Here is a 57,671-nt window from a genome sequence, read left to right as displayed (position 1 = left end):
CGATTTGACGCGCCAGGTCCGGCTGCTCTGAGGCACGCAACACGGCCGACGGATCGTCGGGCAGCACGATATCGCGGCCGTCCCAGCGCTCGTGGAGGATCGGCGTCACCCCGTCGCCCGGCATTTCGGGCGACGTGTCGACGTGGGCGACGAGCCCGATGACCGGTGCCTCGTCGACGCCAGGTGTCGCCGGAACCGTCGCCATCAGATACCCGTTGGCGTCGAGATCGACTTCGGCGAGTCCAAGCTCCCGCAGCTCGTCGCGGAGGAGCCGCTGCAGCGTCATCTGGCCCGGCGTCGACGGGCAGGTTGTCGATCGATCATCGGCACGGGTATCGACCCGCACGTAACGGAGAAAACGTTCGAGCACCGCCATCACGGCCTCCCCAATCTGGTTTACCTTATCGCGGGGACCGCATGGCCGCCATCACTACTGCCGCCGACTTCGGCGTGCCGGCGGGGTTCAACGCCGCGGCGCACTTCGTCGACCGTCACCTCGACGCCGGCCGCGGCGGCAAGGTCGCCATCGAGTGCGGCGACGAGCACGTCACTTACGCCGCGCTCGCCGAGCGCGTGAACCGGTGCGGGAGCGCCTTGCGCGAGTCGCTGGAAGTGCGGCCGGAAGAGCGGGTCGTCCTGCTGATGCTCGATACGCCGGCGTTCCTCGTGGCCTTCTTCGGTGCCATCAAGATCGGCGCCGTCCCGGTGCCGCTCAACACCCTGTGGAAGCCGGCCGACTACCGGCACGTCCTCGCCGACTCGCGCGCGCGCGTCGCCATCGTCAGCGAGGAGCTGCTGCCGAAACTCGAGGCGATCGACCGCCGCGACCTGCCGGCGCTGCGGCACGTCGTGACCGCCGGGCGCGGGCTCGACACGCTCCTGTCGACGGGATCGCCGCGGCTCGACGCCGAGTCGACCAGCCGGGACGCACCGGCCTTCTGGCTGTATTCGTCTGGCAGCACGGGCGCGCCGAAGGGCTGCGTGCACCTGCAGCACGACATGGTGGTGTGCGCGGAGCTCTTCGCCAGGGGCGTACTGCAGCTCGACGAGCACGATCGCTGCTTCAGCGTCGCGAAGCTGTTCTTCGCCTATGGGCTCGGCAACGCCGGGTACTTTCCGCTGGCGGTCGGCGCGACCAGCATCCTGATGCCGGGTCCGCCGACCGCCGCGGCTGTCCTTGCGGCGATCGACCGGCATCGGCCGACGGTGTTCTTTTCGGTCCCGACGGGCTTCGCGATGCTGCTGGCGCAGCCCGGCGGGTTCGATCTGCATTCGATACGCTGCGCCGTCTCCGCCGGGGAGGCGCTGCCGGCCCCCCTCTACGAACGATTCCGGCAGCGCTTCGGCGTCGACATCCTCGACGGGCTCGGCTCGACCGAGGCGCTGCACATCTTTACGTCGAACCGGCCCGGCGCGATCCGGCCGGGATCGAGCGGGCTGATCGTGCCCGGCTACGCCGCGGCGATTCTCGACGAGCGCGAGCGGCCCGTGCCCGCCGGCGAGATCGGCGATCTGTGGGTGAGCGGCGACTCGATCTGCGCCGGTTACTGGAATCAGCACGAGAAGACGAAAGCCACGATTCACGGCGACTGGATCCGCACCGGCGATCGGTACCGGCAGGACGCTGATGGGTACTTCTGGCCGGCCGGCCGCAGCGACGACATGCTGAAGGTGGGTGGGCAGTGGGTGAGCCCGATCGACGTGGAAACCGCGCTGCTCTCGCACGCCGCCGTGCTCGAGTGCGCGGTGATCGGCCGCGACGACAGCGACGGGCTCGCCAAGCCGGCGGCGTTCGTCGTCCTGCGCCCGGGCGTCGCCGGCTCCGCCGCGCTCGCCGTCGAGCTGCAGCAGTTCGTCCGCGCGACGCTGCCCGAGTACAAGCGCCCGCGATGGGTGGAGTTCCTGTCCGAGCTGCCGCGCACGCCGACCGGCAAGCTCCAGCGGTTCAGGCTCCGCGGATGACGCCGCCGAGCGGGTCGGGTCCATCGCCCGGCCCGTGCAGGATGCGCAGATCGCTCCGGCGGATCGCTTCGAGCGTGCTGCCGCCGCCATCGCACTCCGTCTCCAGCACGTCGAGGCAGGCCCGCAGATGCCGGAGAGTCGCCGCGAGACCGTGGCCCTGATAGGCCGTCCACGCACCGAATAGGCGCGCCGCGAGCCAGCGTCCGACGGCGGCCTCGTCCCGGGAGATCGCCGGACCGCGGTCCGGCGGCGACGCGCGGGGCAGCTGGTCGAATGAGGCGTGCACGGCGTCGAGGAGCGCGCCGGCCCCCGGCGTCCACGCGGTGATCCGCTGCGTGACGGCGTCGACTGCGGTGAGGGCGGCGCGCGGGCTGCCATTGCCGTCCGCCAGCGCTGCGACGGCACGCGCCTCCCACGCGGCGTAGCTGTCGAGATCCATCAACACACCGGGCCGGAGGAGGGGCGGCCACTCGGCGCGGGCATCGAGGCCGTCGAGCTCGCCGACGTCGGCCAGCGCCGGTGGGGCCTCGACGATCGCCGCGCCGCCGCCGTCGAAGAGTAGCGACGCAGCGGTTGGGCAGAAGTGCGACAGCGACACGAACGTGCCGCGCGCATCGTGCAGGACGATCCGCGGAAACATGCGGCAGGTGAGCGGCAGCGCGCGCAGGCCGCCGGCGCGATGCAGCGAACACCGCTGCGCCTCGGCGTCGTGGAACGTACACCCGCCCGGCGCGTCGCGCGCCGCCACCGTGCCGTCCTCGAACGGAATTGGCCAGCCGGCGCGGCAGCAGGCACCGGCATGGCGGCAGCGGTAGGCGGCGTGGAAATCCAGGCACCAGACCATGGCGTCTCATCATCGTAATTCGATTACAGGAACGTCTCCGCCGTACGCCGCGCGGCAGCCGGGAAGCCGGAAATCATTGGGCCGGCCTGCGGCGCGGGAATTGCGCTGGCCGGGTGGCCGTCATGTCTGAACGAGACAGCTTCGGTCCACGCCTGCGGCGCGAACGTGAACGCCGCGGTATTTCTCTCGAGACGCTCGCCGAGCGCACGAACGTCAGCCTCGAGCTCTGGGCGGGTCTCGAGAGCAACGACTTCTCCAAATGGCCCGGCGGACTGTTTGCACGCGCGTTCGTCCGCGACTACGCGAGGGTCATCGGTCTCGATGCCGCCGAAGTGATCGACGATTTCTGCCGGCTGTTCCCGGTTGGCGACCGCCGGGCGCTGCCGAAGCTGCGCGCGCAGGCCGAGTTGATCGGACACGAGTTCGAGGCGGGCGACGATCGGCGGCTCATGCCTGGCGGCATCGACCGCCGCGGCGGCGCCGGGGCGCAGGACCCCCCACTGGCGTCCGATCCGGCCGAGCGGCAGGCGCCGCGGCGACCGTGGTGGCCGAAAAAGGCGTCGGTGCCGTAGCCGTTGCGGTGGTGTCCAACGGATCAGGGTTCGGTATCATGCCTGCGCTCCCTGAGACACCCATGACACGACAGCCGTTCGCCGCGTTCGCCCTCTGCGTCCTTCTCTCGATTACGGTCGGCGCGGCCGAGACGCCGCAGCCGCAGCCACCGCCGCGCGGCGCGCTGCGGATCGTCAGCGCCGGTCCATCGGGCGATCTCAAGGCCGGGCAGGACAACGAGATCCGCGTCACGTTCTCCGAACCGATGGTCGCGCTCGCGCAGGTGTCGTCGCGCAGCCGGCCCGCGTATTTCTCCATCGCTCCGAACGTGGCCGGGACGTTCCGCTGGTCGGGGACGACCGTCCTGATCTTCACGCCGTCGAAGCCGTTTCCCAAGGCGACGCGGTACGACGTGGCGATTGCGGCCGGCGCCGCCGCGGCCAGCGGCCGTAAGCTCGCCGAGCGCTACGCGTTCAGCTTCACGACCGCGACCGTCCGGCTGCTGGAGACGAACTGGTACCGTCCCGGCGGACGCTTCGACGCCGCTCCGTTGGTCCTGCTGCGCTTCAGCCAGCCGGTAAAACCTGAGGCTGTCGTTACGCACCTGCGCGCAACGTTTCAAGGCCATCCTTTCTCTTCTCCAGAGCTGTCCCCAGCCGGACAGGCGCGGCTTCGGACGATCGACGCCAACGCCGCGGCGGAGTTCAGCGGGAAGGTGGCGCGGGTCGCCGCCGCCGCCTCGGCGGCCGGCGTAGTGTCGTTCGAGCTCGCGAAGGACTGGGACAGGAAACGCTTTCCGGCGTCGCCCGAACTGGTGGTCGTCAGGCTGACGACCCCGGTGCCGCCGGAGAGCTGGGTGCGCGTCGAGACAGACGGACACGTGCCGTCGCTCGCCGGCGCCGCGGTCGCCGATCGGCCAGACGGCTTCACCGTCAAGGTGGAACAGGCGTTTTTCGCGACGGGCTTCAGGTGCACCTCCCGCTGCGATCCGGACGGCTTCAATCCGCTCAACTTCACGGTGCCGGTCAAGGCCGCCGCGTTTGTCGGAGCCGTGCGTGCCGCCGACGTCACGAGCGCGCAGCGGGAGCGTCCGCTCACCAGGGCGGCGCCGCGCCAGCGCGACTCGTGGGAACAGGATGAGTCCGAAGGGCTGACGCTCGCCGACGCGGGCGTCGAACAGGCGCCCGCCACGACGGTGTTCGTGTCGCTGCCCGCGACGTTCGTCGCCTCGGACGGGCAGACGCTCGACTACCCCTGGGGCGGCACCGTCGAGACCTGGCACCGGCGGGCGTTCACCAGCTTCGGCGACGGCCACGGCGTGTGGGAGAAAGGCGGCGGCGCGGTGCTGCCGTTCTCGGCGCGCAACTTCCAGAACGTGAAGCAGTGGGCGATGACGATCGACCCGGCCCAGCTCATGCCGACGCTGCTGCGCCTGCAGCCGAATTTCGAGAGCGTGCCGGACACGCCGCCGCTGGCACGCCGCCTCGGCGGCGCGGTCGACCGCACCAACGCGCACGGCCTCGATCTGTCCGGCGCGCTGAAGGCGAACGGCACCGGGATCGTGTGGACCGCCGTGGAGGAAGGAGACCCGGTCGGCCGCGCCCAGGCCGGCCACAAGCGTGACGGCAGCCCGATCACGCACTCTACCGTCGTCCAGGTGACGAACCTGGGCATCAGCGTCAAGGACAGTCCGCAGAACACGCTCGTCTTCGTCACCCGGCTCGACGACGCGGCGCCGGTAGCCGGAGCGACTGTGTCGATCGTGCGCACCGACGGCCGCGTCGCATGGACCGGCACGACCGGCGCCGACGGGGTCGCCATCGCGCCGCAGTCGCGGCTGCGCGATCCGCGCAACTGGGAGACGTTCGCGTTCATCGTCACCGCCGAGAAGGACGGCGACGTCGCCTACGTGGGAAGCGACTGGAACGAGGGCGTGCTGCCATGGGACTACGGCACCCAGTTCGATCTCGACGAGGCGGCGCCGCTGCTGCGCGGCACCGTGTTCACGGATCGCGGCGTCTACAAGCTGGGTGAGGAGGTCCACGTCAAGGCGGTGCTGCGCAGCAATACGCCGCAGGGGATCAGGCTGCTGGCCGACGGGACGCCGGTCTCGATCACCGTCACCGATCCGCGCAACCGCGTGGTCGACGAGCGCCTCGTCAAGGTGAACGCATGGAGCACCGGCGAGTGGACGTTCACGGTTCCGCCGCAAGGGTCGCTCGGGAGCTACTCGGTAAAAGCGGTGCTCGAGTCGGACAAGCCGAAGAAGACCGCCACCGGATCGAAGGCCGCCGGTGTCGCCGGTAGCGACGAAGAAGGCGAGGACGACTGGCGCGAGCGCAAGAAGATGGTCTTCGGCTCGTTCCTGGTCGCGGCCTATCGGCGCCCGGATTTCCGCGTCGACGTGACGCTCGGCGGCCTACCGGCCGAAGGCTCGCCGAGTGCCGCCGACACGGCGGTGGCGGGCGAGCCGCTCAAGGGAGTGGTGACCGCGCGCTATCTGTTCGGCGCGCCGATGAACAAGCGGCCGGCACACTGGACGTTGACGCGCACGTCGGTGTGGGGAGCGCCCGACGCGATCACCAGCCGGTTCCCTGAAGAACGGTGGACGTTCGTCGGCTATCAAGAGCGCCAGCGGACGGCGAAGTTGGAAATGGGATCGGCAGACGCGCAGCTGAGCGCCGACGGCCAGCTTTCGCTGACGCTGACGACCGACGCAAAGGCCGGCCTGCCCTACAGCTATACGCTCGAAGGGGACGTCGAAGACGTGTCGCGGCAGCACATCGCGAACCGCAAGAGCATGCTCGTGCACCCGGCGCCGTGGTACGTCGGCGTCCGCACGCTGCCGCTGTTCAATCAGCAGAAGGACGGCGTCAGGACCGAGCTCGTCGCCGCCGGCCTCGACGGCAAGCCGGTGCCCGGCGTCCCGATCGACGTCACGCTGACGCAGATCCAGTGGCAGAGCGTGCGCCGGGCCGAGGGCAACGGTTTCTATACGTGGGAGACCGAGCGCAAGGAAGTGCCGGCCGGCCAGTGGCACGTCACGAGCACGGCCGGCCCCCTGCCGTTCACCGCGCCGGTGCCGGCGGGCGGCTACTACGTGCTCGAGGCGCGCGCGTCGGCCGACCGCGGCCGCTTCACCGTGACCCGCGAATCGTTCTACGCGCTCGGCGACGGCTATACCGCGTGGCAGCGCTACGACCACAACCGCATCGATCTCGTCGCCGACAAGAAGACGTACCGTCCGGGCGATACGGCGAAGATCATGATTCAGTCGCCGTGGGAGCGCGCGACCGCAATCGTGACGACCGAGCGCGAGGGCATCCGCACCCACCGCCAGTTCGCGCTCACCTCGACACAGCAGTCGATAGACGTGCCGCTGACGGAGGATGACATCCCCAACGTCTACGTGTCGGTGCTGCTCGTGAAGGGGCGGTCCCGGCCGATTGCGGCGGTCGTCCCACAGGGAAGCGCCGCCGCGCCGCCGGCCGGCGCAAACGACGAGGATGATCCGAGCGATCCGGGCAAGCCGGCATTCCGAATGGGCTACGTCGAGCTCGGCGTTGAAGACGCCACCCGGCGTCTGACCGTCGCGGTCGCGGCCAACAAGCAGGAGTACCGCCCCGCCAACACCGCCACCGTCGCGGTCGACGTGAAGGATCGGCAGGGGCGCGCCGCGTCGAGCGAAGTGACGCTCTGGGCGGTCGACTACGGCGTGCTCTCGCTCACCGCCTACCGCACGCCAGACGTCCTCGGATCGGTCTACGTGAACAAGGCGCTGCAGGTCCTGACCGAGGACACCCGGCAGAAGATCGTGTCGCGGCGCGTGCTGACGCCGAAGGGAGACACCGACGGCGGCGGCGGCGGAGTCGGCGCCGCCACCGGCGACAGTGTCCGGCAGGACTTCCGCGTGCTGGCGTTCTGGCTCGGCTCGGTCGTCACCGACGGCCGCGGCCACGCGTCGATCGACGTCAAGCTGCCCGAGTCGCTGACGACGTACCGGATCATGGCGGTCGCCGGCGACAAGACGTCCCGTTTCGGTTCGGCCGACAGCGAGATCCGCATCAACAAGCCGGTCACGCTCAAGCCGGCGTTTCCGCGGTTCCTGGCGGTGGGCGACAAGGCGTCGTTCGGAGCCGTTGTCACCAATCAGCTCAAGACCGGCGGCCCGGCGACCGTGACGATCGAGAGCCTCGATCCGTCGATCCTGCAGTTTGCCGCCGGCGGGCCGCAGACGGTCGACATTCCGGCCGCCGGCTCCGCCGAGATCCGCTTCGAGGCGGCCGGCCGCGCCAGCGGCAGCGCGCGCGTGCGGATGACGGTGAAGCTCGCCGGCGAGAGCGACGCCTTCCAGGACTCGATTCCGGTCGAGGTTCTCGTCTCGCCCGAAACGGTGTCGGCTGTCGGCGAAGCGACCGATGGGGCCGCAACCGCCGTCGAGAAGTTGACGCTGCCGACCGACGTCGTCGCGACGTTCGGGGGCCTCCACCTCGACCTCGCCTCGACCGCGCTCGTCGGTCTCGGCGAGGGGGCCCGCTATCTGGTCGAGTATCCGTACGGCTGCGCCGAGCAGCGAGGGTCGCGCGCGCTGGCGCTGCTGCTCTCGGCCGATCTGGGCGAGGCCTTCAGGCTGCCGGGCATCGAACCGGCGCAGTTGCGGACGACCGTCCAGAGCACGCTGCGGGATCTCGAGCGCTTCCAATGCGACAACGGCGGGTTCGCCTACTGGCCGGGCGCCTGCTACAGCCAGTCGCCGTATCTGACCGCCTACCTGCTGCACGTGTTCAAGGTCGCCAGGGACCTCAAGTACGACGTCGATGGCGCCATGGTGGCGAAGGGAACCGAGTACCTCGAGCGCGAGCTTGGCCAGAAGCCGCCCACCAACGAGAGCTGGTGGCCCGCCTACACCGCCTGGCAGACATTCGCGGTGAAGGTCCTCGTCGAGAACGGCCGCAACCAGGACTCGAACCTGACGCGGCTCTACGGCTACCGCGACCGCATGCCGGTGTTCGCGCTGGCGTACCTGACCGACGCGCTCGTGGCGAAAGGGGAAGGCAACGGCGTGCGCGTCGCCGACCTGAGGCGCCGCGTCAGCAACGCGATCCTGCCGGAAGCGGCCACCGCACACGTCGAGGAGCTGAACGATCCCTACCTGATGTGGTTCTGGAACTCGAACGTCCGCTCGACGGCAATCGTGCTGAGGACGCTCGTTTCGAGCGGTGACGGGGACGCCGCGCAGGCGCGATCGATGGTGCAGTGGCTGATGCAGGCGCGGAAGAACGGCCGCTGGGGCAACACGCAGGAGAACGCCCTGGCGATGGAATCGCTCGTCGCCTACTACCGGAAGTTCGAGTCGGTCACGCCGAACTTCACCGCGGTCGCCGCGCTCGGCGAGGCGCCGCTCGCGACCGCTCAATTCCAGGGACGGTCGACCGACGCCAGGTCGGTCGACGTACCGATGGCGAGACTGTTGACGACCGGGCCAGCCGGCGCGGAGCAGCCGCTCACCTTCACTCGCACGGGCGCCGGTACGCTGTTCTACTCTGCGCGGCTCCGCTACGCCGCCGATCGGCTGTACCAGACCGGCCTCGACCAGGGTATCCAGATGGCACGGAGCTACGCACCGTATGTCGACGCCGCGTCGACACAGCCGGCTCGCGGCGGTAGCCGTCCGGCCGGCACGAGCTACAAGGCCGGCGATCTGATTCAGGTCACGCTGACGCTCACGCTCACCAAGGAGCGCCGGTTCGTGGCCGTCACCGATCCACTGCCGGCCGGCTTCGAGCCGGTCGAATCCTGGTTCGCGACGTCGGCCGCGGCGCTCGCGAAGGTGCAGGACGATCAGCAGGAATCCTCGGACTGGTTCTCGTGGTGGCAGCACGGCGGCTTCGACTTCGTGGAGCGGCACGACGACCGCGTCGAGCTGTTCGCCACCCGACTCGATCCCGGCCGCCACACGTTTGCTTACGTCGTCCGGGCCACGACCGCCGGCACGTTCCGGACGGCGCCGGCGCACGCCGAGGAGATGTACGAGCCGGAAGTCTTTGGACGGACGGCGACGGCGGTGATCGAGGTACGCAAGCAGTAGTGCCAAGGGTGCTAAGGGGGCTAAGGGTGCGAAGGGTGCTGGTGCGAAGGGTGCGAAGGGTGCTGGTGCGAAGGGTGCTGGTGCGAAGGGTGCTGGTGCGAAGGGTGCGAAGGGTGCTGGGGTGCTGAAGGTGCTGGTGCTGGAGGTGTGTCGGGGGCTGAAGGCTGGGATCCCGGAGATGTCAGCGCGACGCTGGCGGTTCGGGGTTGGCGGGCTTGTCGCGGTGGCGGTCGGGGGGGGGATCTGGCTCCGCTGCGCGCCGATCCCGGCCGATCTGCTCAGCGGCGCCGGTGCGGCGTCGACGGTGATCCTCGATAGAAACGGAAAGGTTCTCTATGAGGCGCTCGGTGACGGGGCGGCGCGCGTCAAGCCGCTCGAGGCCGATCACCTGCCGCCGCTGCTGGTCGCGGCCACGCTCGCGGCCGAGGACCGCCGCTTCCAGGCGCACGTCGGCGTCGATCCGATCGCGCTCTTCCGCGCCGCCCGGCACGATCTCGTCGAGGGGCAGATCGTCGAAGGCGGATCGACCATCACGCAGCAGGTCGCGAAGCTGCTGATCCAGCGCCGCTACGGCGTGCACCGGCGCGGCGCCGCGGCCAAGCTGCGCGAAATGACGCTCGCGCTTCGGCTCGAGCACCGGTTCGCCAAGCGGGACATCCTGGCGATGTACCTGAACCTTGCCGCCTACGGCAACCTGGCGTCCGGCGCCGGGCAGGCCAGCCGGATCTACTTTGGCGTGGACCCGTCGATGCTGACGCCGGCACAGGCGGCCTTCCTCGCTGCCCTCCCGCAGCGGCCGACGAAGTTCAACCCGTGGCGGGACGCCGCGTCGGCGCGCGGGCGGCAGCTCGCGGTGCTGCGCCGCATGGAGAACGCCGGCAGCGTGACGGCCGACCAGGCGCGCGACGGGCGCGACGAGCGGCTCGTCCTTCGTCCCCGCTCGGCGCCCTTTCACGCTCCGCATTTCGTCGAGATGCTGGCCGCGCTGGCGGCGCGCGCACCGGCAGGCTCGCCCGACGCCGCGGTCGTGCACTCGACGCTCGACCTGGGCCTGCAGCAGGATGTCGAGGGCATCATCGAGCACAACCGCCCCTCGCTCCAGGCGCACAACGCGACCAACGTCGCCGTGGTCGTGCTCGACAACCGGCGTGGCGAATGGCTGGCGTGGGAAGGCTCAGGTCGTTACGCCGAAGGCGATCACGGCGGCACGATCAATGGACCGGCGGTGCCGCGGCAACCCGGTTCGGCGTTGAAGCCTTTCACCTACGCGCTCGCGTTCGAAGAGGGGCGCAGCCCGGCATCGGTGCTCCCGGACATTCCGTCGCACTTTCCCACAGCGCAGCCCGGCGTGGTCTACAGCCCCAGAAACTACGACGGCCAGTATCGCGGGCCGTTGCTGGCGCGGCGCGCACTCGCCGGATCGGAGAACGTCCCAGCGGTTGCGCTCGCCTCCGACGTCGGGGTGCCGGCGCTGCTGCGCTTCCTGAACCGCGCCGGGTTCTCGACCTTCACCCGCACGCCCGACTACTACGGACTCGGCCTGACGCTCGGTGACGCCGAGGTGCGGCTCGACGAGCTCGTCGCCGCCTACGCCTCGTTCGCCAGAGGCGGCGTCTGGCGCGAACCCACCGCGCTGCTCCCGGCCTACGCAGGCGGCCAGCCGCCGCCGGCCAGGGAGCGGCGGCTCGTCTCCGAAAGAACGGCGTTCTGGATCACCGACATCCTCAGCGACGCCGACGCGCGCGCCTACATTTTCGGCCGCGGCGGCGACCTCGAGTTCCCGTTCCCGGTCGCCGTCAAGACCGGCACCTCGCAGGCCTACCACGACAACTGGACGGTGGGATACACGCCAGACGTCACCGTCGGGGTGTGGGTCGGCAACTTCGATCGTACGCCGCTCCGAGGTTCGTCGGGCGTGACGGGGGCCGGGCCGATTTTTCACGCGGTCATGCTCGCGGCTCGAGCCCGCGCCGCCGGCGGCGCCGACAGTCCGCCGGTGCCGCAGCCGACGCCCGATACTCGCGAGGTGACCATCTGCGCCCTCTCCGGCGAGCCGGCGTCGCCGTGGTGCCCGAACCGGTTGCAGGAGTGGCTCCCCGTTGCGAGCGCCGCGCCGCCCTGCTCATGGCATCATCCGACCGGCGATGGGCTGACGACCGTCTATCCGGCCGAGTACCGCGCCTGGTCAGATGGCGACGCCCGTCGCGCGCCGCAACCCGCGCCACGCGCCGCGCGCCCGGCGCTCCGCGCCTCGGTCCTGGCGATTGCCAATCCTCCGTCCGGCGCTGTCTACAGCATCGATCCCACGCTCCGCCGTGAGTTCCAGGCGCTGCCGCTGCGCGCCGTGACCCAGGAGCCGACGTCGGTCACGTGGCTCGTCGACGGTGCCGCAATCGGAACGTCCTCGTCCGAGAAGGCGTTCTCCTGGCCGCTGGCGGTCGGTACCCACCACATCGAAGCGCGCGACGCCGACGGCCGCCGCGCCGCCACCTCCGTCGTCGTCCGCTGAGCGTTCCCTGAGCCGCCGCGGCGGCCGTGCTGCCCTAGGGCTCGAGCGACGCGTGCGGCGCCGATCCCCCGCCGCTCGCCGTGTCAAGTCGTCCTACCATGGTGAAAGGAAGGAGGCACACCACGCGATACGCGTTTCTCGTCGACACCTGCCGCACCGAGCGTCTGAAGACGCTGGGTGTGTGGGCGCAGATTCCGGACGACCGCCTGCACTGGCGCGCCGACCCGCGCGCCCGCACCCCACTCGAGCACTTCATCCATCAGTGCCAGAGCGAGCACAATTGGATGACCGGCATGCTCGGTCTCGAGATCGATCGGCCCCCGCTTCCCGCCGAGGAGACGCGCGACGCCTTCGTCGCGCACTACGCCGCCTGCGCCGCCGATCGCCTCACCGTCCTCGAGCGCCAGATCGACGGCTGGTTCGAGCAGGACGCAGCGTTCTTCGACGTGCGCCGCTCGCGCGCCTGGATCCTGACGCGGCGGTTCACGCACACCGCCCATCACCGCGGCCAGCTGACGGCCGCCCTTCGGCTGTGGGGGTTGCCGCTCTACTCGACCTACGGGCCGACGGCTGACACGGGAGGCCTGCCGAAAAACGGTGCGCGCGTGATTTACCGGGGTGACGAGGATGCGCCGTCGCTGCCGGGACCGGGCGGCGTGACGCCGACCGAACGCCCGGAGACCGGTCGATGATTCAGATCGATTCCGTCGACTCGCCGCTCGGGCCGCTCGCCGTCGGCGAGCGCGCGGCGCGTCTCTGCCTCCTCCATTTCGGCGGCGACGGCGATCACGTCGAATCGGTGCTCGAACGCTGGTATCCAGGGGAACCGCGCGTCCGCCGGGAGGTTCCCGCTGTCCGCGCGATGCTGTCGCGCTACTTCGCAGGGGAGTTCGGCGTGATCGACGCGGTCGCCGTCGAGCTGAACGGTACCGGATTCCAGAAAACAGTGTGGCAGGCGTTGCGCCGGATACCCTCGGGAACCACCGTCTCCTACGCCGAGCTGGCACGCCGGATTGGGGAGCCAGCGGCCGTACGGGCGGTGGGATCGGCCAACGGCGCGAACCCGGTCGCGCTCGTCGTCCCCTGCCATCGCGTCATCGGATCTGACGGCAGTCTCACCGGTTACGGCGGCGGGCTCGACCGCAAGCGCTGGCTGCTCATCCACGAGGGCGTGGTCACGCCGCAACTGTTCTGAGCGCTTGGTGAACGGTTTGCACAAGGGAACCATGAGCCGAAGGAGGCGCCAATGGGTATCTTGTCGTGGATCGTGTTCGGACTCGTCGTCGGGATCATCGCCAAGCTGCTGATGCCTGGGAGGGATCCGGGCGGCTTCGTGATCACGATACTGCTCGGCATCGCGGGCGCGCTCGTCGGCGGATTCGTCGGGCGGGCGATTGGATTTTACGGTCCGAACCAGGCGGCCGGGTGGCTGATGTCGATAGCCGGCGCCATCATCCTGCTGGTGCTCTATCGCTTCCTGGTCCGCCGGAGAGTCTGAATCGCCCCGATGAGGTCGTCCGCGTTGAAAGGGCGGACGACCGCCACGCCGGCTCCGGCGGTGGCCTGACTCGCCGTATCGCACATCCGTACGACATCCAGCGCCGGACAGTGCCGGCGTAGCCGCGCCGCGATCTCGGCGCCAGGACCGTCGGGGAGGCCCTGCTCGATGACCAGCACGTCGAACGCGCCGCGCTCGACGCAGGCGAGCAGCGCGTGCCCGCCGTGTGCGACCGCACGCACCTCGAACCGCGCACGCCGGAGCACCCGAGTGGCGACGGCGCGCAGGTCGGCATCGTGCGAGACGAAAAGCACCGAGGTCATAGGACGGCTACCTCCTCCGCAAGGTCGATGCCCGCCGGTTCTCCGGCAAATTCCGCGCAGTTTGACGCCGCGGGTCTCCGCCCGTGTGACGTTTCGAAACGCCGGCGCACGATTCTGGCGCTGGAGCGCACCGTCATGGGCATTTCACTCACGGAGGTAGGTACAACTGAAGCGAATCTGTGTATCATCGACTAAAAGTGAGCACACCTTCATCGCGTGCGCGGACCTGGCAGGCGGGTGAGATCTTCACGGTCAGCGATGCGAACGAACTCTACGAAGTCGATCGCTGGGGGAAGGGATACTTCGCGATTTCCAACGACGGGCACGTGCTGGTCCATCCCACCAAGGACCCGTCGCGCGCCATCGACCTGAAGCAGCTCACCGACCATCTGCAGCTCCGCGGCATCGGCTTGCCGGTCCTGATCCGGTTTCCCGACATCCTCCGCCACCGCCTCGGCGACATCCACAACGCCTTCAGGACGGCCATCGACCAGCACGCCTACGAGGGCCGCTACCTCTGCGTCTATCCGATCAAGGTGAACCAGCAGCGGCAGGTCGTCGAGGAAGTGCTGGATTTCGGCCGCGAGTACGGTTTCGGCCTGGAAGCCGGCTCGAAGCCGGAGCTGCTTGCCGTGATGGCCCAGGCGGACAACGACACGCCGATCGTCTGCAACGGCTTCAAGGATGCCGAATACATCGAGATGGCGATGCTGGCTCAGAAGATCGGCCGCAACATCATCCCGGTCGTCGAGAAATACACGGAACTCGGGCTCATCCTCAAATATGCCGAGCGGGTCGGCGTGCGGCCCCAGATCGGCATTCGGGTGAAGCTCGCCGCCCGCGGCGGCGGCCGCTGGCAGGGCTCAGGCGGCTACCGGTCGAAATTCGGGCTGACGGTCGCGGAGGTGCTGCGCGGGCTCGACGAGCTGAAGACGCGCGGCATGCAGGATTGCTTCAAGCTCCTGCACTTCCACCTCGGCAGCCAGATCCCCAACATCCGTATCGTCAAGGGCGCGCTCAACGAGGCGGCGCGGATCTACACCGAACTCGTCAAAGCGGGCGCCGGGCTCGAATACATCGACGTCGGCGGCGGCCTCGGCGTCGACTACGACGGTTCGCAGACCAACTTCGAGTCGAGCGTCAACTACACGCTCGAGGAATACGCCAACGACGTCGTCTACCACGTGCAGACGGTGTGCGATGACGCCGGCGTGAAGCACCCGACGATCGTCTCCGAGAGTGGCCGGGCCATCGTCGCCTACCACAGCGTGCTCATCTTCAACGTGCTGGGCGTCTCGGCCTTCGGCGAAGAGAAGATTCCCGAGTCGATTTCGCCGGACGAGGCCGAGCAGCCGGTCATCGACCTGCTCGAGACATATCAGAACCTCTCCGGCCGCAACGCCGTCGAGAGCTATCACGACGCCCAGCAGGCGCTCGACATGGCGATGAACCTGTTCACCGGCGGCTACCTGCCGCTCGACCAGCGCTGCCAGGCCGAAAACCTCTACTGGGCGATTCTGGTCAAGCTGCGGCGATTCGTCGCGCAGATGGAAGACGTCCCCGAAGACCTTCAGGGTCTCGACGACGCGATGGCGGACACGTATTTCTGCAATTTCTCGCTGTTCCAGTCGATTCCCGACAGCTGGGCGATCAAGCAGCTCTTCCCGGTGATGCCGATTCACAACCTCAATCGGGCACCGAGCCACCACGCCGTGCTCGGCGACATCACCTGCGACTCCGACGGCAAGATCGATTCGTTCATCGACCGGCGGGACGTGAAGAAGACGCTGCCGCTGCACACCGTCAACGGCGAGCCGTACTACCTCGGCGTGTTCCTGGTGGGCGCCTATCAGGAGATCCTCGGCGATCTGCACAACCTGTTCGGCGACACCCACGCCGTGCACGTCAGCCTCGACGACCACGGCAGTGTCGTGCTCGACGCCGTCATCAAGGGAGACACGGTCAGCGAGGTGCTCGACTACGTCGAATTCGACGCCGAGACGCTCGTCCGCAAGCTCCGTCACGACGTCGAGCTGGCGGTCCGGGAGGGACGCGTCACCTACGAGGAATCAGGCCACCTGCTCAAGTTCTACGAGGACGGCCTCCATGGGTACACCTACCTGGAAGAGCCGCGGGAAGGGTAGCGGGGTCCTCGGGGATTTCGGAATCCCGAATCGCCGATCCTGGATCCCCGACTCGCGATCCGGGGTCCCTGATCAGCGTTGCGGAATCTCCGGAGCGCAGACCGTATCGAACGCACGAATCAGTTCAGCCGCGATCATGTCTGCGGACCGCGTCTCGATGTCCCGCCGTTCGAGCATGTAGACCAGCCGGCCCTCGCGGAGGATGCCGATCGACGGCGAAGACGGGGCATAGCCGGAGAAATAGCCGCGCGCGCGGTCGGTCGCCTCGATGTCGGCGCCGGCGAACACGGTCGCGACGGTATCCGGGCGCGGATCGTGCTTCAGGGCGGCCGCGAGACCGGGACGCGCCTTGCCGGCGGCGCAGCCGCACACCGAGTTCACGACGATCATCAATGTCCCGCTCGTCTTGGTCACCGCCTCGTCCACGGCAGCCGCGGTCTTCAGTTCTTTCGCGCCCATGGCGGTCATTTCGCCGCGCATCGGGGCAATCAGCATTTCTGGATACGGCACGATTGTTCTCCTGTCTGCGTTCTATTTCATCATGGCATCGCGCTTCGCCTTGAACTCGTTGCCCGGTTTCCATGCGGGCAGCGTGGCGGCATTGGCGACGCGGTAACCGACGGCCATCAGCGCCTGCGCGTCTTCGGCGGCGCCGGCGAAATTCCAGTCAGGCTGCACCTGATCGAGCGGCGAGTGGTAGAGCTGATTGTCCCATTCGTCTTTCATCCTGGCCACCCAGTCGGCCGGTTTGTCGACGAAGTCGACGCCGGGATGCATGCTGGGATCGAGCGCGGGGACACCCTGCTTGGCAAAATTGAAGTGGTCGGAGCGGTAGTAGAATCCCTTCTCGGGTTCGGGGTCGCCGGTCATCGTGCGGCCCTGCTCCTGGAGCGCGTCGCGCAGGTAGTCGTCGAGATCGGATGCGCCGAGGCCGACGAGCGAAAGCGCCTTGGTGCGCCCCCACGGATTAATCTCGTCGACGTTGATGTCGGCGGCCGTCCTGGCCAGCCGATACAGCGGATTGAGCGAATAGTACTCGGAGCCGAGCAGCCCCTGTTCCTCCGCGGTCACCATCAGGAACAGGAACGATCGCTTTGCCGGGGGCGCCTGTTTGAGCGCCCGGGCGATCTCGAGCACCGTGGCGACGCCCGACGCGTTGTCGATCGCGCCGTTGTAGATCCGGTCGCCTTTCACCGGCTCGCCGACGCCGAGATGATCCCAGTGCGCGGAATAGACGACGTACTCGCTCGCCAGCCGCGGGTCGCTGCCGTCGAGCCGCGCCGCGACATTGCGCGACTCGATGGTCCGCAGCGTGTTGGCCACGGTGATCGAGGCCGTGACGCCGAGCGGCACCGGCTTGAAATCGCGCGACAGCGCCTGCTTCTTCAGACTGTCGAAATCCTGTCCGCTCAAGGCCATCAGCTTCTTCGCCGCGCCGGTGGTGATCCAGCCCTCGATCGTCGCCTCGCTCATGTTCTTGTCGGGGGCGCCGAGCGTGAACTTCTCGCCGAGATTCCCCTGAACCACGCCGAACGGGTAACCCGCGGTCGCCGCGTCGTGCACGATCAGCACCGCGGCGGCCCCTTTGCGTGCCCCTTCCTCGAATTTGTACGTCCAGCGGCCGTAGTAGGTCATCGCCTTGCCGTTGAACATCTTCGGATCGAGCGCCGCCGGATTGGACGGATCGGGAATCTGCGGATCGTTGACGAGGACGACGATGGTCTTTCCCTTCACGTCGACGTTCTTGAAGTCGTTCCAGTTGTACTCCGGCGCATCGACGCCGTAGCCGGCGAAGATCACGTCGGAATCCTGCACCGAGGCGAGCGGTGCCATGTGCCGCGACCACGCCACGACGTCGTCTTTCCACTTCACCTCGACGCGCCGCGAGCCTTTGGTGAACGTCAGCGGCTGGCGGTCGACGCCGGTGATGCCGACGAGCGGGACCTTCTGGATGTAGGTGCCGTCGGGGTTGCCCGGCTGCAACCCGATCGCCTTGAACTGCGACTCGATGTAGGCAACCGCCTTGTCCTCTCCCTTCGAGCCCGGGGCGCGCCCCTCCATGTCGTCGGCCGACAGGGTCTTGATGTGGTCGAGGACCTTGGCCTGGTCTACTCTCGGGAGTTGCGCGACCGGCATCTGCGCCGAGGGCGCCGCGGCCGTCGCCGCGGGGGCCGGCTTCGTCTCCTCTTTGCTGCACGCCGTGGCGACAAGCGCGAGCGCCAGAACGGCCGGCGTGAGAATTCGCATCTCAGTATTCTATCTGCGACGCCGGTGGAGACCGCCGACGGCCGCGCGCCTCCACGAAGATCACAAAAAGCCACGAAGATCCCCAAAACCAACATGTTGTTCTTGGAGAGCTTTGTGAGCTTCGCGATCTCTGTGCCGGAGCGCAGCCGTCGGCCGCCTCGGTCGAGCCAGCGATGAAGTACCCCTCAGGTCGCGTCGCACTCGAGCGCGCGCTCTCGAAGCGTGGCCTTGCGTCTCGGAGCGAAGGGCGTGAGCTGATCCGCGCAGGCGACGTCGCCGTCAACGGACGTACGCTGACCGACCCGCTCGCCGCGGTCCATCCGGACCGCGACACCATCGAGATCCGCGGCAAGACGGCAACGCCGCGTGTGTGGCGCACGATCGCCTTTCACAAGCCGCGCGGGACGCTGACCACCCGCCGGGATCCCGAGGGACGGACGACGGTGTTCGACGTGCTCGGCGCCGCAGGTGAGGGGCTGGTCGCCGTCGGGCGGCTCGATTACGCGACGTCGGGCCTCCTGCTGCTGACGACAGACACGCAACTCGCCGAACGCCTGACCAACCCGCGCCGCGCAGTCGTGCGCCGCTATGCCGTGACCGTGCGCGGAGAGGTGAGCGACGACGATCGCGCCTCGCTCGCACGCGGGATCGCCGGACTGCGCGCGAACACAGTGACGGTGCGCAAGCGCTCGCGCCGCGAGACCCACCTGCTCGTCGAGCTCACCGAGGGGAAGAACCGCGAGATCCGGCGCCTGTTCGACGCGATCGACAGGCCGGTCACCAGACTGCTGCGCGTCGCCTACGGCCCGATCGAGCTCGGCCGCCTCCAGCCAGGCGAGTGGCGCGAGGTCACGCCCGACGAGTGCGCCGGCGACTGATCGGCGCCTGCGCCTTGACACATACCAAGATAGGTATATGATCGCATGCCTATGACTGAGCGCACGACGACCGTTGACCTGCTGCAGGGCACGCTCGCGACGCTGATCCTCAAGGCCGTCAGCTGGGGGCCACTCCACGGCTACGGCATCGCGCGCTGGATCGAGCAGGTCACCCACGACGATCTGCTGGTGGAGGAGGGCTCGCTCTATCCGGCGCTGCACCGTCTGCAGGCGCGCGGCCTCGTCACCTCCCAGTGGACGCTGTCCGACACCAACCGTCGCGTGCGCTGTTACAGCCTGACCGAGGACGGGCGCCAGCAGCTCCGCGCCGAGATGAACCGGTGGGAGCGATTTTCCGTCGCGGTGACGAGGGCCCTGCAGGCGCGCCGTCCGTCTAAGGCGGTATGACGCCTCCAGGCCGGCGCCTGCGCGACATCTTTCGAAACGCCGAAGCCGACGCCGCCGACGAGATCGCGTTCCACCTCGAGATGCGTGAACGCGACTTCCACGAGCGGGGCATGAGCCCGCTCGACGCGCACGTCGCGGCGCGGCGCCGGTTCGGCGATCCCACCGGCATCGCGCGGCAGATCCGCGCCATCGACGACCGCGCGGCGCGGCAGAGGAGACGGACGGGTATGTGGACCGACTTCAGCCAGGATGTGGTGTACGCGCTGCGCGGCCTGCGTAAATCCCCCGGCTTCGCTCTCGTCGCCGGCGTGACGCTCGCGCTCGGCATCGGCGCCAACACCGCGATCTTCAGCGTCTTCAACGCGGCACTGTTGCGGCCGCTGCCGTTCGCCGACGCCGACCGGCTCGTGTTTCTCTGGAATCGAACCACCGACGGCGGGCCGAGCCCGCTCGGTCCCGGGAGGATGCGCGACTTCCGCCGCCAGATGACGAGCGTCGAGAGCTCGGCGGCGCTCGCGCACATCAGCTACACGTTGACCGGCGGCGGCGATCCGGAGTCGCTGCCTGGCGCCAGTGTCTCGTCGGCATTCTTCGACGTGCTTGGCGCGCGCCCCTTGCTCGGCGACACGTTCCACGCCGATCGCGCCGATCCGTCCGCGGTGGTGCTCGGATACGGGCTGTGGGCGCGGCGCTTCGGTGCGGATCGATCGATCGTCGGCCGCACGGTCACGCTCAACGGCCGTCCGCGCCTCGTCGTCGCCGTGATGCCGCGCGACTTCTACTGGCCGTTCATCACCGCGAGTCCCTCGGGTGACGGCGGCCCCCAGCTGTGGGTACCTGGCGGCCCCGGCGACGTGCCGCGACCCGCGACCAACGAGGACGCCGACGTGACCGGCGATCGCAACACCGGCTACATCCGCCTGGTCGCGCGGCTCAAGAAGGGCGTGACCGTCGGCCAGGCCGACGCGGAAGCGCGCGCGCTCGGCGCGCGGCTCTCGCGCGAGTACCCGGAGGACGGCGGACGCACGGCGCTGATCGTCACGTTGCGGGAACAGTTCTTCGGCGGCCTGGAACGTCCGCTGTGGGTGCTGGCTGGCGCGGTCGGCTTCGTGCTGGCGATCGCGTGCGCCAACGTCGCGAGCCTGCTGCTCGGGCGAGGCGCGGCACGTCAGCGCGATCTCGCGCTGCGCCGGGCCCTGGGCGCCGGCCGGCTCCGCATCTTCCGTCAGCTGCTCACCGAATCGGCGGTGCTGGCGTGCCTCGGCGGCACCGCGGGCGCGCTGCTCGCGTGGTGGGGGACGACGTCGCTGCTCGAGGTGGCACCGCCCGACATCGCCGCCGGCGGCGCGACGTTCGATCTTCGCGTGCTGACGTTCACGCTCGCCGCCGCGCTCGGGTCGGCGCTGGCATTCGGCGTTCTCCCGGCGCTGCAGTTCTCGCGCGTCGATCTCGCGGCGGCCCTGTCCGAGGGAGCAACGCGCAGCACCGGCTCGCGGCGGAGCGGCCGCATCCGCGACCTGCTGGTCGTCGGTGAGATCGCCGTCGCGCTCGTGCTGCTGGTCGGCGCCTCGCTGCTCGTGCGCAGCTTCGTCGCGCTCAGTCGCGTCGACACCGGCATCGACACGCACAACCTGCTGACGTTCAACATCCGTCTCGCCGGGCCACGCGCCGAGTACCAGGCTCGGCAGGTCGAGTTTTACGCGGCACTGCAGCGCCGTCTCGAGGCGATTCCGGGTGTGGTCGCCGCTGGTTCCGCCGTGACGCTGCCGATTGGGGGCGACGACTACGGCAGCAGCTATCTCGTCGAAGGCCGTCCGACGCCGCCGCCCGGCGACGAGCCGCACGCCGGCTTCGACATGGTGATGCCGGGCTACTTCAAGGCGATGGGGATTCCTCTGGTGGCCGGCCGCGACGTGCGTGACTCGGACGCGCGGACGAGTCCGCGCGTCGTCGTCGTCAACCAGTCGCTGGCACGGCAGCAGTGGCCCGGGACGGATCCGATCGGGCGTCGCATCGTGCTGAATGGGGACTCGCTGACCGTCGTCGGCGTCGTCGGCGACATCCGGCATCTTGGTCCGTCGGTGCCGCCTCGTGCGGAGCTGTATCAGCCGTCGACGCAGCGATCGTTTCCGTTCATGGCGTTCGTGGTACGCACGTCCGGCGAGCCGTACGCGATGGTGCCGACGATCCGTCGCGCTGTGGCGGAACTCGATCCGGCGCTGCCGCTCTCCGACGTGAAGTCCATGGACGACCACCTGGCGCGGGCGATGGCGCGACCGCGTTTCCTCTCGACGCTCGTCACCGCGTTTGGCGCATTGGCGATGACGCTGGCGGTGATCGGCATCTACGGCGTGATGTCGTGGTCGGTCAGCGAGCGGCGGCGTGAGTTCGCGATCCGGATGGCGCTGGGCATCCGCGGCCCGGCGCTGCTGGCCGGCGTGCTGCGACACGCGCTGCTGCTCGCCGCCGCCGGCGTCGGGTTCGGCCTGATTGGCGCGCGGGCCGCGACGCACGTTCTCGACGGGCTGCTGTTCGGCGTGCAGGCGACCGACGCCGTCGCACTCGGCCTCAGCGCCGGGCTGCTCGCCGCGGTCGCGATGGCGGCGTGCGTTCTTCCGGCGCGCCGCGCCCTGCGCGTCGATCCGGTCGCGTTACTCCGTTGACGAGGCGGCGAGCAGGCAGATGAACTCGCCCAGGATCATCGCGGTGGCGCCCCACACGTGGCTGCCGTCGAGATCGAAGTACGGATACTCGATCGCGACGCCTTCGCGCGTGCGCGTGCCCTGACGGATCTTCGACGCGTCCTGCAAGTCCTCGATCGAGACTTCGATCACCTTGTCCACTTCGTGCGCGGCGGGCCGGAACTCCGGACGGGCGTCGGTGATCCCGACCACGGGATGCAGGGTGAAGCCGCTGACCAGGACGTGCACCGGCGTCAGCTCGCCGAGAATCCGCACGCGAGCGGGATCGAGGCCGATCTCCTCGTAGGCTTCGCGCAGCGCCGCCTGAGGAAGCGTTTCGCCGGCATCGGTCGCGCCGCCCGGCAGGCTAATCTGCCCCGCGTGGCGGCGCAGGCTGCTCGCCCGAACCGTCAACGGGATCGAGGGGCCGCGCGCCCCTGGGTAGAGCAAAAGCAGGCCGGCCGCGATGCGCGCGTCGCTCGGAAACTCGCCCGGCGTCCAGCCCGTGCGGGGCGGCGTCGGCATGAAGCGCCGCTGTGCCTCGAGCCCAGGCAGTGTCCCGGCGAGCCGCTCGCGCAGCACCACCTCCAGTTGGACGAGCGAGCTCATGGATCTGTCTTCTTCTTCGTCTTCGTGTGCTTCGTCCCCTTCGTGTCCTTCGTGCTCTTCAGGTTCGAGGCGTCAGCCAGCAGCGCCACACTCAACCCGTAGGCATTGACGCAGTTGTATTCGAGCAGCGCCTGATAGTTCGGGAAGACGAGGAAGTGCCGCTTGACGCCGGAGACGAGCGACGCGTCGAGATCGGATTCCGGAATCGCGGCGCCGGATTTGGTACGCAGGCCCATCTCGTTCCACGCGGCGATCGGCAGCGGTACGGTCATCTGGCGGCGGGCGAGGCAGCCTTCTGTCTGCAAGGGTGCGTGTTCCGGCAGCCCGGCGAGCGCCGTTGCCGGCACCGTCACTTCGCGCCCCCACGGCTTGTCGCGCGTCCAACCTTTTTCGGCGAGGTAGTTGCCGATCGAAGCGAAGACGTCGGCCGTGGAATGCCAGATGTCGCGCTTGCCGTCGCCGTCGAAATCCTGGGCGTAGCGCAGAAAACTCGACGGCATGAACTGCGGCTGGCCGAGGGCTCCCGCCCATGAGCCGCGCATCGCCGCCACCTGGACGTCGCCGCTGTCGAGAATCTGCAGAGCGTCGAACAGCTCGTCCCGGAAGAGCGCCGAGCGGCGGGGGTCGTAGGCGAGCGTCGCCAGCGTCTGGATCGTCGGCCGCACGCCGCTGAACCGGCCGAAGTTCGACTCCAGCCCCCAGACCGCCACGATCACGCCGGAGGGAACGCCGTAGCGATCCTGCACCGTTTTCAGCAACGCCGCCTGTCCAGCGAGCTTGGTACGCGCCGTTGCGATCACCCGTGCCGACACGTGCTGCTGCAGATAGTGGTCGAGCGTTTCGACGATTTCCGCCTGCGAGCGATCGCGCTCGACGACGATCGGCAGCGGCTCGAGGCCGTCGAGGGCGTGCGCAATCGTCGTGTCGCTGATCCCGCGGCTCTTCGCTTCGGCGCGCACGCCGTCCAGCCACTCCGCAAAGGACGAAGACGGCAGCTGAGGAACCGGCGCGACCTGCTGGACGAGAATCGCGAGCCCCAGCACCAGGGCGGGCAGACGCATCTGCATCTATTATGAACCGTATGGCGACCGAAGACTTTCCGCGCCTCGCCGCTCCCGCCCGTCGCAGCGTCAGCGCGCTCGTGCGCGGGTGCACGTTCGACGACTTTCTGCTCGCGCCTCAGCGCAGTATCGTCACCCGCCGCGATCCCGCGGCGATCGATCTGTCGTGCCGCGTCTCGCAGCACATCGCGCTCAAGCGCCCGATCGTGTCGGCGAACATGGACACGGTGACGCGCGCGCCGATGGCGATCGTGCAGGCGGAGGAAGGCGGGATCGGCATCATCGATCGCGGCTTTCGGCCCGGCGACATCCAGCCGCAGGTGCGCGAAGTGGAGATCGTCAAGCGAACCCAGCACGGTGTGATCGCCGATCCCTACAGCATCGCGCCGTCGGCCACGGTCGACGAGGCGGCGCAGATGATGGCCAAGCGGCGGGTCGGCACGCTGGTCGTGGTGGACGAATCGGGGCGGCTGCGCGGACTGCTGACCGAGCGGGACCTGTTGTTCGTCCGCGGCGCCGGACTGCGCGTCGCCGACCGCATGACGCCGCTCGAGCGGCTCGTCACGCACCAGGGTCCGGCGTCGACTGAAGAGGCCGAGCGGATCATGGCCGAACGCAAGATCAAGAAGCTGCCGCTGGTCGATGCCGACGGCGTCCTGCTCGGCCTGGTGACGGCGCGCGACATCATGCGGCAGCGGCGGCTGCCCTTCGCGACGCGGGACGGCCACGGCCGCCTGCGCGTCGGCGCCGCCGTCGGGGCGACCGCCGACTATCTGGAGCGCGCCGTCGAGCTCGGCAAGGCGGGCGTCGACGTGCTCGTCATCGACATCGCGCACGGCCACTCGAACGTCATGGAGAAGGCCGTCGTGGCGCTGCGCAAGCGCGTCGGCGACGTCGAGCTGATCGCCGGCAACGTCGGCACCGGCGAAGGCACCCGCTTCCTGCTCGACCTCGGCGTGAACGGCATCAAGGTGGGGATCGGTCCGGGCGGCGGCTGTACGACGCGCATGACGACGAGCTTTGGCGTGCCGCAGGCGCAGGCGCTGGTCGAATGCCGCCTCGCCGCGGACGAACATGCCGAGCGCGGCGCCGGCGACGTGCCGCTCATCGCCGACGGCGGCATCCGACGGCACGGCGCGCTGGCGATGGCGCTGATGTTCGGCGGCGACTGCGCCATGCTCGGCAGCGCCTTCGCCGGAACCGAGGAGGCGCCCGGCGAAGTCGTCCACAAGTCGGTGCTGCTGCCCGAGTCGCAGAAAACCGTGAAGGTGCCCTTCAAGGTGCTGCGCGGCATGGCCTCGCTCGAGGCGATCCGCGACCGCCTCGATGTCGAGGACGCCGATCGCGTCGAGCTCGAGGCGCTCGGCGCCGAGGGAATGGAGATCAGCGTGCCGTCGCGCGGCTCGGCGCGCGCCATCGTCCGCGACATGATCAAGCACCTGTGCTCGTCGATCAGCTACGGCGGGGCCGTCAGCCTGCGCGACCTTCGCGAGCGCTTCTGGCAGGAGCCTGAGACGTACCTGATCAAGCTGTCGGCCTCTTCGCGCCGGGAGAGCTATGAGCGATGACCGCGGGCCTGCTCTATCCGGACGTCAAGCGGAGCAGGTCGGCGGCCGCCTCGGCGATGAACTCGTCGCCGTGCGGTTCGCGCTCGGCGGTGGGAAAGCCGAAGCCGTAGCGCACGAGACAGCAGCGCACACCCGCGGCGCGCGCGGTACGCAGATCGATCGCCGAATCGCCGACCATCACCGTGTCGCCGCGCGTTGAACCTGCGGTGGCGATCAGGTGGTTCAGCCCGGCCGGGTCGGGCTTGCGGCCGAAGACGCTGTCGCCGCCGACAACCCATGTGAAGCATCGCCGGATCCCGAGCCCTTCGAGGATCCGCTCGGTCGGACGCTGCGGCTTATTGGTCAGGACGGCAAGCGGCACCCGTGCGGCCAGCGACTCGAGCATCTCGCGAGTGCCGTCGTACAGGACCGTGTGCGCGAGCAGGCGCTCGTCGTAGAGCGCAAGGAAGCGCGCCAGCGCGGCATCCGGATCCTCGCACCTGAGGTTGGCGGCGGCCAGCGCCCGCCGCACCAGCAGTGCCGCCCCTTCTCCCACCATCGCGGTCACCGCGTCGACGGCGAGCGGCGTGCCGCCGCGCTCGACGATGAGCGCGTTGGCGGCGTCGGCGAGGTCACGTCTCGAATCGATCAGGGTTCCGTCGAGATCGAAAACGAGGAGGGTCAGCCCGTGCGGTGTCACTGCCGACGCAGCGTAGCAGGATCCCGCTGATGGTTCAGGATCGAGTCACATGCTATTGTTTTATCGTGCTTACATGATATAAGTACCGCTTCCACATGGTGACGCTTCCGCCCAAAGAACGGCTGATTCTCGACCTCCTCATCGAGCAGCCGGACTTCGGCCTTCGCCTCGTCCAGCGATCGACGGGCCGGCTCAAACGGGGCACGGTCTACGTGACGCTCGCCCGGATGCAGCGGAAGGGGTTCGTTCGATCCGAAACCGAGACCCCGATGCCAGGCGCGATCGGGTTGCCGCGCCGGATCTACTTCGCCACGCCGCTCGGCGAGCGCGCCCGGCGCGCGTGGTCGCAGCTGTCGGCGGCGCTGGCGTGGGTCGAGTGAGCATGGGTGGCCGGCTTCCGGGCGATCGGCTGCGCCGCGTTCTGGCCTGGTGCGTCGATCCGCAAACGTTCGACGAGGTCATCGAGCCGGCGATCGGCGACCTTCAGTACGAAGTGGAAGGGCATCGGCGAGCGGGCTGGCGCGCGTGGGCGGTGCGGGGCCGCGGCTACTGGTCGGTCGCGTGCGCGCTGGCCGGCAGCGGGCCGGCGCCGTCGGCCGCGATGATTCGTCTGCTCGCCCTCGCGGCGCTCGGCGTCGGCGGCGCCGCGCTGATGACCTCGGCGCGGCAGGCGCCGGGAACCGATGCTCGTCCGTTCGTCGGCGCCTACCTCCTGCCGATGTTCCTGGCGCCGGTCGTGCTCAGGCGCACGGGATCGGTCGCGAGCTACGCCCGCGTGTTCGCCGCCTGCGCCGCAGTCGCGTTCCTCGCGCAGGGGCTCGACATCGGCTTCTATGGTCTGCGCGGCGTCCTCGTGCATCACGAGCGGCCGGTGTTCGACGCGGGCATGACCATCGACTTCGTCGTCTTCATCGCGACGCTGAGCGGTATTGCGGCGCTGGCGGCCTGGCAGCCGGCGGCACGCGCGGAGCCGCTGCCCCGCACCCTCGTCGTCGCGCTCTTTGCCGGCGGCTTGACGGCGGCCGCGGGGCTCGGCGTCGCAGAAGCCTGGCGGCATCCGGACTCGGCGTTTCTCGCGGCTGCCCGCGTGCCGTTCTCGGCAAGCGTGCTCGCCGTGCTCTTCGCCGCGACGGCTGCGCCGCTTTTGCTCGCGCGACGCTGGTTGCCGCGGCCGGCGGCGCTGGCGCCGCTCGCGGTCGCGCTCTCGCCGCTGACCGTCCTCGCGCAGTCGTATCTCGACCACGGATCGGTGCTCGCCTGTCTCGATCAGTTCACGAGGACTCCACTCGCTTTTGCGGCCGCGCATCTGCCGGTCGCGGCCGGCGCTGCCGTGCTCGGCTGGCGCCTCATCGCCCGCCCACCCCGTCACCGAGGAGCACTGGCCGCATGAATACGCTGATTGCCGCGCTTGTCCTGGCGCCTGCCGTCATGGCACCGGCGCAGATGCCCGATTCCATGGCCGCCAATCCCATCGCGTCCTCGGCGCGCATGTTTCTGGAAGAACAGGCCGGCGCGATCGGCCAGGCCGCCACCCTGATGCCAGCCGAGAAGTACGCGTATCACCCGACGCCCGCGCAGATGACGTTCGGCGCCCTGATGCAGCACATCGCGCAGACGAACGTCCGCCTGTGCTCGGCGATCGGCGGCGGGGCCGCGCCGCCGCCGGCCTCCCCGGTACACGCCACCAAGGCGGCGCTCGTCACGGCCGTGGCCGACTCGTTCAAGATGTGCAACGCGGCGCTGGCGAAGCTGACCGACAGTCAGCTGAGCGAGGTCGTCGAGATCGCGGGAAACAAGGTGCCGCGCGGTTATCTGGTCATGACGATCGTGGCCGACTGGGCCGATCACTATTCGACGGCCGCGTCGTACCTGCGGCTCAACAACATCGTGCCGCCCACCGCACGCCAGCCGTAGGGGAGCGCGCCCGATCGCCGAGCCTTACGCGGCGTCGGACGGCTGACAGAGCGCGCAGACGGCGGCAGCCGGATCCTGGATCACGCAGTAGCGGCCGCCGCCATAGCTGCGCGGCGGCATCAGTACGGCGCCGCCGAGGCGCTGGCACTCCGCCATGCTGTGATCGAGATCCTCGACGGTGATGTAGACCAGCCACTGCGCAGGAAGCGTGGTATTGCCGCCGCGCGCGTGGCAGACGCCGGCCACTTCCTGCCCGTCGGCGTCCTTCATCACGTAGTCGTGGTACTCGCCCATCGGCAGCACGTGGCGTGCCCAGCCGGTGACGGCGCGGTAGAACTCGCCGATTCGATCGGCGTCTTCGACGGTGAGATCGAGCCAGGTGACCGAGCCAGGACGGGGAGTCCCTCCCATCGCCGCATTCTACCTTCTGAATTCCGTCGTCCGCTCTTCTATTTCTTCAATACCTGCAGCAGGCTGCTGAACGCGTCGGTCCACACGAGCGATCGCTCGTTCGTCCCGGGCTTGGTGGCGTAGGGTTCGGCGTTCTCGAGCATCGCCTGATTGTTCGTCACCAGCATCCAGGTGCTGCTGTCGAGTCCCTGCGAGTCGTCGTCGTTCGTCTCGATCATCGCGACCTGCCGTCCCTGTTCGAGCGCAAGACCGCGGACGATCGGCGGCAGATCGAGATAGTGGTTGCTGACGTGGACGGCCAGCACGCCGTCTTCGTGGAGAGCCTCGCGGTACAACGCGAACGCTTCGCGGGTGAGCAGGTGCACCGGGATCGCGTCGCCGGAGAAGGCGTCGATTGCCAGCACGTCGTAGGTGTGCTGCCTGGCGGGATCGCGCAGCTCGCGCTCGAGCGACAGGCGGGCGTCGCCGAGCGTGATCTCGATCTTCGCGGGCGAGCCGGCCAGGAAGGTGAAATAGCGCCGGGCGAAATCCACAGCCGCGGGGTTGATCTCGAAGAACTGCACGGTGTCGCCGGCCCGGCCGAGCGCCGCGATGGTGCCGGCACCGAGACCGATGACGCCGATGCGCAGCGGCAGGTTGTCGTCGCGTTTCGGGTGCTGATCGATCGCCACCTCGACGCCGCTGCCGTCGCCGTAGTACGTCGTGACGTCCATCTTGTGCGCCGGATCGACGAACTGCGCGCCGTGCAGGATCTGGCCGTTGCGAAGCCGCCGCAGCCGCGGCTCCTGATCCGGTTCGTCCTCGAGCACCGTGAGTACGCCGTAGAAATTGCGGGTGCGCGCCACTTCGGCCGCCTCGTCCGACTCCGAGGGCCTGACCAGCTCGTAGGTGGACACGCTGAGCGCCGCAATCAGCACCACCCAACCGAGCCGCCACCAGCCCCGCCGCAGCCGTGAGTGCGCGTCGCGCGCCACGGCCAGCATCAGCAGCAGCAGAGGCAGCAACGTGAACAGCGGGAACTCCCAGAGACGGTCGAAGACACTCGGCGCGACGATCGCCACCGCGATGCCGCCGATGCTGCCGCCTGCCGCCACCGCCAGGTAGAAAGCCGTCAGGTGCCGCGGCGCCGGGCGGATGGACACCAGCTCGCCGTGGCACACCATGCATCCCGCGAAGAGCACCGAGAGCAGGGCGCCCACTTGGACCGCGAAGGGTTCGGTCACGGTCTGACGAACGAGCCACGACAGAAAGCCGAGCGTGCCGATCAGCACCCACATCCAGACCGACCGCCGGTACTGTCCCGAGAAGCAGACGATGAACGTCAGCAGGTAGGCGGTGAGCGGCACGATCCACAGCAGCGGCACGACGGCCACGTTCTGACAGAGCTCGTTGGTGACGGCGAGCAGCAGCCCGGTGCCGGTCAGCGACAGCAGGAGCCACATCGCGCGATCCCCGGCGCGCACCGGCGCCTCGTCCTGTGTGAGCTCGGCGGCACTCACCACGGGCGCCGGCAGCCGCCACACCTGCAGCGCCGCCCAGGTACAGACCGCGCCAAACATGACGAAGCCGGCCGACCAGAACCAGGCTTGGCCGCGAATCGAGAGCCAGCGCTCGATCGAGGTCGGGTAGGCCAGCAGCCCGAGCAGCGAGCCGAGGTTCGAGAGCGCGTACAGCCAGTACACCCCATGGCGGGGCCGCGCGTCCTCCTCTTCGCCGTGCACACGCAGACGGGCGAACCAGTCCTGCACCATCGGCGCGGTGGCCGCGAGCAGCACGTAGGGGAGCCCGACCGTGGCCGCGAGCAGCAGCAGGATCTTGATCGCCGGATGCGCCGGATCCGTGGGCTTCCAGGCTGGCGACGGAATGATCGGCAGCGTCAGGATCGCGGCGGCGAGCAGGATCAGATGCAGCTTCGCCTGACGGCCCGGCCCGAGCCGCCGCGTCAGGTGCGCATAGACGTAGCCGGCGAGCAGCGCCGCCTGAAAGAAGAGCAGGCAGGTGCTCCACACCGAAGGCGACCCGCCGAACCATGGCAGCAGGAACCGCGCAGCCATCGGCTCGACGAGGAACAGCAGGAACGCGCCGATCGCGATGGTCAGCTGAAAGGCGACGGCTCTCACGGATCGCACGGGCGTATCTTATCGCTCGTTCGCGCGTGGGCTCCCGCGACGGCCTGTGCGGCGTGAATCTCGCTAAGGTTGAACCCCTTGAACGTCTCGTCCGGCGGATCCGATTCGAAGGGCACCTCGTCAGCCTCGCGCAGCCTGTATTTCCGGAGCCCCCACACCGCCAGCGCGCCCGCGCCTATCGCGGCGGCGGCGCGCAGTACGCCGGCGACGCCGATCCAGCGCAGCAGCGCCAGTTCGAGGCTGATCGACGAGAAGGTATAGGTGAGAAATGCGCTCAGGTAGACGGCCCACAGCATGTGGAAGCGCGATCCTCCCGGCACGTACGGACGCGTCAGCGGAATCCCGCGATAGCCCAGCAACAGGATCTCGCACAGCAGCACCGCCAGGGCGGCGCAATAGACGGCGTGCACCGCACCGATCGGCGCGCCCCAGAGAGTACCCGCCGAGAGAGCGGCCGCCAGCGTCACCAGCGGCACGACCATCAGGAGCATCGCCTTGTGCGCGGCGGCATCCGCCTCGAACGGCCCGATCGCGGCGGTCTGGAACACCCAGCGAGCGTTCATCTCGGCCGGAATCGTGATCAGGATGCGCACCCCGCACGCGAGCGCGGCGCTCAGCACGAGCGGCATCACGAGAATCGCCACCGGCGGCGACGCGCCGGACGGCGATGTCGCGAGCGGCGAGGCCAGCGCCGCCGGACCGAGCCGGACGAATTCCGAGAGCAGGAAGGTCGCCACCAGCGCGAGGCCGGTGCCGGCGTAGATCGCCATCAACATGCTGTGGCGGCTGCTGCGCGCCACCGCCCGCAGCGTGAACGCGACGATCGCCTGCTCGCGCGGGCGCCGGACGAACACGCGTTTCACGACGGCCGCTGCCGCCCGTCCGAACCATGAACGCGTCGAGCGCGACGGCGTCTCGACCGCGCGCCGCAGCAGGCGTGCGTATCCGAGGACGTAAATCGAGACGGTCACGGCTGCCGGCACGGCCACCGCGGCGAGCGCGCGCGCCGCCAGCCCGGTCATCAGCGGCCGCGGCGTTCCGGCGATCAGCTCGTACAGCCCCAGAAACCACGCGGCAGGATTCCACAGCAGCAGGGCGTTCGGCGTCGTCGCGTGCAGGATGGCGTCGGCCGTAGCCTGCCGGATCACGCCCATGAACAGGATCGTGAGCAGCACCGCAACCACGGCAAGCGCCTGGACGAGAGGGGAGAGCCGCGCCGCGGCGCGCCGTCCCGCCAGCAGGATGACGATCCCCTGCAGCGAGGTCAGGCTGAAGAATACGAAGAGGTCGAACGCCGCCGTCGAGACGAAATGGCCGAGCGCGGCCCGCGGCATTTGCACAAACGACGAGGTGGCGAGCGGGAAGGTGATCGCCGGGACGGCGTTGAGCGCGACGACGAACGCGAGGCAGAGCGCGAACAGGCCGGCCAGCCGCCCAAGCATCTGCACGGGATGCGAGACGGGGAGGGGCGTCAGGACGAACGCGTCGCGGCGCGCCGGAAACAGCGTGTCCCAGACGACCACCGACACGATGCCCATGGCGCCCGCCGACATCAGCAGGAAGAACAGGCGGTCGTTCCAGAAGGTGCGCTCGATGAGTTCCGGATGAAAGCGGCGGATGAACGGATATTTGGCGAGATAGGTGGTCGGGAAGAACAGTGCCGGGCCGGCCAGGAACGCCGCCGCCCAGATCAGCGCGGGGGCCTGCATCCCCTGCGGCACCAGGTCGGCCTGCAGGAAGCCGTCGAGCGTGGCCCTCGCGATCGCGCGGACCTGGTCGGCGTCGCGCCGGCTAACGGGTGATCGCATCGACGATTTCGCCGGCCACTGCGTCGACGTCCGTCGTGAACACCAGGGCGCGGAACGCATCCTCGAGTGACGAGGCATTCACCTGCTCGCGGATGGCGGCGGTCGTGGCGTGCGCAGCGACACGCCCGTCGCGCAGGATCAGAACATCGGTGCAGACCTTTTCCACGATCTCGAGCTCGTGGGAGCTGTAGATGATGATCCGGCCGCCGGCGGCCAGGCGCTGGATCAGGCTGCGCACGACGAGGGTCGCGCCGACGTCGAGGCCGGAGCACGGTTCGTCGAGAATCACGATCGAGGGGTTGTGGAGGAGCGCGGCCGACAGCAGGATCTTCTGCCGCATGCCTTTCGAGTAGGCGCTCATCGGCGCGTCCTTGTCGATCTGCATTCCGAAGATGCCCAGCAGGGCGTCGATTCGCCGCGCCGCCTGCCGCGCCTCGAGGCCGCGCAGACGCGCCCCGAACGACAGGAACTCGGCGCCGCTCATCCAGGTGTAGAGCTGCGCCTCCTCGGGCACGTATCCGAGCCGCTGCTTGTAGGCGAGGAGGTCGTCACGGATGTTCGCGCCGTTGAGCAGGACCGTGCCGCCCGACGGCTCGAGCAGGCCGGTCAGCATCCCGACCGTCGTCGACTTGCCGGACCCGTTCGGACCGAGGAGACCGAGCACGGTGCCGGGCGGCACCTGAAAGCTCACGTCGCGCACGCCGGTGATCGCCGAGTAGTATTTGGTCAACCCCCGGGCTTCGAGCATGCCCGTATCGGACACCGGAACCGTGTCGATGTTCCGGGACAGGCGTCCCCAGCGCCGATCGCGGCTGTACGCGCCTAGAATAGCCGCATGCGATCGACCCTCGTCGCCGCCGCGTGCGCGGCCGCTGTCTCGTGCCCGGTTCCCGCCTTTGCCGCGCGGCCGATGACCATCAACGACCTGCTGGCGGCCGTCCGGGTGTCGGAGCCGCAGCTGTCGCCGGACGGGCGGACCGTTGCCTACGTCCGCACCACGACCGATCTCGCGACGGGGCGGCGCAACGCCGACATTTGGGTCGTCGCCGCGGACGGTTCGTCGCCGCCGCGGCTGCTGGTCGGCGGCGAGAAGACGGAAACCTCGCCGCGCTGGTCGCCGGACGGGAAGACGCTGGCCTTTCTGTCAAATCGCGACGGCGCCGAGCTGCAGGTCTACGTCGCCGGCGCCGACGGCGGCGGCATCCGTCAGGTGACGAAGATCGCGGCGGGCGCGCAGCCGCCGCTGTTGTTTTCCCCGGATTCGTCGCGGCTGGCCTTCGTCTCGGACGTCAGGATGTTCGACGAGCCCGCCAACGTGCACGTGTTGACGCGGCTGCTGTTCCGCCACTGGGACGAATGGCGCGAGAACGTGCGGCACCACATCTTCGTCGCGCCGGTCGATGGCGGCGACGCCACGGACCTGACGCCAGGCGACTACGACTCCCCTCCGACCCAGCAGGAAGACGCGGCGATCACCTTCACGCCGGACGGCCGCGAGCTGGTCTTCGTGTCGAACCGCGAGGGGAGCGATCGCGAGGCGTTCACCACCAACAACGACGTGTGGTCGGTGCCGGTTGCGGGCGGTGAGGCGAAGAAGCTGACGCCGAACGCCGCCTCGGATCTGCAGCCGCGGTTCACGCCCGACGGTCGGCTCCTGATCGTACGGGCGCAGCGACGGCCGCAGTTCGAGTCGGACCGCTTCTATCTCGACGTCTACGACCGCACGACCGGGCGCAAGCGCACGCTGTTCGAGACGCCGGATCTCTCGGTGACCGACTTCGCCGTGAGCCGCGACGGGCAGACGGTCTTCTTCATCGCGTCGAATCGCGCGACCGACAATCTCTACAGCGTGCCGGTGGCGGGCGGGACGCCGACCGAGGTGGCGCACGGCGGCGGCATCGGCTCGCCGCAGCCCGGCGACGGGTTCGTCGTCTTCTCCAGGAGCACGCTGAACTCGCCTGCTGAGATCATGCGCGGCGGCGCCAGAGGTGCCGCGGTGCCGCTGACCCACGAGAACGATGGCTGGCTGAAGGACGTCGCGTTTGCCAAGCCCGAGAGCTTGACGGTTCCCGGCGCCGGCGGCACGCCCGTGCAGTACTGGCTGATCAAGCCGCCGGATTTCGATCCCGCGAAGAAGTACCCCGTCGTCTTCCTGATCCACGGCGGCCCGCAGGGCGACTGGGGCGACGCCTGGTCGTCTCGCTGGAATCCGTCGCTGTGGGCGGCACAGGGCTGGGTGATCGCGGCGCCGAATCCGCGCGGCTCGACCGGCTTCGGGCAGAAGTTCGTCGACGAGATCACCCAGGATTGGGCCGGCAAGGTGATGCTCGATCTCGACGCCGTCTTCGACGCGGTTGCGAAACTGCCCTATGTCGACCCGGCGCGCCAGGGGATCGCGGGCGCCAGCTATGGCGGCTACGCGGTCGACTGGCTGATCACGCACACCGATCGCTTCAAGGCGGCGGTCAGCCACGACGGCGTGTTCAATCTGGACTCGATGGCGCTCGCCACCGAGGAAGGCTGGTTCACGCAGTGGGAGTTTGGCGGCCTGCCGTGGACCGGCACCGCGAAGGAGCAGTTCCAGAAATTCTCGCCGCACCGCTACGCAGGCAACCTCAAGACGCCGACGCTGGTGATCACGAACCAGCAGGATTTTCGCGTGCCGGTCGATCAGGGGCTGCAGCTCTTCACCGCGCTTCGTCTCCACGGCGTTCCCAGCAAGGCCCTCGTCTTCGAAGACGAGGGGCACTGGGTGCTGAAGGCGCTCAACAGCCGCTTCTGGCACGAGCAGGTCTTCGCCTGGCTGAATCAGTACCTGAAGTGAGTCGTGCAGCTGCGCCTTGATTTCTCGGGCAGCGTCCAGGCGCCAGCCGAGACGCCCGCGGCGCTCCAGGCATCCCCGCCGCTGGTGATCCACTACGTGCGCGTGCGCACAGCGCGTCGCTATGTCATGCGCGTGCGTCCCGACGGCGCCCTGCGGGTGACGATCCCGCGCGGCGGATCGCAGGCGGAGGCGCGCCGCTTCGCCGATCGGCATCGCGGATGGGCATTGCGGCAGCGCGCCACGGTCCTCGCGGCGAAGCGTCCGCCCGACGTCGAGCGGGCCCTCAAGGATCGCGCGCAGCGCGAGCTGCCGCCGCGGCTGTTCGCGCTGGCGGCAGCGAATGGGCTGACCGTCCGGCGCATCACGATCCGCGATCAGCGATCGCGTTGGGGTTCCTGCTCGCCGAAAGCGCACATCGCGCTCAACTACCGGCTGCTGCTCATGCCGGAATCGGTCCGCGACTATATTCTGGTGCACGAACTCATGCACCTCAGACAGCCGGACCACTCACGCGCATTCTGGCGCCTGGTGGAAGCCGCGTGCCCCGCATTTCGGGAGGCCGAACGCTGGCTGCGCCGCCACGGATCGGCGTTGTTCTGAGACCGCCATGCAACTGACCGGCACGCGCGTGACGCTGCGGCCGTGGAAGCCGGCCGACGCCGCCGCGCTCGCCAGGCACGCGAACAACTTGAACGTGGCGCGGCACCTTCGCGATCGCTTCCCGCATCCCTACACGATCGCGGATGCGCGACAGTTCATCCAGTCGACCGCCGGCATGCAGCCGGCCACGCTGTTTGCGATGATCGTCGGCGGCGAGGCGGTCGGCGGCATCGGCTTCTTTCCGGGCGCCGATGTCGAGCGTTTCTCGGCCGAGATCGGTTACTGGCTTGCGGAACCGCTGTGGGGGCGGGGCATCACGGTCGACGCGATCGGACTCATGTCGCGCTACGCGTTCGAGGTGTGCAACATGCTGCGGCTGTTCGCGCTGCCGTTCGCCGACAACGCGCAGTCGATCCGCGTGCTCGAGAAAGCGGGCTACGTGCGGGAAGCCACGCTGCGCGCGAGCAGCGTCAAGCAGGGAACAATCCGCGATCAGGCGCTCTACGCGCTCGTCAACAGCGCCTGGACGGGAGGCTAGCGCAGAAGCTGGGTGCCGGGACGGGTTGATTGTTCGGATCCGGGACGAGAAAGCCCGGATTCGGACGGGCCGGCGCCAGTCCCGACGCCGCCATGCCCCGCGGCGCCATTCCCCTCGACGTGGCACGGCCCTCGCAAAACCCCCACGATTGACGCTCAACGATCGAGACCAACTTCCGCATGAATCATCTCCGCCGCGACATCCACTACGCGTTACGCCGTTTGATCAAGGCGCCCGGGTTCGCCCTGGTTGCGGTGACCACGCTCGCGCTCGGCATCGGGGCCAACAGCGCGATCTTCAGTGTCGTGAACGGCGTGCTGCTGCGGCCGCTTCCGTATCCTGAATCGGACCGCCTCGTCGGCGTGTATCACGTGTATAACGGCCACCGCGCTGTGATGTCGGGGCCCAACTTCATCGACGTGACGAGGCGGGCGACGACGTTCGAGAATGCCGCGGCGATTTCGACCGGCCGAGCCATTCTCACCGGTCAGGGCGAGCCCGCACGGCTGCCGATTGCGGAAGTCAGCGCCTCGCTCTTCAACGTGATGCGCGTGGCGCCGGAGATCGGGCGCGCGTTCGCGGCCGGCGAGAACACGCCCGGAGCCACCAACATCGTGATCCTGTCGCACGACCTGTGGCGGCAGCGCTTTGGCGGGGACGCGGGAGTGCTCGGCACGCGCATCGTCCTCGACGGTGTTTCCAAGCAGATCATCGGCGTCATGCCGGCCGGCTTTTCCTATCCGGAGGGGCGCGCCGCGTGGCTGCCGATCGAATACGACGAGGGTTTCGTCAGCCGGCAGCGCAGCTCCTGGTTCCTCGACGTCGTGGCGCGGCTGAAGCCTGGCGTCACGCCGCAGCAGTCGGCGGCGGAAGTCGAGGCGATCGGCCGGCGGCTGGCGCGCGACTATCCGAACGACGACAGCGAAATCGGCATGTCGACCTACCCGCTGCTCGACGCGACGGTCGGCAACGTTCGGCGAGCCGTGCTCATTCTGCTCGGAGCCGTAGGATTCGTGCTGCTCATCGCCTGCACGAACGTGGCGAACCTGTTGCTGGCGAGGGCTTCGGCGCGCGGATCCGAGATGGCGGTGCGGACCGCCCTCGGCGCGAACCGGCCGCAGCTGGTGCGCCAACTGCTGACCGAAAGCGTGGTGCTGTCGCTCGTCGGCGCCGGCGGCGGCCTGCTGCTCGCCGTCTGGGGCGTCGATCTGCTCGTCAGGCTGAAGCCGCAGGGGATTCCGCGTCTCGACGGCGTGCGCATCGACGGCGCGGTGGTGCTCTTCACCGTAGGGATCGCCGTCGTGACCGGCATCCTGTTCGGCCTGGTGCCGGCCTTCAGCGCGACGACCCGTCTGAGCGACACGATCAAGGCGAGCGGGCGCGGCGGCGCTGGCCTGCGCGCCGGCCAGCGCGTGCGCTCGCTGCTGGTAGTCGCCGAACTCGCGCTGGCGGTGATGCTGCTCGCGGGCGCGGGGCTGCTGATGCGCAGCTTCATGAAGCTGCAGGCCGTCGATCCCGGCTTTTCCCTCGCCCCGGCGCTCACGTTCGACCTGACGCTTCCCGACGCGCGCTATCGGGAGGATGCGCGTCGCGTCGCGTTCTTTGACGCGCTGATGCCGCGGCTGCACGCGCTGCCGGGTGTCATGGCGGCGTCGGCCGTGACGGGGTTGCCGCTGAGCGGCTCAAATTTCGACATCTCCTTCGAGGTCCGGGGACGGCCGCCTCTGCCGCCCGCCCAGCAGCCATCGATGCAGATCCGTGTCGCCACCTCCGGCTACTTTCAGGCGCTCGGCATTCCGTTGCGGCGGGGTCGCGTGTTCACCGAGCGCGATACCGCGGCGACGCCACCGGTGGTGTTGATCACCGAGAGCGCAGCGCGGCGCTTCTTCCCGGGCGAAGATCCGCTCGGCCACACGATCAGGATCGGATGGGGCCGCGGTCCCGGGCGGCCGCGCGCCGGCGGCGAAGTCGTCGGCATCGTCGGCGACGTGAAAGAGGGCGGGCTCGACGCCGCGGACATGCCGCAGCTTTACCTGCCGTTCGGGCAGTGGCCGGGCGGGTCGATGACGGTCGTCCTGGAGACCTCGGTGCCGCCGCTCTCGCTGGCCGAGGCGGTCCGCCGCGAGGTCTACGCCCTCGACGGCAACCTCCCGGTGTCGAACGTCAGCACGCTCGGCGCCGTCGTGGCGAAGTCGATCTCGCAGCAGCGCTTCTACGTGCTGCTCCTGACGATCTTCGCGTCGGTGGCGCTCGCGCTGGCGGCGGTCGGCATCTTCAGCGTGCTGTCGTACGCAGTATCGCAGCGCACGCGCGAGATCGGCATCCGCATGGCGCTCGGCGCGCCCGGCCGCTCGGTGCTCACGCTGATCGTGCATCAGGCGGCGATCCTCATCGCGTGCGGCGTCGCCACAGGCCTCGCGCTCGGGCTGATGCTGTCGCAGACGCTGGCGAAGATGCTGTTCGACGTGACGCCGACCGACCCCGTGACGTTCGCGACCGTTGCGGCGGTGCTGGCGGCGGTCGCGCTCCTGGCGAGCTACCTGCCGGCGCGGCGGGCGACCCGAGTCGATCCAATCGTCGCCCTGCGCGCCGAGTAGCCTGTCTCACAGAAGCTCACGAGCGAGTGCGAGTGAGGCGCCCGCCCCTCGGATAGTTCGACGGGAATCGGCGGATCCCGTGAATCGGAGGGCACCCTGTTATAGTGTGGCTTCCGCCCGTGGAATACTATGTGAAGCAGTATGGGCTCCAGCAGGGGGCCTTGGAAATCCAGTACATCGAGGAGTTCTTCCTCGATTTTCCCAGGAAGAAAACCGCGGCGGAAGTGATGAACCGCCTGAACGATCGCGATCACCAGATCCTCATGGCGGAGTCGTCGCTGCCAGACGATCCTGGTACGGTCGTTCCGGTGTCGTTCAAAGTCGCGCACGAGTTGCGCCTGAACGAACACGATCCCAAGCTCGCCGACCTCGTTGCGCAGCTCGACGACGTCGTCGAGTTCGACGGCCGGCGCGTGCTCTACCAGTGGATCGGCGGCACCCGCACCGACTGGCGTGGCCAGGGGCACTTCCGCGCACTGACCGAAGAGCAGGAAGTGTGGGCGCTCGCCAACGGCTTCGACGAAATCCTGGTCAAGACCAAGAACAAGTTCTACGAGATGCGCGCCGCCCTGGCGCAGCTGAACTATCACGTCGTCCGCTTCGTGCCGCACACGATGGACGTCAAGGAGTCGAAGCTGTTCCTGAGCAAGCGGCTCGGCCAGCACGTGCTCGACTCGCATCGCAGCCAGCGCTTCGTCACGCGCCGCGACGATTAGATCCGAGGGGCTTCGCCCCTCGGACTTCCCCTACACGCTCTCTCGCTCGCCGCTTCGCCGGGCTCGGCTCCGTTCGCGTGGCTCACTCGCTCCGCTCGTTCGCGCTCTGACGGGCTGTGCCGCTCGCAGTCTGTTCGTGTCGCTTTCGCCGTCGGGCGGAGCACGATACCGTGTAGCTTCCGCCTCGAGGCGAAACACCGGCATGCTCGAACCCTATCGGATGATCGGCGACCACCACGCGCTCGCGCAGTGCGGCCTGTTCGTCGCCGAAGGACGCCTCGTCGTCGAGCGATTGCTCGAGGCGGGCCGCTTCCGCGTCCACTCAGTACTGGTTACGCCCGCCGCCGAACGCGCGCTCGCCGGCGCGCTGGCCCGGCGGCCCGAGGTGGCTGTGCATGTCTGCGCGCCAGAGGCGTTGCGGGACGTCACCGGCTTCGACTTCCATCGCGGCTGCGTGGCGCTGGCCTACCGGCCGGACGACGCGAGTGGGGGTGTTGAACTCGCGTCGACGAGGCGCCTGCTCGCCATCGAGAGCGTGCGCGATCCCGACAACGTCGGCGGGTTGTTCCGCACGGCGCTGGCGTTCGGTGTCGATGCGCTCGTTCTCGACGCCGCCACGGCCGACCCTCTGTACCGCAAGGCGGTGCGCACCTCGATGGCGGCGACGCTGCGGCTGCCGTTCCTGCGGGCTGCCGAGTGGCTGCCGACACTGGCGTCGCTGCGCGCCGGTGGCGTGCGGATCATCGCGCTCACGCCGCATCCCGACGCCGTCCCGCTCGCCAGCGTCACCGGCCGCCACGGCGAACGGATCGCGATTGCGGTCGGGTCCGAGGGGGACGGGCTCCGACCGGAGACGCTCGCGTGCGCCGACCTGCGCGTCCGCATCCCGGTCGATCCCCGGGCCGACTCGCTCAACGTGGTCAGCGCGGCGGCGATCGCGCTCTACCAGTTGACCTCGCAGTTCACTTCAGCGGGATCGTGACCTCGCTCCTGGCGAGGACCGTGACGTTGCGCCGCTTGACCTTGACCTTGATCGGATGGGTCTTGCCGTCGCGATCCTCCGGAATTGGCTCGACGCCGAGCAGATAGTACGCCGACGTTTCGTTGAGGATCCGCGTGAACGCGACGTCGCCGGAATTGCCCTGTACCCGGATCAGATCACCGCCGAGCATGCCGGCCATCAACTCGAGCCCGGTCTTGGAGATTTCTCCGTTTCGGAAGTACGTCCCCGACGTGTCGTCCTTCTTGCCGAACGTCTGCTGGTAGGACCAGTCGAGGTGCAGGACGAACAACGCGGCGTTGGCCGCCGCGGCGTCGCTGACCAGGGTGCGGATCTCGTTGGCGGCGTTCACCCGTCCGCCGTGCATGTCCGACGAGATCATGCCGCCGCTGACCAGCACGAGGATCTTGCGCCCAGGGATCTCGGCCAGACCGTGCATGAGTCCACGCAGGCCCTCGATGCTCTTCGTCATCTCCAGTTCGAGGTTGGTCGCCAGGCTGTTCGACTCGGTCCTGATCGAGCTGGACGAGCAGTTGGTGCCGCCCGCGCATTCCCGCGCGAAGACGCGGGCCTCGGCATCGGTATCGCCATTGGCGATGTCGATGATCTCCGGGATGGTCATGTGATACTGGTTGATCGGCTGCTGGCGGACGCCAGCCAGGTTGAAGAGCGAGCGCTTCAGCATCGCGTGGTCGGTGGTCAGCGTGAAGTTCGCGAGCCTGGCCGGGAACGTGTATATCCCGATGCGGTCGTCGGGCCGGAGCCGGTCGATGAAACCCTCGACGGCGTTGCGCGCGGCATAGGCGCCCGTCTGCTCCAGGCTCTCCTGATCGATGGCGATCACGAACATCCGGTTCGACGACTCCATCGCCGACTCGTCGACGGGGGTCGCAGCTGAGCCCGGCGTGGCCGCCGGCGCAGCCGCGCCCGGCGCGGCCGCTGGCGCGCCGTAGGCCATCCACGCCGCTCTGACGACTTTGCGCGGTTTGCCGGAGACGGTGACGTCGAAGTCGTCAGGACCGAGGCTGGGCACCGGAGTGCCCTTGCCGTCGATGACGGCGACGTCGATGGCGATCACGTCGACGTCGGATCGAAACACCTGTTTCTGCTGGGCACCCACGGCGAGCAGCGCCAGCGCGGTCACGAGGGGTATTCTGAACATCTGGTGTTGAAGCTTAGCGACGGGCTCGTCCTCTTTCAATGCCGTTTTCAGTCAGACGAGCAGATCGAGCTCTGGCGGATCTGCCGGGAGCTGACCGACGGACCCGTGCCGATGTACACCCCGACTGTCCGCGGCGGCCGGACGATGAGCGTCGGAATGCTGTGCCTCGGAAAGCACTGGAACGGCATGACCTATCGCTACGAGGACCACCGCTCCGACCACGACGGCCTGCCGGCGCCCCCCCTGCCGGCGCGGTTCGCCGACATCGCGCGGTCGGCCGCACGGGACGCCGGATTCGACATGCGGCCAGACCTCTGCATCGTCAACTACTACACTGAAGCGGCGAAGATGGGGGTCCACCAGGACAGGGATGAGAGCGAGGCGACGATCGCCGCCGGCGTGCCGATCGTCTCCGTCTCGCTCGGCGACGCGGCCCGTTTCGTGATCGGCGGCCTGGCCCGGCGCGATCCGACGTCGCCGCTGATTCTCCGGTCGGGCGACGTGCTGGTGATGGGCGGGCCGTCACGGCTGCGTTATCACGGTGTGACCCGCATCCTGCCCGGGACCGCTCCCGAGGGAACCGGCCCCGGACGATTCAACCTGACGTTCCGACAGTACTGACCGATCGTGACCGTGGGCTCGATGGCGGTGTCGGCCGCAGAGGAGGCCAGGTACAGACGATGACCCAGAATGATTCCCGGGTGACGATCCACATGGCGGCGAGCCTCGACGGCTTCATCGCGCGCCCGGACGGACGCGTCGACTGGCTCGAAACGTCGGACGAATTCCCCGGCGGCGAGACGATGGATCCCGAATTCGTCGCGGCGTTCCTCAAGACGATCGACTGCTACGTGATGGGATCGCGCACCTACGAAACCGCGTTGAACTTCGAGGCGCAGGGATTCGGCTGGTCGTACGGCGACACACCCACGTTCGTCCTCACCCGCCGCGAGTTGCCGAGGACACGGCAGAACGTCGAATTCTGTTCCGGCGGTCTCGCGGAGCTGGTCAACGGCCGTCTACGCACGGCGTTCCGGTCGATCTGGTTCGTTGGCGGCGGCGCCGTCTCCGGCGAATGCCTCCGCCTCGGGCTCGCCGACGAGGTGCGGTATTCCATCCTGCCGATCCTGATTGGCGACGGGATCCGGTTCTTCGACAGGCTCGACACGGATGTCGCCCTGCATCTCACGGAGGTCAAGGCCTACAAGAGCGGGATGATCGCGCTTCGCTACGACGTGCGACGATAGTGGAGCATGACTGGATTCGTGCTCTGGCTGCTGCTCCTGGTCTTCTGCTGGCCGCTGGCGCTGCTCGCGCTGATCGTATGGCCGTTCGTCTGGTTGCTGTCGCTGCCGTTCCGGCTCGTCGGCATCACCTTCGAAGCGGTGTTCGCGCTGCTTCGTTCCGTGTTGATGCTGCCGGCGCGTGCCCTCGGCTACAAGGCGAGAGCGTGAGCGGCGGCGCAGCCGCCGCCCGGCTCCTCAGCGCAAGTACTTGTTGAAGTGCGCGATCGTGCGGTCCCAGGCAAGCTTCGCGGCCTTCTCGTCATAGCGCGGCGTGGTGTCGTTGTTGAAACCGTGCTGCGTCCCGGGATACTGGTAGCGTTCGTACTTCGCGTCGGCCGCTTTCAGCGCCTTCTCATAATCCGGCCAGCTGGCGTTGATCCGATCGTCGACCTCCGCCGAGTTGACGAGCAGCGCCGCTTTGATCTTCGGCACGTCTTCGAGGTTCGGCGCGCTGCCGTAGAACGCGACGCCGGCGAGCAGCTCCGGCACCTGCGTCGCCAGGAAGTTGACCATGCCGCCGCCGTAGCAGAAGCCCACGCATCCGAGCTTCCCGTTCGTCTCCGGGCGCGCCCGCAGCCAGTGGGCCGCCGCGATGAAATCCTCGCGCGTCTTCGCCTGATCGAGCTTGGGGAAGAGCTCTCGCGCCTTGTCCTCGTCGCCGGGATAGCCGCCGATGGGGAAGAGCGCGTCCGGGGCGAAGGCGACGAAGTTGTCGATCGCGAGCCGCCGCGCGATGTCTTCGATGTGCGGATTGAGTCCGCGATTCTCGTGGACGACGAGCACGGCCGGCAGCTTGCCCGCCGGCTTCGACGGCTCGGCGAGATAGCCGCGCATCTTGCCGTAGCCCTTCGGCGACTCGTACTCGACGTACTGCACCTTGAGGCGCGCGTCCTCGGGCTTGATCACCTGCGCCTCGACGAACTTCGGGCTCAGTTGATCCAGCAGCATCGCGGCGGTGACGCCACCGACGGCGAACTTGGCGGCCTTGTCGAGAAAGCCACGGCGATCGATGATGCCGTGGACGTAGGCGTCGAACAGCGTCAGGAGTTCCTGGTCGAAGTCGTGCGCGGTCTTGTCCGGCATGTGTGACTCCTTGTTGCGGGCCTCTTACCGTGCGGTTGTCCGCTGAGGCAGACCTGAAGGTCTGCGCTACCGCCGTCTGCGCGATAGCCGTTCAGGCAGACCTGAAGGTCTGCGCTACCACCGTCTGCGCGACAGCCGTTCAGGCAGACCTGAAGGTCTGCGCTACCACCGTCTGCGCGATAGCCGTTCAGGCAGACCTGAAGGTCTGCGCTACAGCCATCTGCGCCTCATTGGTCTGCGCGACAGCCGTCAGCCTCACCGAAGCAGCGCCGCGGCGCGATCCACCTGCGCTGCGAGTTTCGAGATGGCGTCCGCGACGATGGGGATGTACTTCTTCGGCTCGTCCCACGCCTTCTGCTCGATCCCTTCGCGGATCCCTGGCAGCGTCTTGACGCCGTAGCCCGTATAGAAACCGGGCGCGTAGGCGAGGTGCTTGAACCACTCGCGCTTGGGCAGGCCCGCCTCGTACTTGAACAGCCGCTCGCTCGTGAAGAGCAGGTGGTTCAGCTCGGCGAGCTGCTCGCGATCCTTCGGTTGGCGCCCCTTGGCGATCGCCGCGTTGTAGGCGCCGGCCGCCTTCTGCAGCTTGGCGATCGACGCCCGCAGCGGCACGAAGTCGAGGGCCGGGGCGTCCTTCCCCTCCTTCGCGAGCTTTTCCACTTCGTCGACATAACCCGAGAGCGTGTGCGCCGTCGCGGTGAACTCGAACGGCAGGATGTCGGTGTCGGCCAGCCGCAGGATCAGCGTGCCCGTCACGCGCGACAGCGCCGCGTTGTAGGCGAAGTCGGTGTCTGAGAAGTGCGTGTACCAGTAGAACGAGTCGTACTTCGAGTGATACACACCGCCGTCACCACCTTCGCCGCCGAAGCCGAAATTGAGCGAGGCGACCGTCAGGTAGTCGAGAAACGCCGTGTAGTCGGAGCCGGATCCGAGCGCGTCGATCGGAAAATCGCGGCGCGCCTTGAGGCGCGACTTCTCCGCCTCGTCTTTGGCCTGGCTCACGACGCGATCGAGCTTCGACTCGAACAGCGTCTTGCCCGGCCGCTTCGGATCGGGCAGATCGCGCATGACGTCGTTGACGAATCCCTCGAGTGAGTGCGAGCCGGACGCGGTGAGCCAGCCGGTGCCGGTGCTGTCGCTGTTGATGTAGACGACCGCCTTGCCGGTCAGCTCCTGCGCGTGCTTCTCGGCCCATTCCGTCGACCCGAGCAGTCCCCACTCCTCGCCGTCCCACGACGCGAGGATAATCGTCCGCTTCGGCTTCCAGCCGGTCTTGAGCAGTTCGCCGAAACCGCGTGCCGTCTCCATCAACGACACCTGGCCGCTCGTCGGATCGGCGGCGCCGTTGACCCACGCGTCGTGGTGATTGCCGTAGACGATCCACTCGTCGGGAAACTCCGTGCCCGGGATGCGGACGATGACGTCGTGGAGTGGCCGGTTCTGCCAGTCGAACGCCAGCTTCATGTGGACCTTGGCCGGTCCGCCGCCGACGTGATAGGTGATCGGCAGCGATCCGCGCCAGCTCTCGGGCGCGACCGGCCCTTTCAGGTTTCTGAGCAGCGGCAACGCGTCGCCGTAGGAGATCGGCAGCACCGGGATCTTCAGGAGCGTCTTCGACGCGCTGCGATCCAGGCGCGCCACGCCGGGCTCCGCCGCGACGCCAGGCGTCAGCGGATCCCCAGGGTAGATCGGCATGTCCATGACGCTGCCGCGCTGCGCCCCCTGTTCGGGCCGATAGGCGCCGGCCGGAAACACGTCACCGCGGAAGTAGCCGTCCTCGTGCGGATCGGAGTAGATGATGCAGCCGACGGCGCCGTGCTCGTAGGCCACCTTCGGCTTGATGCCGCGCCAGCTCTGGCCGTAGCGGGCGATGACGATCTTGTCTTTGACGTCGACCTTGAGTTTGGCGAGCTCCTCGTAGTCGGCCGGCGTGCCGAAATTGACGTAGACCAGCTCGCCGGTGACGTCGCCGTCAGCGGAATAGGCGTTGAAGGTCGGCAGCCCGGTCGGGTCCTCCGACGCGGGGTCTTCGGCCACGGCTGGTTCCGCCAGCTTCAGTGTGTAGGACTCGGGGGCGACCATCTCGACCAGCCGCTCGGTCGGGTAGGGCATGAGCGCCTCGAACGACTCGATCGTCGCGTCGAGGCCCCATGACTTTTCCTGCTTCTGGATGTACTCGGCCACCGTGCGGCTCGCCGGGCTGCCGGCGTGGTGCGGCCGCTCGCTGATGGTCCGCATGTATTCGCGCGCGTTCTCCGGCTTGGGCACCGCCTGGAACGTCGCTTCGAGCGCGCGCTCGGCGACGCTGCCAGGTGCCGTGAATCCGCGGAGGGGAGCCGGCGCCTGGGTGGCGAGCGCCGGAACGAACAACAGCCAGAGGAAAAACACGCCCAGAATTCGTCGCATCCCGTGACTATATCGCGGCTGCGCCGCTGCGCCCGGTGTCCAGGCTCGCTAGGACGCCGCGCGCGCGAGGGCTTGCACGGCGTTGACCATGGCCATCAGGCCCATGCCTTTGCCCATCGAGATGTTCTGACGGAAGATCTGCTCGACGATGCCACAGTCGACCTTGACGATGTCGGAGGGCGGCAGCCCTGAGAGTGTCTTGTCGAGAATCGCCGCCAGCGCTTTCGCGGAAATGCCGGAGGGATTCTCGACCGCGAAATACAGCTTCAGCGTGCCGTCCGCCTGCTTCAGCGCCCACACGTAGGCGTCCGACTCGCATTGCGGCACCTGATGCGACTTGTGGAAGGGCCGCGTCGCCACCGACGGCGGCACTTCCTTGAATTGGTCCGCGTACGACAGCAGCATGCCCGTCCGGTCCGCCGGATCGAACATCTGGAACATCTCGATCACCTGCTGCAGCTTGGGCGGCACTCCGATCACCGATCACCCGATCTCGCAAGCGAGGGTCACTTTTCGATCGGCACGCCGACGAGATTGCCCCACTCCGTCCACGAGCCGTCGTAATTGCGGACGTTCTTGAAGCCGAGGAGGTAGGTCAGCGCGAACCAGGTGTGGCTGCTGCGCTCGCCGATGCGGCAGTAGGCGATCGTCTCCTTCTCGGGGGTCAGCTTGTTGTCTTCCTGGTAGAGCTTTTTCAGTTCGTCGGCCGTCTTGAACGTGCCGTCTTCGGCATTGATCGCCTTGGCCCAGGGGACGCTCTTCGCGCCGGGGATGTGGCCGCCGCGCAGCGCCCCTTCGTTCGGGTAGTCGGGCATGTGCATGCGCGTGCCGGCGTATTCCTCCGGGCTGCGCACGTCCACGAGCTGCCCCTGCTTCTCGAGGTGCGCCAGCACCTCTGCGCGGTAGGCGCGGATCGGCGCGTCGTTGCGCTCGGACGAGGTGTAGGCGGTCGCCGGATACGACGGCACGTCGCGCGACGTCTCGCGGTTCTCCTTGAGCCACTTCACGCGGCCGCCGTCCATGACTTTCGCGTTGGTGTGGCCGAACAGCTGGAACACCCAGAACGCGTAGCACGCCCACCAGTTGTTCTTGTCGCCGTAGAAGACCACGGTGGTGTCCCTGGTCGCGCCGATTTTCGACATCAGCGCCTCGAATCCGGCGCGGGTGATGTAGTCGCGCCGAATCTGATCGTTCAGGTCCGACGTCCAGTCGACGTGTACCGCGCCCGGGACGTGACCCGAGGCATAGAGCAGCGTGTCCTCGTTGGACTCGATCAGGCGGACCTTGGGATCCTTGAGATGCTGCTCGACCCACTCGGTCGAGACGAGCGCATCGGGGCGGGCGTAACCGCGTTGCTCGATTGGCGTGGCCATTGTCATGCTCTCCTTGTTCCAGCGGTGCGGTTCCGCGTCATCCGCGGGAGCCGGGAGGGATGACGCCGGAGCGCTTAATTGAGCGAAGGGTTGTGCGAACAGCCGCAGTGCCCGCCTTGCGCGCGACACCCGCCGAACGCCTCGGTTTCCTTGCGGCCGGCCATTCCGACCATGCCCGGCGACGACAGCAGCTTCTGGAGCTCGGCGCTCCCGCACGACGGGCAGACCGGACTCCGAGCGGACGTCACGAAGGCCTCGAATGCACGGCCGCATCCCTGGCACGCGTACTCGAACATCGGCATAGCCCGCAATTGTATCAGTCCCGGCTAAGATCCCCGCATGACCCGCCTGATCCTCGCCCTGCTGCTCGTCGTGGCCCTGCAGCCGCCCGGCCGCGCCGTGGGGCCTCGGCTGATCGTCCTGAACAAGGATGACGCGACCCTCGCCGTCATCGATCCCGCCACCGGCAGGACGCTCGGGACCGTCCCGACCGGGGAGGCGCCGCACGAAGCGGCGGTCTCGGAAGACGGCAGGATGGCGTTCGCCGCCAACTACGGCGCGCAGACGCCCGGCAGCACGATCTCGGTGATCGATCTGACCACGATGAAGGAGCTGCGGCGCGTGGACGTCAGTCCGCTGCGGCGTCCGCACGGGCTGTTCGTCCGGAATGGCGGCCTCTACTTCACCGCGGAGACCAATCGCATCATCGGTCGCTACGATCCCGGCTCCAACACCATCGACTGGCTGCTCGGCAGCGGCCAGGCCGGCACGCACATGATCTGGGTGAATCACGACGCCACGAAGATGGTGACCTGCAACATCGGATCGAACAGCCTGACGATCTACGAGCGCGGCGCCAACGCGCTGGCGTGGAACGAAGCGGTCGTCGCGGTCGGACGCGGTCCGGAAGGGTTCGACGTGTCGCCTGACGGACGCCAGGTGTGGGCCGCCCACTCACGCGACGGCGGCGTCTCGATCGTCGATCTCGACCAGAAGAAGGTCATCGAGACCATCGACGTACACACGAAGGTTTCGAACCGCCTGAAATTCACGCCGGACGGCAAGACCGTGCTGATCAGTGACGACGAGGCGGGAGAAGTGCTGGTGATCGACGTCGGCACGCGCACGGTGACGAAGAAGATCCCGGCGGGCAAGGGCAGCGAAGGGATCCTGATGCCGCCCGACGGCGGCTACGCCTACGTGGCCGTCAACGCCGAGAACCACATTGCGGTCGTCGATCTGAAGACGCTCACGGTCGTACGGACGATCGACACCGGGCGAGGGCCCGACGGGATGGCGTGGGTGCCCGGCCGCTGATCGCCGCAACGCGGTACCCCGCGCCGCGGTCGCCTCGTCCTGCGACGGTCTTACTGCACGGTCAGCGTCAGGTTCGTCGAGTGCAGCAACGATCCCGACGTGCCGGTGACCGCGATGGTGTAGGTCGTCGAGGTAGCTGGCGCCGGCTGTGCCGGCTGCGGCGAGGGCGTCTTGGCTCCGCCGCATCCGGCGACGATCAGCGCGGCGATCGCGGGCACTGTCACCCGCACTCGGGCACGCGCGCTTGCGAGCGCCAGCGCCACGATGGTGATGAACGCCCCGATCGGCGCAGCCGCGCTCGCCTCGACCGGAACGGCAGTCGTCACCGTCAACGTCACGTCGGCTCCCGCCGCGCCAGGGGTGGCCTGCGAGGGCTCGAACGCACACGCTAGAGGCGACGGCAGCGTGCCGCACGCCAGCGATACCGGCTGGTCGAACGACGCGTGCGTCGGAAGCACGCTGATGCGGAACGTCGCCGGCGTGCCCTTTGGCACCGTCACCGTGGCCTGCGCCGGCTGCAGCGAGAAGTCCGCCGAGTCGACCAGCCGCGTATCGATCGACGCGCGCCCGCCGGTCGCGACGAAGAACGGGTTGCCGATCGCCTTGACGAGGCCCTCGTGAATCGGCGCCGACGCCTGCAGCTCGGCGCGCGCCGTGAGCCAGGAGTACAGCCACATGGTCTCGCTGCTGACGAGGCCGTCACGCGAAACGAGAATCGTCGCGGCGCGGAACTGCTTCGGCGACGTCGACGCGTCGGGAACCCGCTGACCGGCCCCGGCGACGATGGCATCGACGCCGACCCGCGCGACCGCCCCGGCGTAGACCTGGCCGGTGCACGAGGGAGGAGACGTCACGCCGGTGAACACCACCTGTGGGCGCACCGCCGATGCGGGCAGCAGACCCATCAGATAGAGGTCGACATCGTTGAAGACCGGCGACTCCGTCTGCGGTAGGCCGAACAACTGCACCGTCGTTCCGTCGTCGACGATGCGGCATGGGAACGAGCCTCCCTCGCCGCCGCTGCCGCCGATGCTGAAGCCCATCACTCCAGTCGCCATCGACGATACCGGCCAGTGCGGAATGCCGGAGGCGTATGGCGCAAAGTTCAGGAAGTTCACCCACTGGTGCGCGGTCTCGTGGGAATAGCCGACGCTGGCGCCGTCGTACAAGCTCGTAACCGGAAACCTCGAATATCCGAGAAGTCGGCCCGATGAGCGGTACTCGGCCGACGTGTCGATGCGGGTTTCGCCGATCCCCTGCACGCCATTGCTCACCGTCGCGTGACTGCGATTCTGGAAGCGCGACGGAGTCGAGACGATGCTGAGGAAGTCGAAACTGTCGCTGTAGTAGCGATAGAAGGTCTGCGCGATTCGCTTTACGTTGCCGTCGGTCAGAAATGCACTATCGACCACGTTGACGAGACGATCGGTTGCCTGAACATCGCCGGCCAGCACCGCGATCGGGACCTGCGGGATGTCCGGCGTGTAGACGTCGACGAACACGTTGGCGCGCAGGACCCGGGTGGCGCCGCCGAAGACGTCGAGAAAGCCGACGAACACGCGCTGCACGTCGTCAGGCTGCATCTGCGCCGCCACCGTCGATGCCGGAACAGTGACGGTGAAGACGCCGTCGCCGGCGTTCGCGTCCCCGTTGCTGCCATCGTCATGAAGATCGATGCTGCCGGCCGTCAGTGCCAGTGATACCCGGGACGGGCTGCCGCTCACGGCCGCCTCGAAGCGGACCGTGCCGGTCGCCGTCGACGGCAGGACGAGCGGATCGGTGCGAACCCAGGCGACCGACTGGGCGAATGCCTGAGTCGGCGCGAACAGGCAGACGAGCGCCAGGCTCGGCAAGGCGACGCGGCGCACGCCGCCGATTATGCACCGGGCGATCAGATCAAGCCCAGGTCGCGCGGTACCGCATCGGGGAAGACCTGCGACAGCCGGCCGGTGTCCATCGAGTAGATGCGCCGGAACAGGCCGCCCAGCATGGCGCGGTATTCCGTCGTCACCGGCCAGTCGCGGTTCTGGTTGAGCCCCTGCGGTGTCACGGCGACCTGCTCGCCAGCCAGCCGTCCGCCCTGCACCGCGCCCCCCAGGACCCAGTAGACGCTGCCGTGGCCGTGATCGGTGCCGCGCGTGCCGTTCTCACGGAACGTGCGGCCGAACTCCGAGATCACGACGACCACCGTCCGCGACCACGCGGGACCCATCTGCTCGGCGAACCCGGCGAGTCCCTGGCCGAGGCTGAGCAGCAGATTGGCGAGCTGGCCCTGACCGTTGCCCTGGTTGACGTGCGTGTCCCAGCCGCCGACGTCGATGAACGCGATGTCGAACTTGTCCTTCATCAGGCCGGCCATCCGCCGCGCCTCGAGCTCGAAGCCCTTGGCGGTGATCGCGTTACAGTTGGCGGCCTGCATCTCGGCCGCCATGCTGCCGGTGTTCATCATCTCCGCCTGCTCGGCGACGGTCTTGCGCAGGTCGAAGCCCTCGGCGATGAGCGGCTCGAAGCGCGTGCCTTCGTACATGCCGGCAAGGATCGCCATCTGACGGTTGTCGAACGGGGAGCGTCCGGTGCCCTTGAGCGACACGTTCGGCACGACGACCTGTCCGGTCATCACCGTCGGCAGGCCGTCGGTGAACGAAACCGGCGTGGCGCCGTCGAGCGTGGCGGCAAGACGATTGAGGAATCCCGATCCGTAGCTGTGCGGCGTCGCGCCGGGCGCCGCCACCGGCATGCCGGTTTCCACGCTATCCTGCGTTTCGAAGTGGCTGCGCGTCAGGTCGTCGCTGCCCGCGAAGGGGACGAACGCGAGCTGCTGCTTGTCCCAGAGCGGCAGCATCGTGTCCTTGAGCGCCGGGTGCAGGCCCCACGCGGCGGAACCGTCCCGCAGCGCGAGCGCGACGGCGGCGAGCGGATTGACGGGGTCGGGCTTCGGCAGGGCGATCGTCGGGCGTGACTCGTAATAGAAGGGGCTTCCCACCGGAATCACCACGTTGGCCGCGTCGTAGCCGCCGCGCAGGAACACCAGCAGGAATTTCGCGTCAGCCGCTCCCGGCGCGGCGAACGCCTGCGACACGATGCCGCGGACGGGCAACAGCGGGTGCGCGGCACCGGCCAGCGCGAGCTTGAGCAGGCTCCGGCGTGAGAGCGTCATAAGATCCTCCTCACCGTTCCATCCAGTCCGGCGACGCGAGCAATACGGTATTCCACTCCTGCTGCGAGTTGGACTTGCCGAGCGCGGCACGCGTGCGCGGTCCGAGTGACGGTTCGATCGCGTCGTAGTAGAAGCGCGAGGTCAGCATCGGAAAGCCGGCTGCCGTGCCCGGAGAATTGTCCTCGTTGTTGAAGAGTCCGGCGTTGCCGCTGCCGATCGCGCGCGCGATCTCGAAGCGACGGACCATCTGGCCCGAGCTGGTCCAGGCGGCTTCGCCCAGCGGATAGCCGTCGGGCGTCACCCGCCCGTACAACGGCTCGCCGAGCTGCTGCAGCCAGCCGACAAGAGGGTGATAGTTGGTCAGCGCCTTGTCTTCATAGGCGAGTCGGACCGACGAGACGACGAACGTCATCGGATCTTTGAACTTTGTCGCCCGCTCGCGATGCCCGCCCGCGTCGTCTGCGAGCGCCGCCAGGAACTCCTTGTCGAGGAACATGACCCGCAGCACCGCGGCGATGTCGCCGTCGGTCTTCTCGAACGTCCGCGCCATGCGATCGACGAGCGCGGGCGGGGGATCGTCGGCGACGAAATAGGTCGCGAGCTTCGCGCTGATGAACCGGGCGGTCGCCGGCTGCCGGCAGAGCAGCGTGACCGCGGTCTCCACTTCGTCCATGCCCTTGCCGGCGATCTTTTCGCCGAGGACCGTCTTCGTGTTGCGATCGTGGCGCGACGGATTGAACTCGAACAGTCCCTGCCGCACGTAGAGCGGCGCCAGCTGCGGCCCGAGCTTCAGCGGCTGCGGCGTCGCCGCCAGCCCGAGGCCGGTCAGCACCCGCGCCAGTTCCTGCACGTCCTGCTGCGTGTAGCGAGATCCGCTCGGGCCGCCGCTGACGCCGAGCGTGTGCAACTCCATCAGTTCGCGCGCGTAGTTCTCGTTGATGCGATTGGCGGCGCTCTGCGCGTTGTCGAGATACTCGAGCATCGCCGGCGACGTTGCGGTGGCCAGCACGAGATCGCGGAACTTCCCGAGGGCGTGGGGGCGGACCGCCTGCTCCTCGTAGTCGGCGAGCGTGTAGCGGACGTTGCCCTTCCCCGAGAACACGCTGAAGTGGTTCATCCAGAACCAGGTCATTTCCTCGCGCAACTGCCAGGGGGAGTCGATCGCACGCATGAGGTGACGCCGCGCCGTCTCGTAGACGGCGAGGTTGGCGGCCTGATTGAGCGCCATCCGCGCCTTCTGCTTCTCCTCGTCGGACCCGAGCGCGTTGATCCGCTGGTTTTCCTGACGGATCTCGAAGACGCGCGCGTCGGCCCCTTTCTGCGAGATGGTCAGCGCCGCGATCGCCGCGTGCAGCCCGCCGGGATCGTCCTTGGGTGGATGCAGCTGCGCGTCGAGGAATTTCTCGCGTCCGAGCTTGCGGTACGACCCCACGATCTGGCTGTCGACCCCGAAGGTCACGCGGCCGAGCCAGCGCAGGTCGGCGCGCGTGAACGGAGCCGTCCGGCCCGACACGCCGCCGCCCCCCGCGATCAACGCGGCGGCGAGAAGGCCGATGACGGAGACCTGCCGCATCGCCTGATTATCGGACTACCGCCGATGCCCTTCGACGCCGTACGGCGCGGGCGGCACCAGCCCAGCTGCGACCCTGCGTGTGCATGACATGAACATGACGGCGTTCGATCTCCTCAATCGAGTAGACCGCTGCCGGACGCGGAAAGTTAAACCGCCGAGCTCAGCCGTCGATTCCGTCGGTCTTCCTGCCGACCGCGACCAGCGCCGGCCTCAGCACGTCGTCGCCGATGCGATAGCCGTGGGCGATGACCCCGAGAACGCGTCCGTCCGAGGCAGCGTCGGGCGTTGGAACGGTCGTGACCGCTTCGTGGAGCTCGGGATCGAAAGGCTCGTGCTCGCTGGCGATCCGCTTCACACCGAACCCTTCGAGCTTGGCCAGGAACTGCTGCCGGACCATCTCGACGCCTTGCAGCAGCACGTCGGATCCCGGCGTCCCCGATTTGCGAGCCGCCTCGATCGCGCGATCGAGGTTGTCGAGGACCTCGAGCAGGCTGATGAACACCTCGCGGCGGCTGCGCTCGGCGTCTTTCGCCACTTCCTTGCGCATCCGGGCGCGCGCGTCCTCGAATTCCTGGGCGGCGCCGCGATACTTGCCGAGGAATTCCTGCGCCTGTTGTTCCGCCTGCGCGGCGCGCCGCTCGAGCTCCTCGACGTAGGTCGGCTTGAGCGACGGCTGGTCGGCGGCGTCAGGATTGGCTTCGCCGTTCTCGCGCCAGCGGCGCCGATCGACGACTTTGACGGGGATGTTGAGGTCGTCGGACATGGCTCAGGCGCCGGCCGTAGCCACCGGCACGAACGCGAAGGTCAGCGCCCCGGCGTCGTGGCCGATCGTGACCGTGCCGCCCCGCTCCAGCGCGCCGAACAGGATCTCGTCGGTGAGCCGGTCGCGGACCTCGCTCTGGATCACGCGGCCGAGCGGCCGCGCGCCGAAGGTCGGGTCGTACCCCTTGCGCGCCAGGTACTCGCGCGCCTCGGGCAGCAGCGCGATCGTGATTCGCCGTTCGGCGAGCTGCTCTTCGAGCTGGATGATGAACTTGTCGACGATCGTCTCCATCACGTCCGCCGTGAGCGGCTTGAAGTTGACGATCGCGTCCAGGCGGTTCCGGAACTCCGGGCTGAAGATGCGCTCGATGGCCGCCTTCGACCGCGACTGCGCGGCGCGCTGCCGCTGATCGGCCCCACCCTCGGGCGGCGCGCCGGCGAACCCGAGGGTCCCGGCGCTCATCTCGCGCGAGCCGGCGTTCGAGGTCATGATCAGCACGACCTGGCGGAAGTCAGCCTTGCGGCCGTTGCTGTCGGTCAGCGTCGCGTGATCCATCACCTGCAGCAGGATGTTGTAGATGTCGGGGTGCGCCTTCTCGATCTCGTCGAGCAGGACGACGCTGTAGGGATGCGTGCGGACCGCGTCGACCAGCAGTCCGCCCTGCTCGAAGCCGACATAGCCGGGAGGCGCGCCGATCAGCCGGGCGACGGCGTGCTTCTCCATGTACTCGCTCATGTCGTAGCGCTGGAACTCGTTGCCGAGATGCAGCGCGAGCTGTTTGGCGAGCTCGGTCTTGCCGACGCCGGTCGGACCCGAGAACAGGAACGCGCCGGCCGGACGATCCGGCTGCCCGAGGCCGGCGCGGGAGCGCTTGATCGCCATCGCGACGAGCTTGACGGCTTCCTCCTGGCCGAACACCACGCGGCCGAGTGATTCCTCGAGCGTGCGCAGCCGATCGCGGTCCGACGATGAGGCCTGTTTTGCCGGGATGCGCGCCATGCGCGCGACGACCTCTTCGATCTGCGGGACCGCCACCTCGATCATTGGGGTGGGGGGCTTCGCCCCGCCAGACCCCCCTACGCCGTCGCTCGCGGGGGCCCCCTGGCCTCGCTCCGCTCCGGCGGCGCCGAGGCGCGCCCGCGCCCCGGCTTCGTCGAGCACGTCGATGGCGCTGTCGGGCAGCTTGTAGTCGCGCAGGTGGCGAGCCGCCAGCTTCGCCGCGGCCTCGATCGCCTCGTCGGCGTATTTGATGTGGTGGTGCGATTCGTAGCGCGAACGCAGCCCCTGCAGGATGCGCACCGTCTCCTGGATCGACGGTTCGTCGATGGCGACCTTCTGCAGCCGGCGGGCGAGCGCGCGGTCCTTTTCGATGTGCTTGAATTCCTCGTGGGTCGTCGATCCGACGACGCGCAGCTGACCGGTCGTGAGGATCGGCTTGATCAGGGTGGCGAGGTCCATCGTGCCGCCGGTCGTCGCGCCGGCGCCGACGGTGGAGTGGATCTCGTCGATGAAGAGGATCGGCAGGCGGCGCTTGGCCAGCGCGTTGACGACCGCCTTGAAGCGTTCCTCGAAATCGCCGCGGAACCGCGTGCCGGCGAGGAGCGCCGCCGTGTCGAGCGAGAACACTTCCGCTCCCTGCAGCACCTCGGGCACGTCGTCCCGCAGCAGCCTCGTCGCCAGTCCTTCGGCGAGCGCCGTCTTGCCAACCCCCGCGTCGCCGACGAAGACCGGGTTGTTCTTGCGGCGGCGGCAGAGGATCTCGAGCGTCCGCTGCAACTCGGCGGTCCGGCCGATCAGCGGATCGAGCGCGCCGTCGCGGGCGCGTTCGGTCAGGTTCATGGCATACGCAGCGAGTGGATCGCGCGACGCCGCGGCGCCGCGCTCGCCCGCGCCGGCGTCGGCGTCCCCGGTCCCTTCATCGGCGTCGGTGCCGGAGGCGCCGCCGGCGGCCGGCGGCATCTTGCTGATGCCGTGCGTGATGTACTCGAGAATGTCGAGGCGGGTCACCCCCTGCCCGGCGAGCAGCTGCGCGGCGTAGGATTTCGACTGCTGCAGCGTTGCCGCCAGCACGTCACCCGACTGCACTTCCTGCCGGCCGGCGCTCTGCACGTGCAGCACGGCCGTCTGCAGCACCCGGCGGAACGCCATCGTCTGCTCGGGCTCTTTTTGCTGCCCGCGCGAGAACTGCTCGATGTGCTCGTCGAGGTACTTGTCGAGGTCGCGGCGGAGCTGCGGCAGATCGGCGCCGCAGGCGGCGAGGATGCGCTCGCCGTCGGGATCGTGCGCCAGCGCATAGAGCAGATGCTCCAGCGTCAGGTGCGCATGCCGCCGCGCCGCTGCTTCGCGGTAGGCGACCGTGAGAATTACTTCGAGAGCCGGGCTAAACACTGTGCCTTCGCGTCCTGTTCTTCACGTCCGTTCGCGTCCGGTCCTTCGCGTCTTGTTCCTTCGCGCCCTGGTTCCTTCGCCGCTCTTGTTCCTTCGCTCCTTCGCCTTCCTTCGTGCCTTCTATTCTGGCTCCATTGTGGCACGCAGCGGAAACCCCTGGGCGCGGGCGAGGTCGACGACGGCGCCGACCTTGGTTTCGGCGACTTCGAATGGATACACGCCGCACAGCCCCTGACCCTGGGTGTGCACCGCCATCATGATCCGATACGCCTCGGCCGGCGCCTTGTTGAACACGCTCTCGAGGACTTCGACGACGAAATCCATGGTGGTGTAGTCGTCGTTGAGGAGCAGGACCTTGAAGAGCTCGGGTTTCTTCGTTTCCTGCCGGGTTCGCTCGAGGACCTCGTCGCCAGTCTGGCGCTCTGTGCCGGCCATGAGTCTCCATTGTACGCCCGGCGGTCAGGGCCGGCCGCTTGCGCGCCGTGGTATCGTGGAATCACCGTCGTCGCAGGTGTGACGGCGCGAAAAAAAGGCTCCTAGCGACCACGCCCCGCGGTTTCGAGCGGCGGTAACCA

The 57,671-nt window shown here is 68.5% G+C and carries 49 protein-coding genes (1 of these 49 cut by a window edge); 25 read left to right on the top strand and 24 right to left on the bottom strand.

The genetic code is table 11. The features are described 5' to 3' along the window. A protein-coding gene (gene pepT, locus VGI12_04265) for a peptidase T (protein ID HEY2431867.1) crosses the window boundary here: on the bottom strand, positions 1-376 show its beginning. 848 nt of this gene lie to the left of the window's left edge; 376 of the gene's 1,224 nt are visible here — the first part of the coding sequence; it begins with the start codon at positions 374-376; the stop codon falls past the left edge of the window. Between the two features lie 41 nt (positions 377-417). Between pepT and VGI12_04260 the strand changes: the two genes are divergently transcribed. Beyond that, on the top strand, positions 418-1,962 hold the full coding sequence (locus tag VGI12_04260) for a benzoate-CoA ligase family protein (GenBank protein HEY2431866.1): 1,545 nt from the start codon (positions 418-420) through the stop codon (positions 1,960-1,962). Here VGI12_04260 and VGI12_04255 read toward each other — a convergent pair. Further along, on the bottom strand, positions 1,946-2,806 hold the full coding sequence (locus tag VGI12_04255; protein HEY2431865.1) for a hypothetical protein: 861 nt from the start codon (positions 2,804-2,806) through the stop codon (positions 1,946-1,948). The genes VGI12_04260 and VGI12_04255 overlap by 17 nt on opposite strands. A gap of 122 nt (positions 2,807-2,928) precedes the next feature. Here VGI12_04255 and VGI12_04250 point away from each other — a divergent pair, with 122 nt between their 5' ends. From VGI12_04250 to VGI12_04225, 6 genes are all read left to right on the top strand, one after another. After that, positions 2,929-3,378, top strand: coding sequence for a helix-turn-helix transcriptional regulator (locus tag VGI12_04250; GenBank protein HEY2431864.1), 450 nt, complete (start codon positions 2,929-2,931; stop codon positions 3,376-3,378). A 62-nt stretch (positions 3,379-3,440) separates the two neighbouring features. Beyond that, complete coding sequence (locus VGI12_04245; protein ID HEY2431863.1) at positions 3,441-9,446, top strand: MG2 domain-containing protein; 6,006 nt, start codon at positions 3,441-3,443, stop codon at positions 9,444-9,446. Between the two features lie 178 nt (positions 9,447-9,624). Beyond that, entirely contained in the window at positions 9,625-11,955 is a 2,331-nt protein-coding gene (gene pbpC / locus VGI12_04240; GenBank protein ID HEY2431862.1) for a penicillin-binding protein 1C, read from the top strand. A 101-nt stretch (positions 11,956-12,056) separates the two neighbouring features. Continuing rightward, entirely contained in the window at positions 12,057-12,647 is a 591-nt protein-coding gene (locus tag VGI12_04235; protein HEY2431861.1) for a DinB family protein, read from the top strand. Next, on the top strand, positions 12,644-13,150 hold the full coding sequence (locus tag VGI12_04230) for a methylated-DNA--[protein]-cysteine S-methyltransferase (GenBank protein ID HEY2431860.1): 507 nt from the start codon (positions 12,644-12,646) through the stop codon (positions 13,148-13,150). The genes VGI12_04235 and VGI12_04230 overlap by 4 nt, the downstream gene beginning before the upstream one ends. Positions 13,151-13,201: 51 nt before the next feature. Further along, on the top strand, positions 13,202-13,453 hold the full coding sequence (locus tag VGI12_04225; protein ID HEY2431859.1) for a GlsB/YeaQ/YmgE family stress response membrane protein: 252 nt from the start codon (positions 13,202-13,204) through the stop codon (positions 13,451-13,453). Here VGI12_04225 and VGI12_04220 read toward each other — a convergent pair. After that, positions 13,423-13,776: a response regulator gene (locus VGI12_04220; GenBank protein HEY2431858.1), complete on the bottom strand. Its 354-nt coding sequence runs from the start codon at positions 13,774-13,776 to the stop codon at positions 13,423-13,425. The two genes, VGI12_04225 and VGI12_04220, sit on opposite strands and share 31 nt — an antisense overlap. Before the next feature lie 197 nt (positions 13,777-13,973). Between VGI12_04220 and speA the strand changes: the two genes are divergently transcribed. Next, positions 13,974-15,920 (top strand): biosynthetic arginine decarboxylase, encoded by a 1,947-nt coding sequence (speA, locus tag VGI12_04215; protein HEY2431857.1) that lies wholly within the window; start codon positions 13,974-13,976, stop codon positions 15,918-15,920. Positions 15,921-15,992: 72 nt separating this feature from the next. On the opposite strand, the gene VGI12_04210 is transcribed toward speA, so the two are convergent. Further along, positions 15,993-16,430 (bottom strand): BrxA/BrxB family bacilliredoxin, encoded by a 438-nt coding sequence (locus tag VGI12_04210; protein ID HEY2431856.1) that lies wholly within the window; start codon positions 16,428-16,430, stop codon positions 15,993-15,995. A gap of 21 nt (positions 16,431-16,451) precedes the next feature. Beyond that, a complete protein-coding gene (locus tag VGI12_04205; protein ID HEY2431855.1) occupies positions 16,452-18,167 on the bottom strand; it encodes a M28 family peptidase in 1,716 nt (571 codons plus the stop codon). A 173-nt stretch (positions 18,168-18,340) separates the two neighbouring features. Between VGI12_04205 and VGI12_04200 the strand changes: the two genes are divergently transcribed. Genes VGI12_04200 through VGI12_04190 form a run of 3 tightly spaced genes read left to right on the top strand, consistent with a single transcriptional unit; the run spans position 18,341 to position 22,116 of the window. Next, on the top strand, positions 18,341-19,045 hold the full coding sequence (locus VGI12_04200; GenBank protein ID HEY2431854.1) for a pseudouridine synthase: 705 nt from the start codon (positions 18,341-18,343) through the stop codon (positions 19,043-19,045). A 51-nt stretch (positions 19,046-19,096) separates the two neighbouring features. Beyond that, positions 19,097-19,453, top strand: coding sequence for a PadR family transcriptional regulator (locus tag VGI12_04195; GenBank protein ID HEY2431853.1), 357 nt, complete (start codon positions 19,097-19,099; stop codon positions 19,451-19,453). Continuing rightward, a complete protein-coding gene (locus VGI12_04190; protein HEY2431852.1) occupies positions 19,450-22,116 on the top strand; it encodes an ABC transporter permease in 2,667 nt (888 codons plus the stop codon). Before VGI12_04195 ends, VGI12_04190 begins: the two co-directional genes overlap by 4 nt. Here VGI12_04190 and VGI12_04185 read toward each other — a convergent pair. Together VGI12_04185 and VGI12_04180 are read right to left on the bottom strand one after the other, a co-directional pair. Next, the gene (locus VGI12_04185) at positions 22,105-22,743 is read right to left on the bottom strand and encodes a CoA pyrophosphatase (GenBank protein HEY2431851.1); all 639 of its coding nucleotides are present in this window, start codon (positions 22,741-22,743) and stop codon (positions 22,105-22,107) included. The two genes, VGI12_04190 and VGI12_04185, sit on opposite strands and share 12 nt — an antisense overlap. Continuing rightward, positions 22,740-23,804, bottom strand: coding sequence for a lytic murein transglycosylase (locus VGI12_04180; protein HEY2431850.1), 1,065 nt, complete (start codon positions 23,802-23,804; stop codon positions 22,740-22,742). Before VGI12_04180 ends, VGI12_04185 begins: the two co-directional genes overlap by 4 nt. Positions 23,805-23,824: 20 nt before the next feature. On the opposite strand from VGI12_04180, the gene VGI12_04175 reads away from it, so the two are divergent. After that, positions 23,825-25,372, top strand: a complete 1,548-nt coding sequence (locus VGI12_04175; GenBank protein HEY2431849.1) for an IMP dehydrogenase — start codon at positions 23,825-23,827, stop codon at positions 25,370-25,372. Between the two features lie 13 nt (positions 25,373-25,385). Here VGI12_04175 and VGI12_04170 read toward each other — a convergent pair whose 3' ends face one another. Beyond that, a complete protein-coding gene (locus tag VGI12_04170) occupies positions 25,386-26,051 on the bottom strand; it encodes an HAD-IA family hydrolase (GenBank protein ID HEY2431848.1) in 666 nt (221 codons plus the stop codon). 95 nt (positions 26,052-26,146) lie between these two features. Here VGI12_04170 and VGI12_04165 point away from each other — a divergent pair, with 95 nt between their 5' ends. The 3 genes from VGI12_04165 to VGI12_04155 are packed head-to-tail and all read left to right on the top strand — an operon-like array spanning position 26,147 to position 27,965. Further along, positions 26,147-26,431: a helix-turn-helix transcriptional regulator gene (locus tag VGI12_04165; protein HEY2431847.1), complete on the top strand. Its 285-nt coding sequence runs from the start codon at positions 26,147-26,149 to the stop codon at positions 26,429-26,431. A 2-nt stretch (positions 26,432-26,433) separates the two neighbouring features. Beyond that, entirely contained in the window at positions 26,434-27,441 is a 1,008-nt protein-coding gene (locus tag VGI12_04160) for a hypothetical protein (GenBank protein HEY2431846.1), read from the top strand. Continuing rightward, positions 27,438-27,965, top strand: a complete 528-nt coding sequence (locus VGI12_04155; protein HEY2431845.1) for a DinB family protein — start codon at positions 27,438-27,440, stop codon at positions 27,963-27,965. Before VGI12_04160 ends, VGI12_04155 begins: the two co-directional genes overlap by 4 nt. A 24-nt stretch (positions 27,966-27,989) precedes the next feature. Here VGI12_04155 and VGI12_04150 read toward each other — a convergent pair whose 3' ends face one another. The 4 genes from VGI12_04150 to VGI12_04135 are packed head-to-tail and all read right to left on the bottom strand — an operon-like array spanning position 27,990 to position 33,061. After that, positions 27,990-28,376: a VOC family protein gene (locus tag VGI12_04150; protein ID HEY2431844.1), complete on the bottom strand. Its 387-nt coding sequence runs from the start codon at positions 28,374-28,376 to the stop codon at positions 27,990-27,992. Between the two features lie 38 nt (positions 28,377-28,414). Continuing rightward, positions 28,415-30,505, bottom strand: coding sequence for a fused MFS/spermidine synthase (locus VGI12_04145; protein HEY2431843.1), 2,091 nt, complete (start codon positions 30,503-30,505; stop codon positions 28,415-28,417). Then, the gene (locus VGI12_04140; GenBank protein ID HEY2431842.1) at positions 30,493-32,313 is read right to left on the bottom strand and encodes a hypothetical protein; all 1,821 of its coding nucleotides are present in this window, start codon (positions 32,311-32,313) and stop codon (positions 30,493-30,495) included. Before VGI12_04140 ends, VGI12_04145 begins: the two co-directional genes overlap by 13 nt. Continuing rightward, the gene (locus VGI12_04135; GenBank protein HEY2431841.1) at positions 32,297-33,061 is read right to left on the bottom strand and encodes an ABC transporter ATP-binding protein; all 765 of its coding nucleotides are present in this window, start codon (positions 33,059-33,061) and stop codon (positions 32,297-32,299) included. Before VGI12_04135 ends, VGI12_04140 begins: the two co-directional genes overlap by 17 nt. Positions 33,062-33,148: 87 nt before the next feature. On the opposite strand from VGI12_04135, the gene VGI12_04130 reads away from it, so the two are divergent. The 6 genes from VGI12_04130 to VGI12_04105 all read left to right on the top strand — a co-directional run bounded on the left by VGI12_04130 (position 33,149) and on the right by VGI12_04105 (position 40,570). Further along, positions 33,149-35,137, top strand: coding sequence for a S9 family peptidase (locus tag VGI12_04130; GenBank protein ID HEY2431840.1), 1,989 nt, complete (start codon positions 33,149-33,151; stop codon positions 35,135-35,137). A 3-nt stretch (positions 35,138-35,140) separates the two neighbouring features. Continuing rightward, positions 35,141-35,737 carry a SprT family zinc-dependent metalloprotease gene (locus tag VGI12_04125; protein HEY2431839.1) on the top strand — a complete coding sequence of 199 codons (597 nt, stop codon included), beginning with the start codon at positions 35,141-35,143 and terminating at the stop codon, positions 35,735-35,737. A 7-nt stretch (positions 35,738-35,744) separates the two neighbouring features. Beyond that, on the top strand, positions 35,745-36,275 hold the full coding sequence (locus tag VGI12_04120) for a GNAT family protein (protein HEY2431838.1): 531 nt from the start codon (positions 35,745-35,747) through the stop codon (positions 36,273-36,275). Between the two features lie 179 nt (positions 36,276-36,454). Continuing rightward, entirely contained in the window at positions 36,455-38,872 is a 2,418-nt protein-coding gene (locus VGI12_04115) for an ABC transporter permease (protein HEY2431837.1), read from the top strand. A gap of 119 nt (positions 38,873-38,991) precedes the next feature. Continuing rightward, the gene (locus tag VGI12_04110; GenBank protein ID HEY2431836.1) at positions 38,992-39,588 is read left to right on the top strand and encodes a hypothetical protein; all 597 of its coding nucleotides are present in this window, start codon (positions 38,992-38,994) and stop codon (positions 39,586-39,588) included. Positions 39,589-39,790: 202 nt separating this feature from the next. Further along, positions 39,791-40,570: an RNA methyltransferase gene (locus VGI12_04105; protein ID HEY2431835.1), complete on the top strand. Its 780-nt coding sequence runs from the start codon at positions 39,791-39,793 to the stop codon at positions 40,568-40,570. Here the strand turns inward: VGI12_04105 and VGI12_04100 are convergent. Then, positions 40,551-41,750 carry a VWA domain-containing protein gene (locus VGI12_04100; protein ID HEY2431834.1) on the bottom strand — a complete coding sequence of 400 codons (1,200 nt, stop codon included), beginning with the start codon at positions 41,748-41,750 and terminating at the stop codon, positions 40,551-40,553. The genes VGI12_04105 and VGI12_04100 overlap by 20 nt on opposite strands. A 3-nt stretch (positions 41,751-41,753) precedes the next feature. On the opposite strand from VGI12_04100, the gene VGI12_04095 reads away from it, so the two are divergent. From VGI12_04095 to VGI12_04085, 3 genes are all read left to right on the top strand, one after another. Beyond that, positions 41,754-42,371, top strand: a complete 618-nt coding sequence (locus VGI12_04095) for an alpha-ketoglutarate-dependent dioxygenase AlkB (protein ID HEY2431833.1) — start codon at positions 41,754-41,756, stop codon at positions 42,369-42,371. A gap of 80 nt (positions 42,372-42,451) precedes the next feature. Continuing rightward, positions 42,452-42,997, top strand: coding sequence for a dihydrofolate reductase family protein (locus tag VGI12_04090; GenBank protein ID HEY2431832.1), 546 nt, complete (start codon positions 42,452-42,454; stop codon positions 42,995-42,997). A 6-nt stretch (positions 42,998-43,003) separates the two neighbouring features. Beyond that, positions 43,004-43,204, top strand: coding sequence for a hypothetical protein (locus tag VGI12_04085; protein ID HEY2431831.1), 201 nt, complete (start codon positions 43,004-43,006; stop codon positions 43,202-43,204). 27 nt (positions 43,205-43,231) lie between these two features. Here the strand turns inward: VGI12_04085 and VGI12_04080 are convergent, their stop codons facing one another. From VGI12_04080 to VGI12_04060, 5 genes are all read right to left on the bottom strand, one after another. Continuing rightward, positions 43,232-44,119 (bottom strand): dienelactone hydrolase family protein, encoded by an 888-nt coding sequence (locus VGI12_04080; protein ID HEY2431830.1) that lies wholly within the window; start codon positions 44,117-44,119, stop codon positions 43,232-43,234. A 255-nt stretch (positions 44,120-44,374) separates the two neighbouring features. Continuing rightward, positions 44,375-46,525, bottom strand: coding sequence for a transferrin receptor-like dimerization domain-containing protein (locus VGI12_04075; GenBank protein ID HEY2431829.1), 2,151 nt, complete (start codon positions 46,523-46,525; stop codon positions 44,375-44,377). Between the two features lie 48 nt (positions 46,526-46,573). Beyond that, the gene (locus tag VGI12_04070) at positions 46,574-47,005 is read right to left on the bottom strand and encodes a SufE family protein (protein ID HEY2431828.1); all 432 of its coding nucleotides are present in this window, start codon (positions 47,003-47,005) and stop codon (positions 46,574-46,576) included. A gap of 26 nt (positions 47,006-47,031) precedes the next feature. After that, entirely contained in the window at positions 47,032-47,898 is an 867-nt protein-coding gene (locus VGI12_04065) for a sulfurtransferase (GenBank protein HEY2431827.1), read from the bottom strand. A 74-nt stretch (positions 47,899-47,972) separates the two neighbouring features. Continuing rightward, positions 47,973-48,200: a zinc ribbon domain-containing protein gene (locus VGI12_04060; protein HEY2431826.1), complete on the bottom strand. Its 228-nt coding sequence runs from the start codon at positions 48,198-48,200 to the stop codon at positions 47,973-47,975. A 37-nt stretch (positions 48,201-48,237) separates the two neighbouring features. On the opposite strand from VGI12_04060, the gene VGI12_04055 reads away from it, so the two are divergent. Then, on the top strand, positions 48,238-49,215 hold the full coding sequence (locus VGI12_04055; GenBank protein ID HEY2431825.1) for a beta-propeller fold lactonase family protein: 978 nt from the start codon (positions 48,238-48,240) through the stop codon (positions 49,213-49,215). A gap of 50 nt (positions 49,216-49,265) precedes the next feature. Here VGI12_04055 and VGI12_04050 read toward each other — a convergent pair whose 3' ends face one another. From VGI12_04050 to clpS, 6 genes are all read right to left on the bottom strand, one after another. Next, on the bottom strand, positions 49,266-51,083 hold the full coding sequence (locus tag VGI12_04050) for a choice-of-anchor X domain-containing protein (protein HEY2431824.1): 1,818 nt from the start codon (positions 51,081-51,083) through the stop codon (positions 49,266-49,268). A gap of 23 nt (positions 51,084-51,106) precedes the next feature. After that, the gene (locus VGI12_04045) at positions 51,107-52,372 is read right to left on the bottom strand and encodes a DUF1501 domain-containing protein (GenBank protein ID HEY2431823.1); all 1,266 of its coding nucleotides are present in this window, start codon (positions 52,370-52,372) and stop codon (positions 51,107-51,109) included. A 10-nt stretch (positions 52,373-52,382) separates the two neighbouring features. After that, on the bottom strand, positions 52,383-53,945 hold the full coding sequence (locus tag VGI12_04040; protein ID HEY2431822.1) for a DUF1800 domain-containing protein: 1,563 nt from the start codon (positions 53,943-53,945) through the stop codon (positions 52,383-52,385). A 160-nt stretch (positions 53,946-54,105) separates the two neighbouring features. Beyond that, positions 54,106-54,708 carry a nucleotide exchange factor GrpE gene (locus VGI12_04035; protein ID HEY2431821.1) on the bottom strand — a complete coding sequence of 201 codons (603 nt, stop codon included), beginning with the start codon at positions 54,706-54,708 and terminating at the stop codon, positions 54,106-54,108. Between the two features lie 3 nt (positions 54,709-54,711). Continuing rightward, positions 54,712-57,096: an ATP-dependent Clp protease ATP-binding subunit ClpA gene (gene clpA / locus VGI12_04030; GenBank protein HEY2431820.1), complete on the bottom strand. Its 2,385-nt coding sequence runs from the start codon at positions 57,094-57,096 to the stop codon at positions 54,712-54,714. Positions 57,097-57,216: 120 nt separating this feature from the next. Then, positions 57,217-57,531, bottom strand: a complete 315-nt coding sequence (gene clpS / locus VGI12_04025) for an ATP-dependent Clp protease adapter ClpS (protein ID HEY2431819.1) — start codon at positions 57,529-57,531, stop codon at positions 57,217-57,219. Positions 57,532-57,671: the final 140 nt, after the last annotated feature.

Source organism: Vicinamibacterales bacterium (genome assembly GCA_036496585.1).
Lineage (GTDB): Bacteria > Acidobacteriota > Vicinamibacteria > Vicinamibacterales > 2-12-FULL-66-21 > JAICSD01.
Note: the sequence above shows the minus strand (reverse complement) of the source record. Positions and strands in the feature narration are given on the sequence as shown.

Bases quoted from the DNA above. Each gene is read 5' to 3' on its own strand.
- VGI12_04160 (HEY2431846.1), top strand. From the start codon at position 26,434: ATGGGTGGCCGGCTTCCGGGCGATCGGCTGCGCCGCGTTCTGGCCTGG.
- VGI12_04195 (HEY2431853.1), top strand. From the start codon at position 19,097: ATGACTGAGCGCACGACGACCGTTGACCTGCTGCAGGGCACGCTCGCG.
- VGI12_04130 (HEY2431840.1), top strand. From the start codon at position 33,149: ATGCGATCGACCCTCGTCGCCGCCGCGTGCGCGGCCGCTGTCTCGTGC.
- VGI12_04180 (HEY2431850.1), bottom strand. From the start codon at position 23,804: ATGCGTCTGCCCGCCCTGGTGCTGGGGCTCGCGATTCTCGTCCAGCAG.
- VGI12_04120 (HEY2431838.1), top strand. From the start codon at position 35,745: ATGCAACTGACCGGCACGCGCGTGACGCTGCGGCCGTGGAAGCCGGCC.
- clpS (HEY2431819.1), bottom strand. From the start codon at position 57,531: ATGGCCGGCACAGAGCGCCAGACTGGCGACGAGGTCCTCGAGCGAACC.
- VGI12_04255 (HEY2431865.1), bottom strand. From the start codon at position 2,806: ATGGTCTGGTGCCTGGATTTCCACGCCGCCTACCGCTGCCGCCATGCC.
- VGI12_04055 (HEY2431825.1), top strand. From the start codon at position 48,238: ATGACCCGCCTGATCCTCGCCCTGCTGCTCGTCGTGGCCCTGCAGCCG.
- VGI12_04225 (HEY2431859.1), top strand. From the start codon at position 13,202: ATGGGTATCTTGTCGTGGATCGTGTTCGGACTCGTCGTCGGGATCATC.
- pbpC (HEY2431862.1), top strand. From the start codon at position 9,625: ATGTCAGCGCGACGCTGGCGGTTCGGGGTTGGCGGGCTTGTCGCGGTG.
- VGI12_04230 (HEY2431860.1), top strand. From the start codon at position 12,644: ATGATTCAGATCGATTCCGTCGACTCGCCGCTCGGGCCGCTCGCCGTC.
- VGI12_04105 (HEY2431835.1), top strand. From the start codon at position 39,791: ATGCTCGAACCCTATCGGATGATCGGCGACCACCACGCGCTCGCGCAG.
- VGI12_04115 (HEY2431837.1), top strand. From the start codon at position 36,455: ATGAATCATCTCCGCCGCGACATCCACTACGCGTTACGCCGTTTGATC.
- VGI12_04075 (HEY2431829.1), bottom strand. From the start codon at position 46,525: ATGCGACGAATTCTGGGCGTGTTTTTCCTCTGGCTGTTGTTCGTTCCG.
- VGI12_04205 (HEY2431855.1), bottom strand. From the start codon at position 18,167: ATGCGAATTCTCACGCCGGCCGTTCTGGCGCTCGCGCTTGTCGCCACG.
- VGI12_04085 (HEY2431831.1), top strand. From the start codon at position 43,004: ATGACTGGATTCGTGCTCTGGCTGCTGCTCCTGGTCTTCTGCTGGCCG.
- VGI12_04155 (HEY2431845.1), top strand. From the start codon at position 27,438: ATGAATACGCTGATTGCCGCGCTTGTCCTGGCGCCTGCCGTCATGGCA.
- VGI12_04200 (HEY2431854.1), top strand. From the start codon at position 18,341: ATGAAGTACCCCTCAGGTCGCGTCGCACTCGAGCGCGCGCTCTCGAAG.
- VGI12_04190 (HEY2431852.1), top strand. From the start codon at position 19,450: ATGACGCCTCCAGGCCGGCGCCTGCGCGACATCTTTCGAAACGCCGAA.
- VGI12_04035 (HEY2431821.1), bottom strand. From the start codon at position 54,708: ATGTCCGACGACCTCAACATCCCCGTCAAAGTCGTCGATCGGCGCCGC.
- VGI12_04040 (HEY2431822.1), bottom strand. From the start codon at position 53,945: ATGCGGCAGGTCTCCGTCATCGGCCTTCTCGCCGCCGCGTTGATCGCG.
- VGI12_04045 (HEY2431823.1), bottom strand. From the start codon at position 52,372: ATGACGCTCTCACGCCGGAGCCTGCTCAAGCTCGCGCTGGCCGGTGCC.
- VGI12_04220 (HEY2431858.1), bottom strand. From the start codon at position 13,776: ATGACCTCGGTGCTTTTCGTCTCGCACGATGCCGACCTGCGCGCCGTC.
- VGI12_04140 (HEY2431842.1), bottom strand. From the start codon at position 32,313: ATGCGATCACCCGTTAGCCGGCGCGACGCCGACCAGGTCCGCGCGATC.
- VGI12_04245 (HEY2431863.1), top strand. From the start codon at position 3,441: ATGACACGACAGCCGTTCGCCGCGTTCGCCCTCTGCGTCCTTCTCTCG.
- VGI12_04175 (HEY2431849.1), top strand. From the start codon at position 23,825: ATGGCGACCGAAGACTTTCCGCGCCTCGCCGCTCCCGCCCGTCGCAGC.
- VGI12_04065 (HEY2431827.1), bottom strand. From the start codon at position 47,898: ATGGCCACGCCAATCGAGCAACGCGGTTACGCCCGCCCCGATGCGCTC.
- VGI12_04165 (HEY2431847.1), top strand. From the start codon at position 26,147: ATGGTGACGCTTCCGCCCAAAGAACGGCTGATTCTCGACCTCCTCATC.
- VGI12_04260 (HEY2431866.1), top strand. From the start codon at position 418: ATGGCCGCCATCACTACTGCCGCCGACTTCGGCGTGCCGGCGGGGTTC.
- VGI12_04080 (HEY2431830.1), bottom strand. From the start codon at position 44,119: ATGCCGGACAAGACCGCGCACGACTTCGACCAGGAACTCCTGACGCTG.
- VGI12_04135 (HEY2431841.1), bottom strand. From the start codon at position 33,061: ATGCTCGAAGCCCGGGGGTTGACCAAATACTACTCGGCGATCACCGGC.
- VGI12_04150 (HEY2431844.1), bottom strand. From the start codon at position 28,376: ATGGGAGGGACTCCCCGTCCTGGCTCGGTCACCTGGCTCGATCTCACC.
- VGI12_04100 (HEY2431834.1), bottom strand. From the start codon at position 41,750: ATGTTCAGAATACCCCTCGTGACCGCGCTGGCGCTGCTCGCCGTGGGT.
- VGI12_04250 (HEY2431864.1), top strand. From the start codon at position 2,929: ATGTCTGAACGAGACAGCTTCGGTCCACGCCTGCGGCGCGAACGTGAA.
- VGI12_04060 (HEY2431826.1), bottom strand. From the start codon at position 48,200: ATGCCGATGTTCGAGTACGCGTGCCAGGGATGCGGCCGTGCATTCGAG.
- VGI12_04185 (HEY2431851.1), bottom strand. From the start codon at position 22,743: ATGAGCTCGCTCGTCCAACTGGAGGTGGTGCTGCGCGAGCGGCTCGCC.